The 56262-nt window shown below is 68.2% G+C and carries 48 protein-coding genes, 2 tRNA genes, 1 pseudogene and 1 riboswitch (2 of these 52 only partly in view); of the genes and pseudogenes, 25 read left to right on the forward strand and 26 right to left on the reverse strand.

Features of this window, described 5'->3' with window-relative positions; all coding sequences use genetic code 11:
* The 3 genes from ABAZ39_RS30305 to ABAZ39_RS33580 all read right to left on the reverse strand — a co-directional run.
* On the reverse strand, positions 1–1779 hold the 5' portion of the coding sequence (locus ABAZ39_RS30305; protein ID WP_040138018.1) for a TonB-dependent receptor. It extends 477 nt beyond the left edge of the window; 1779 of the gene's 2256 nt are visible here — the first part of the coding sequence; its start codon is at positions 1777–1779; its stop codon lies beyond the left edge, outside the window.
* A gap of 214 nt (positions 1780–1993) precedes the next feature.
* Entirely contained in the window at positions 1994–2374 is a 381-nt protein-coding gene (locus ABAZ39_RS30310) for a DUF2946 family protein (protein WP_051658753.1), read from the reverse strand.
* Positions 2375–2522: 148 nt separating this feature from the next.
* Positions 2523–4457: an ATP-binding response regulator gene (locus tag ABAZ39_RS33580; RefSeq protein ID WP_051658754.1), complete on the reverse strand. Its 1935-nt coding sequence runs from the start codon at positions 4455–4457 to the stop codon at positions 2523–2525.
* A 138-nt stretch (positions 4458–4595) separates the two neighbouring features.
* Here ABAZ39_RS33580 and ABAZ39_RS30320 point away from each other — a divergent pair, with 138 nt between their 5' ends.
* Together ABAZ39_RS30320 and ABAZ39_RS30325 are read left to right on the forward strand one after the other, a co-directional pair.
* Positions 4596–5615, forward strand: a complete 1020-nt coding sequence (locus ABAZ39_RS30320; RefSeq protein ID WP_040138020.1) for a chemotaxis protein CheB — start codon at positions 4596–4598, stop codon at positions 5613–5615.
* A 46-nt stretch (positions 5616–5661) separates the two neighbouring features.
* Positions 5662–6660 carry a chemotaxis protein CheB gene (locus tag ABAZ39_RS30325; protein WP_051658755.1) on the forward strand — a complete coding sequence of 333 codons (999 nt, stop codon included), beginning with the start codon at positions 5662–5664 and terminating at the stop codon, positions 6658–6660.
* A 34-nt stretch (positions 6661–6694) separates the two neighbouring features.
* On the opposite strand, the gene ABAZ39_RS30330 is transcribed toward ABAZ39_RS30325, so the two are convergent.
* From ABAZ39_RS30330 to ABAZ39_RS30345, 3 genes and pseudogenes are all read right to left on the reverse strand, one after another.
* A complete protein-coding gene (locus tag ABAZ39_RS30330; RefSeq protein WP_040138022.1) occupies positions 6695–8845 on the reverse strand; it encodes a CheR family methyltransferase in 2151 nt (716 codons plus the stop codon).
* 1 nt (position 8846) lies between these two features.
* A pseudogene (gene polA, locus ABAZ39_RS33585) lies at positions 8847–11752 on the reverse strand (DNA polymerase I).
* Between the two features lie 100 nt (positions 11753–11852).
* A complete protein-coding gene (locus ABAZ39_RS30345) occupies positions 11853–12515 on the reverse strand; it encodes a DUF6766 family protein (RefSeq protein ID WP_040138026.1) in 663 nt (220 codons plus the stop codon).
* Positions 12516–12684: 169 nt separating this feature from the next.
* Between ABAZ39_RS30345 and ABAZ39_RS30350 the strand changes: the two genes are divergently transcribed.
* From ABAZ39_RS30350 to ABAZ39_RS30365, 4 genes are all read left to right on the forward strand, one after another.
* The gene (locus tag ABAZ39_RS30350) at positions 12685–13218 is read left to right on the forward strand and encodes a hypothetical protein (protein WP_051658756.1); all 534 of its coding nucleotides are present in this window, start codon (positions 12685–12687) and stop codon (positions 13216–13218) included.
* A gap of 155 nt (positions 13219–13373) precedes the next feature.
* Positions 13374–14873: a sensor histidine kinase gene (locus tag ABAZ39_RS30355; protein ID WP_040138029.1), complete on the forward strand. Its 1500-nt coding sequence runs from the start codon at positions 13374–13376 to the stop codon at positions 14871–14873.
* Positions 14863–15312, forward strand: coding sequence for a response regulator (locus tag ABAZ39_RS30360; RefSeq protein ID WP_040138031.1), 450 nt, complete (start codon positions 14863–14865; stop codon positions 15310–15312). The genes ABAZ39_RS30355 and ABAZ39_RS30360 overlap by 11 nt, the downstream gene beginning before the upstream one ends.
* Positions 15309–16349, forward strand: a complete 1041-nt coding sequence (locus tag ABAZ39_RS30365; RefSeq protein WP_040138033.1) for a sensor histidine kinase — start codon at positions 15309–15311, stop codon at positions 16347–16349. The genes ABAZ39_RS30360 and ABAZ39_RS30365 overlap by 4 nt, the downstream gene beginning before the upstream one ends.
* Positions 16350–16441: 92 nt before the next feature.
* Here ABAZ39_RS30365 and ABAZ39_RS30370 read toward each other — a convergent pair.
* The 3 genes from ABAZ39_RS30370 to ABAZ39_RS30380 form a co-directional block, all read right to left on the reverse strand.
* A tRNA-Arg gene (locus tag ABAZ39_RS30370) sits at positions 16442–16518 on the reverse strand.
* A gap of 96 nt (positions 16519–16614) precedes the next feature.
* Positions 16615–17592 carry an alpha/beta hydrolase gene (locus ABAZ39_RS30375; RefSeq protein WP_081863447.1) on the reverse strand — a complete coding sequence of 326 codons (978 nt, stop codon included), beginning with the start codon at positions 17590–17592 and terminating at the stop codon, positions 16615–16617.
* Positions 17593–17605: 13 nt separating this feature from the next.
* Positions 17606–18619 carry an ABC transporter ATP-binding protein gene (locus ABAZ39_RS30380; RefSeq protein WP_040138035.1) on the reverse strand — a complete coding sequence of 338 codons (1014 nt, stop codon included), beginning with the start codon at positions 18617–18619 and terminating at the stop codon, positions 17606–17608.
* Between the two features lie 180 nt (positions 18620–18799).
* Between ABAZ39_RS30380 and ABAZ39_RS30385 the strand changes: the two genes are divergently transcribed.
* A complete protein-coding gene (locus tag ABAZ39_RS30385; protein ID WP_014199832.1) occupies positions 18800–18982 on the forward strand; it encodes a zinc-finger domain-containing protein in 183 nt (60 codons plus the stop codon).
* 351 nt (positions 18983–19333) lie between these two features.
* Complete coding sequence (locus tag ABAZ39_RS30390) at positions 19334–21397, forward strand: putative bifunctional diguanylate cyclase/phosphodiesterase (protein WP_040138037.1); 2064 nt, start codon at positions 19334–19336, stop codon at positions 21395–21397.
* Positions 21398–21456: 59 nt separating this feature from the next.
* Here ABAZ39_RS30390 and ABAZ39_RS30395 read toward each other — a convergent pair whose 3' ends face one another.
* From ABAZ39_RS30395 to ABAZ39_RS30430, 8 genes are all read right to left on the reverse strand, one after another.
* On the reverse strand, positions 21457–22053 hold the full coding sequence (locus ABAZ39_RS30395; RefSeq protein ID WP_040138038.1) for a PDC sensor domain-containing protein: 597 nt from the start codon (positions 22051–22053) through the stop codon (positions 21457–21459).
* Between the two features lie 262 nt (positions 22054–22315).
* The gene (locus tag ABAZ39_RS30400; RefSeq protein ID WP_051658757.1) at positions 22316–23116 is read right to left on the reverse strand and encodes a MetQ/NlpA family ABC transporter substrate-binding protein; all 801 of its coding nucleotides are present in this window, start codon (positions 23114–23116) and stop codon (positions 22316–22318) included.
* A 10-nt stretch (positions 23117–23126) separates the two neighbouring features.
* Positions 23127–23795 carry a methionine ABC transporter permease gene (locus ABAZ39_RS30405; RefSeq protein WP_103039689.1) on the reverse strand — a complete coding sequence of 223 codons (669 nt, stop codon included), beginning with the start codon at positions 23793–23795 and terminating at the stop codon, positions 23127–23129.
* Positions 23761–24825, reverse strand: a complete 1065-nt coding sequence (locus ABAZ39_RS30410) for a methionine ABC transporter ATP-binding protein (RefSeq protein ID WP_040138040.1) — start codon at positions 24823–24825, stop codon at positions 23761–23763. Before ABAZ39_RS30410 ends, ABAZ39_RS30405 begins: the two co-directional genes overlap by 35 nt.
* A complete protein-coding gene (locus ABAZ39_RS30415; RefSeq protein ID WP_040138042.1) occupies positions 24822–26492 on the reverse strand; it encodes an acyl-CoA synthetase in 1671 nt (556 codons plus the stop codon). Before ABAZ39_RS30415 ends, ABAZ39_RS30410 begins: the two co-directional genes overlap by 4 nt.
* Before the next feature lie 203 nt (positions 26493–26695).
* Positions 26696–27475, reverse strand: coding sequence for a MetQ/NlpA family ABC transporter substrate-binding protein (locus ABAZ39_RS30420; RefSeq protein ID WP_014198187.1), 780 nt, complete (start codon positions 27473–27475; stop codon positions 26696–26698).
* A gap of 73 nt (positions 27476–27548) precedes the next feature.
* The gene (locus ABAZ39_RS30425) at positions 27549–27749 is read right to left on the reverse strand and encodes a hypothetical protein (RefSeq protein ID WP_040138044.1); all 201 of its coding nucleotides are present in this window, start codon (positions 27747–27749) and stop codon (positions 27549–27551) included.
* 412 nt (positions 27750–28161) lie between these two features.
* Complete coding sequence (locus tag ABAZ39_RS30430; RefSeq protein ID WP_040138046.1) at positions 28162–29304, reverse strand: c-type cytochrome; 1143 nt, start codon at positions 29302–29304, stop codon at positions 28162–28164.
* Between the two features lie 219 nt (positions 29305–29523).
* Here ABAZ39_RS30430 and coxB point away from each other — a divergent pair, with 219 nt between their 5' ends.
* Genes coxB through ABAZ39_RS30445 form a run of 3 tightly spaced genes read left to right on the forward strand, consistent with a single transcriptional unit; the run spans position 29524 to position 33388 of the window.
* The gene (gene coxB / locus ABAZ39_RS30435; RefSeq protein WP_247874999.1) at positions 29524–30492 is read left to right on the forward strand and encodes a cytochrome c oxidase subunit II; all 969 of its coding nucleotides are present in this window, start codon (positions 29524–29526) and stop codon (positions 30490–30492) included.
* Positions 30489–33020, forward strand: coding sequence for a cytochrome c oxidase subunit I (gene ctaD / locus ABAZ39_RS30440; RefSeq protein WP_040138048.1), 2532 nt, complete (start codon positions 30489–30491; stop codon positions 33018–33020). Before coxB ends, ctaD begins: the two co-directional genes overlap by 4 nt.
* Positions 33021–33028: 8 nt before the next feature.
* Positions 33029–33388 (forward strand): hypothetical protein, encoded by a 360-nt coding sequence (locus tag ABAZ39_RS30445; RefSeq protein ID WP_081863449.1) that lies wholly within the window; start codon positions 33029–33031, stop codon positions 33386–33388.
* A gap of 10 nt (positions 33389–33398) precedes the next feature.
* On the opposite strand, the gene ABAZ39_RS30450 is transcribed toward ABAZ39_RS30445, so the two are convergent.
* Positions 33399–34262 carry a DUF2189 domain-containing protein gene (locus ABAZ39_RS30450; RefSeq protein WP_063922762.1) on the reverse strand — a complete coding sequence of 288 codons (864 nt, stop codon included), beginning with the start codon at positions 34260–34262 and terminating at the stop codon, positions 33399–33401.
* A gap of 245 nt (positions 34263–34507) precedes the next feature.
* Between ABAZ39_RS30450 and ABAZ39_RS30455 the strand changes: the two genes are divergently transcribed.
* The gene (locus ABAZ39_RS30455) at positions 34508–34801 is read left to right on the forward strand and encodes an acylphosphatase (protein WP_040138391.1); all 294 of its coding nucleotides are present in this window, start codon (positions 34508–34510) and stop codon (positions 34799–34801) included.
* A gap of 189 nt (positions 34802–34990) precedes the next feature.
* Complete coding sequence (locus ABAZ39_RS30460; RefSeq protein ID WP_051658758.1) at positions 34991–35506, forward strand: DUF8265 family protein; 516 nt, start codon at positions 34991–34993, stop codon at positions 35504–35506.
* Positions 35507–35509: 3 nt separating this feature from the next.
* On the opposite strand, the gene lipB is transcribed toward ABAZ39_RS30460, so the two are convergent.
* Positions 35510–36241, reverse strand: coding sequence for a lipoyl(octanoyl) transferase LipB (gene lipB, locus ABAZ39_RS30465; protein WP_040138051.1), 732 nt, complete (start codon positions 36239–36241; stop codon positions 35510–35512).
* A 125-nt stretch (positions 36242–36366) separates the two neighbouring features.
* Between lipB and ABAZ39_RS30470 the strand changes: the two genes are divergently transcribed.
* A tRNA-Leu gene (locus tag ABAZ39_RS30470) sits at positions 36367–36453 on the forward strand.
* Between the two features lie 123 nt (positions 36454–36576).
* Here the strand turns inward: ABAZ39_RS30470 and ABAZ39_RS30475 are convergent.
* Positions 36577–36879 (reverse strand): STAS domain-containing protein, encoded by a 303-nt coding sequence (locus ABAZ39_RS30475; protein WP_040138053.1) that lies wholly within the window; start codon positions 36877–36879, stop codon positions 36577–36579.
* A gap of 297 nt (positions 36880–37176) precedes the next feature.
* Between ABAZ39_RS30475 and mgtE the strand changes: the two genes are divergently transcribed.
* Positions 37177–38616: a magnesium transporter gene (gene mgtE / locus ABAZ39_RS30480; RefSeq protein ID WP_040138054.1), complete on the forward strand. Its 1440-nt coding sequence runs from the start codon at positions 37177–37179 to the stop codon at positions 38614–38616.
* A gap of 169 nt (positions 38617–38785) precedes the next feature.
* Here the strand turns inward: mgtE and ABAZ39_RS35235 are convergent, their stop codons facing one another.
* Positions 38786–40501, reverse strand: a complete 1716-nt coding sequence (locus ABAZ39_RS35235) for a DUF4407 domain-containing protein (RefSeq protein ID WP_081863452.1) — start codon at positions 40499–40501, stop codon at positions 38786–38788.
* Between the two features lie 490 nt (positions 40502–40991).
* Positions 40992–41095: riboswitch (TPP riboswitch) on the forward strand.
* Between ABAZ39_RS35235 and thiO the strand changes: the two genes are divergently transcribed.
* From thiO to ABAZ39_RS30515, 6 genes are all read left to right on the forward strand, one after another.
* Complete coding sequence (gene thiO / locus ABAZ39_RS30490; RefSeq protein WP_051658759.1) at positions 41087–42256, forward strand: glycine oxidase ThiO; 1170 nt, start codon at positions 41087–41089, stop codon at positions 42254–42256. It overlaps the preceding riboswitch by 9 nt.
* On the forward strand, positions 42253–42462 hold the full coding sequence (thiS, locus tag ABAZ39_RS30495; protein WP_014199889.1) for a sulfur carrier protein ThiS: 210 nt from the start codon (positions 42253–42255) through the stop codon (positions 42460–42462). Before thiO ends, thiS begins: the two co-directional genes overlap by 4 nt.
* A 46-nt stretch (positions 42463–42508) precedes the next feature.
* On the forward strand, positions 42509–43279 hold the full coding sequence (locus ABAZ39_RS30500) for a thiazole synthase (RefSeq protein WP_051658760.1): 771 nt from the start codon (positions 42509–42511) through the stop codon (positions 43277–43279).
* A 50-nt stretch (positions 43280–43329) separates the two neighbouring features.
* The gene (locus ABAZ39_RS30505) at positions 43330–43773 is read left to right on the forward strand and encodes a PaaI family thioesterase (protein WP_040138057.1); all 444 of its coding nucleotides are present in this window, start codon (positions 43330–43332) and stop codon (positions 43771–43773) included.
* A gap of 38 nt (positions 43774–43811) precedes the next feature.
* A complete protein-coding gene (locus ABAZ39_RS30510) occupies positions 43812–44285 on the forward strand; it encodes a hypothetical protein (RefSeq protein WP_040138058.1) in 474 nt (157 codons plus the stop codon).
* Between the two features lie 46 nt (positions 44286–44331).
* Positions 44332–45030 carry an NnrU family protein gene (locus tag ABAZ39_RS30515; RefSeq protein WP_040138060.1) on the forward strand — a complete coding sequence of 233 codons (699 nt, stop codon included), beginning with the start codon at positions 44332–44334 and terminating at the stop codon, positions 45028–45030.
* A 16-nt stretch (positions 45031–45046) separates the two neighbouring features.
* On the opposite strand, the gene ABAZ39_RS30520 is transcribed toward ABAZ39_RS30515, so the two are convergent.
* Positions 45047–47176 carry a hypothetical protein gene (locus ABAZ39_RS30520; RefSeq protein ID WP_040138061.1) on the reverse strand — a complete coding sequence of 710 codons (2130 nt, stop codon included), beginning with the start codon at positions 47174–47176 and terminating at the stop codon, positions 45047–45049.
* A 253-nt stretch (positions 47177–47429) separates the two neighbouring features.
* On the opposite strand from ABAZ39_RS30520, the gene ABAZ39_RS30525 reads away from it, so the two are divergent.
* Positions 47430–47831, forward strand: coding sequence for a Rid family hydrolase (locus ABAZ39_RS30525; RefSeq protein WP_051658761.1), 402 nt, complete (start codon positions 47430–47432; stop codon positions 47829–47831).
* An 18-nt stretch (positions 47832–47849) separates the two neighbouring features.
* On the opposite strand, the gene ABAZ39_RS30530 is transcribed toward ABAZ39_RS30525, so the two are convergent.
* Positions 47850–48035 (reverse strand): hypothetical protein, encoded by a 186-nt coding sequence (locus ABAZ39_RS30530; RefSeq protein ID WP_035682515.1) that lies wholly within the window; start codon positions 48033–48035, stop codon positions 47850–47852.
* Positions 48036–48265: 230 nt separating this feature from the next.
* Here ABAZ39_RS30530 and ABAZ39_RS30535 point away from each other — a divergent pair, with 230 nt between their 5' ends.
* From ABAZ39_RS30535 to ABAZ39_RS30545, 3 genes are all read left to right on the forward strand, one after another.
* Complete coding sequence (locus tag ABAZ39_RS30535) at positions 48266–48979, forward strand: response regulator (protein ID WP_040138062.1); 714 nt, start codon at positions 48266–48268, stop codon at positions 48977–48979.
* An 83-nt stretch (positions 48980–49062) separates the two neighbouring features.
* Positions 49063–49665, forward strand: coding sequence for a 2-hydroxychromene-2-carboxylate isomerase (locus ABAZ39_RS30540; RefSeq protein ID WP_040138063.1), 603 nt, complete (start codon positions 49063–49065; stop codon positions 49663–49665).
* A 105-nt stretch (positions 49666–49770) separates the two neighbouring features.
* Positions 49771–50757, forward strand: coding sequence for a potassium channel family protein (locus ABAZ39_RS30545; RefSeq protein ID WP_040138064.1), 987 nt, complete (start codon positions 49771–49773; stop codon positions 50755–50757).
* A gap of 6 nt (positions 50758–50763) precedes the next feature.
* Here the strand turns inward: ABAZ39_RS30545 and ccoG are convergent, their stop codons facing one another.
* From ccoG to ppc, 3 genes are all read right to left on the reverse strand, one after another.
* The gene (ccoG, locus tag ABAZ39_RS30550; RefSeq protein ID WP_040138065.1) at positions 50764–52260 is read right to left on the reverse strand and encodes a cytochrome c oxidase accessory protein CcoG; all 1497 of its coding nucleotides are present in this window, start codon (positions 52258–52260) and stop codon (positions 50764–50766) included.
* Positions 52261–52449: 189 nt separating this feature from the next.
* Positions 52450–53898 carry an aminotransferase-like domain-containing protein gene (locus ABAZ39_RS30555; protein WP_040138066.1) on the reverse strand — a complete coding sequence of 483 codons (1449 nt, stop codon included), beginning with the start codon at positions 53896–53898 and terminating at the stop codon, positions 52450–52452.
* A 462-nt stretch (positions 53899–54360) separates the two neighbouring features.
* Positions 54361–56262 carry the 3' portion of a phosphoenolpyruvate carboxylase gene (gene ppc / locus ABAZ39_RS30560; RefSeq protein WP_081863453.1) on the reverse strand. It continues 918 nt past the right edge of the window, so only the last 1902 of its 2820 coding nucleotides appear in the window; the start codon falls outside the window, past its right edge; it ends in the stop codon at positions 54361–54363.

Below are 56262 nucleotides of genomic sequence, written 5' to 3' on the forward strand. Positions count from 1 at the left end.
GTTGGCGAAGCGCAGCTGGACGAAGCCGTTCGACAGGGTGCCGATGCGGTCGGCGTCGATGAAATTCTCGACGTGCGAATAATAGGGCGTGACCTTGACCGACCAGCGCTTGGCCTCGGCGTCCTGCCAAGCGGCGGTGGCGCCGACCGTGTAGGCGGTCTCCGGCTTCAGGTCCGGGTTGCCGACATAGCCGTTGGCGTCGCCGTACCATCCGATCATCGTGGAGGACATGCCCCCGGTGCCCCAGGCGAACCGCTCGTACAGGTTGGGCGAGCGGGTCTTGCGGGCGAAGCCCAGCTCGTAGCGTTCCGACGCGGACGGCGCGAAGCGGAGCAGCGCCGTGGCGTCGACGTTCACGTCGGTCTTGGAGCGATCACCCCGGTTGAAGGCCGTGGCCGCCGCCGCGTCGGGATTCGCCATGCCCATACCCATGCCCATGCCGATCGGGTTGGCCCAGGAGTAGGGCTGGACCGGTCCGTTCTCCATCCACACCACGTCGTTGCGCACGCCGAGCAGCGAGGTCCAGGCCGGGGTCCAGCGCTTCTCCCATTCGGCGAAGGTGCCCAGCCGGTCGCGCCGCGCGTCGTTCAGGTTCACGAAGGTCAGCGGCGACATCATCGCCGCCCCGGCGACCGGCGGCCACCAGTCGTCGATGCGGTAGCGGACCAGCTCGTTGCCGACGCGCAGCGTGTCCTGCGCCGACAGCGGAACCTCCGCCGAGACGGCGTAGCCCATCTCGTGCGAGTCCGTGTTCATCGGCATGCCGCCGCGGTCGGCGCCGCCCTTGTCGTGCAGGAAGTTCATGGCGTGGACGGTGCGCTGCCAGAAGGCCCGGCCGTCCAGCGTGCCCCAGTCGAATTCGCCTTTGTAACGGCCGTTCAGGGTGGTGCCGCGGTTCAGCGTCATGTCCATGCGCTGGTTCGCGAAGCCGGAATAGGGCGAATACTGGTAGCCGCCGGACAGGGTGATCTCGTGCCCGTCCTTGCGCGCGCTGGCCGACAGCGCGTGGTTCTGCACGTTGTAGAGGGTGGAGCGGACCTTGTCCCCGTTGCCGTCCTCGTAGTCGTCCGCCCGGCTCCAGGCGCCGGTGTAGCGCAGGCTGAAACGCTCGGTCGCCGCGGTGGCGGTGCCGGACAGGGTGGTGCCGTTGCCGTTCGAGCGGTAGACGGTGGATAGGCTGCCCTCGCCGTGGATGGGCTCGCCGGGCTGGGCGTAGACGGGGGGCTTGCTGGTCACCGAGACGGTGCCGACGATGCTGTCGCCGCCCTTGCTGACCGGGGTGACGCCGGCGATGGCCTCGATGGCGCCGATGACGGCGGGGTCGGCGTAGGACAGCGGCGCGTTCATGTGGTTGGCGCAGGCGGCGGTCATCGGCATGCCGTCGACCTGGACGCGCACGCGGTCGTCGGCCAGACCGTTCAGCGCCGGCAGGCTGGAGAAGCCGCCCGCGCTGTAGAGCGATACGCCCGGCAGGCTGCGCAGAAGCGCCGCGGTGTCCGGGCTGGCGAGCTTGCGGCTGGCGATCTCGGCGGCGTCGAGCGTGCCGGCGCCGAGCGGCCGGGACAGGCCCTTCTCCGGTGCCGTGGCGGCGGGTGCCGTTTCCGTCTCGACCGGGACGGCGGGCAGGGCCTGTGGAATCTGTGCCTGCGGGGTTTGTGCCTGGGCCGGCAGCGCGCTCAGCGCGGCGAGGACCGCCGTCAGAAGGGCGGTGGAGGCGAGGAGGCGGTTGGACAAGCGGGGGGCGTTCGCCGCGGAGGCGGCGGTGGACAGGCGAATCATAAGGCGCTCGTTCTCGAATCGGACGAGGGAAGATCGACGCAGCCGTGCCGTTCCGCCCGGCCGTCGATCCGCGCGACAATCGGCGCAAGGGATCGGGACCGGCGGGTCGCGGTGCGAAGGCTGGCGTGAGGGATGGGGTGGGCACGGCCGGGAGGGCCGCGCCGCCGGGCTCAACAGCCGGGCGCGGCGATCACAGGGCGCGTGCCGAGGATGGTCAGACGAGAGCCGGAGGTGCTCGGGCTTTCAGCCGCGACAGGAACCAGCCGGCGGCGATGTGCTGGCCGGGCAGCCCGATGGAGCTGTGGGCGACGACGGAGACCGGCAGCACCACCGTCAGAAGCGGCGGCGGCGCGGTGAGGCCGGCGACCAGCCCGCAGACCGGGCAGTCCTCGCCCATGGACAGAGTGGGCTTGCCGTCCGGAAGCAGGGATTCAGGAGGAGGGCCGTCGGGGAGGGCGATAGAGGCCATGCCCTGCGGCGTGCAGATCATGACCGTTTCGCCGGTCGCGGCGTTGGCCACCGGAATCAGGAAGGCCCAGCCGAGAAGCTGCAGAAGCAAAGCGACCCCGCCCGCCATCACGGCGGCGCGGCCCAACCTGCGTCCGATGCTTCCAAACAAAGCCGGCATGTTCCGGGCGAACCCCTTTATCCGAGCAAGGGGTTAGGCTAATCGGACTAAGCCGAAGGAACAAGGGACCATTGGTCGCACCCCCGCACCGGCGCGCAACCCCAGGAGGGCAAAATCAGGAGGGCAAAACCTCGCCCAGCGCCCCGGCCAGATCGGCGGGCAGCACCGGCTTGTGCAGCAGGCGGCAGCCGAGCGACATCGCCTCGCGCAACCGCTCCGGGGCGGTGTCGCCGGTGATGATGATGCCCGGCACCGGCCAACGCTGGCGCACCAGCTCGACCACCGAGCGTCCGGAATCGCCGCCCGGCAGGCGGTAGTCGGTCAGCACCACATGGGGGCGCCGCAGGCCGGGCAGCGCCGCGGCCAGTTCCCCCGCCGAGGACACGGCGACCACCCGCAGCCCCCAGCGTTTCAGCATCATGGTCATGCTGCGGCGAACCTGCTCGTCGTCCTCCACCAGCAGCACCGTGCGCCCTTTCAGCCGCGGCTCCCGGTTGGCGACCGGGACCACCACGGCGCCGGCCTCCGGCTTGCGGGCGTAGGGCACCGTCACTGAGAAGACCGAGCCCACCCCGACCCAGGAGCGCAGCGTCACCTCCGTCCCCAGCAGGCGGGCGATGCGCGACACGATGGACAGTCCCAGCCCGAAGCCCTGGGTGGCGTTGCGCTCCGGGTTGTTGAGCTGGCGGAACTCCTCGAAGATGGCCTCGCGGGCGTCCTCGGGGATGCCCGGCCCGTTGTCCCACACCTGGAACTCCACCCCGTCCGCCCGGCGGCGGCAGCCCACCAGCACCCGCCCCTTGGCGTCCGTTTCCTTGGAGTGGCCGTGCGCGATGGCGTTGGACAGCAGGTTGCGCAGCAGCCGTTCCAGCAGATGCGGGTCGGTGCACACCGCAAGGCGGCTGGGCCGGCAGCGCAGGTCGATGGACGAGGCCTCGGCCACGCCGCGGAACTCCTCGGCCAGACGGGTCATCAGCGCCGTGGGGGAGAAGTCGCTGACCGACACCTCGATGACGCCGGCCTCCAGCCGGGACAGGTCGAGCAGGCCGCTCAGCATGCCGTTCAGGCTGTCGATGGACGCCTTCAGCCGGTTGAGCGATTCCTGGGCGATCGGGTCAGAGCCGACCGACCCGAGCAGGACATGGGCGTAGAGGGCCGCCGCCTGGATCGGCTGGCGCAGGTCGTGGCTGGCCGCGGCGAGGAACTTGGTCTTGGCCCGGTTCGCCGCCTCCGCCGTCTCCTTGGCTTGCTTGAGCTGCTCCTGCGTCCGCTTGCGCTCGGTCACGTCGCGGAAGATCACGGCGATCCGGCGCTGCTCGGGGGCGCCGACCTTGAAGACGTAGAAGTTGATCCATTTTTCCAGCGGCCCGGCATACAGCTCCGTCCGCGTCGATTCACCGTCGCGCGCCGCGCGGCCGAACACCTCGTACCAGTGGTCCTCGAAGGCCGGGCTGATCTCGCGCAGCCGCCGCCCGACGAAATCCTCCCCGGCCATGCGCCGCGCCGCGGGATTCATCTCCAGATACAGCACGTCCACCGGCCGGTCGCCGTCGAACAGGACGTCGGCGAGGAGGAACCCCTCGTCCATCGCCTCGAACAGGGTGCGGAACCGCCGCTCGCTCTCGGTGAGCTGGGCCGTGCGCTCCTCGACCCGCTGTTCCAGAGCGGCGTTGGCCTCCTCCAACTCCTCGGTGAGAACCTGAAGCTCCTCGTAGGAGGTCTGGAGTTCTTCCGACAGATGGTTTTCGTCCCGACGGAGCGTGTTCAAGCGCTGGTCGGAATCGGCCAGGGCGTCGAGCAGCTCCGCCCGGCGGGTTTCCGACGCGATGAGGCGTTCGCGCAACGCGGCGATCTCATGCCGCTGCGCGGTCATCTCCTCTTCGATCTGAATCCGGTCGGCCGCGAGAAGGCGGGCTTCCTCCTGCGCGTCCTCCGCGGTCACCAGGGCCTGTTCCAGGCTCCGGTCCAGCTCTGCGATGCGCTGGAGCAACACGTCGCGCTCGGACTCGCGCGTCTCGTCCCCCGCGCGGATGGATGCTGATCTGTCCAAGCTTCCCCCTCGCTGGGAACGAATGATTGCACAGACCGCACAACACGGCGCGCATGAAAAAGTTATAGGACCAAAGCCGGAATTTCTCGGTCAACACGCTGTTGTCACAGCGCATACACAAACTGTTGTTTCCGACCCATGGATAAGAGGGACATCCTGGCCATCGGGGCCTCTGCCGGCGGTATCACCGCCTTGCGGAGGCTGTTCGCGGGGATGCCGCGCGACGTGACGGCCACGGTCTTCGTCGTTCAGCACATCGGCGCGACGCACAGCGTGCTGCCGGTTCTGCTGTCGCGCGCTGGCTGGCTTCCCGCCTTCCATCCCGAGGATGGGGAGCCGGTGCGGGAGGGCTGGATCCACGTCGCCCCGCCCGATCACCATCTGCTCGTCAGGAACGGCTGCGCGCTGGTGCGCCGCGGCGCGCGGGAGAACCGCTGCCGGCCGTCCATCGATCCGCTGTTCCGGTCGGTGGCGGTCGCCTACGGCGTGCGGGCGGTGGGGCTGATCCTGACCGGCACTCTGGACGACGGGACCGCCGGGCTGCGCGCCGTGAAGCGTTGCGGCGGTCTGGCGATGGTGCAGGATCCGGACGACGCCGAATGGCCGGACATGCCGCGCAACGCCATGCGGAACGTCTCCGTGGACGCCTGCGCCCCGCTGTCCGACCTGCCGGCGCTGCTGGCCCGCCGGCTGGCCGAACCTTGCGGCCCCCCGGTGCCGGTTCCCGACGACATCGCGATGGAGGCGCGCGTCCCGGAGAACGAGTTCGACGCGGTGCCGGAACTCACCGCCTCCGTCGGCAAGCCGAGCACGCTGAGCTGCCCCGATTGCGGCGGCAATCTGGTGGAGATCGAGGACGGGCCGTTGCTGCGCTTCCGCTGCAAGGTCGGCCACGCCTACGGCCCCGCGGCGCTGGCCGAGTCCCATCGGGAGTCGATCGAGCAGGCCATCTGGGTCGCCCTGCGCACCCATCAGGACCGCGCCATCATGTTCCGGCGCCTGGCCGGGCGGGCCCGCGAACATGGACATCCCACCGTCGAGGCCAACTGGACCCGGTCGGCGCAGGAGGCCGAGCGGACCGTGGCGATGCTGAAGGAGGTGTTGTCGAGACAGGGGCAGGAATTGGCGGGCAGCCTGGCCGAGGAAGGAGAGGATTGATGGGACGAACTCCAGCCGATGCGGAACGGGCAAAGGCTGGGGTCCCATGACGGATGGCCCCCTGATCGTGATCGGTGCGTCGGCGGGCGGGCTGGAGGCGCTGGAAGCCCTGGTCCGGGACCTGCCGCCCGATCTGCCGGCGGCGGTGTGCATCGTCCTGCACATCGGCGACCGGCCCAGCGCGGCGCCATTGATCCTCGACCGGGCCGGACCACTTCCGGCCAGCCACGCCATCGACCGGGAGCCGCTCCGCGCCGGCCGCATCCATGTGGCGCCGCCGGATTGCCATCTGGTGGTGGAAGCGCCCCGGTGCCTGCGCCTGTTGCGCGGACCGCGCGAGAATGGCACCCGGCCCGCCGTCGATCCGCTGTTCCGGTCCGCCGCGCGGGCCTGCGGGCCGGCGGTCATCGGCGTGGTGCTGTCGGGGGCGTTGAACGACGGCACGGCGGGCCTTGCCGAAATCAAGCGGCGGGGCGGCGTCGCCATGGTGCAGGACCCCACGGACGCGCGGTATCCCGGCATGCCGCGCAGCGCGCTCGACCACGTCGCGGTCGATCACTGCGTGCCGGCGGCGGCCATGGGTGCGCTGCTCGGCCGGCTGGCCGCGGAACGCGATGCGGACGCCGCACCGCCCGCGGCATCCAAGGAGGCGCCTATGGAAGGCATATACGATTTGAACAGGCCGGCTGCCTTGACCTGCCCGGATTGCGGAGGGGCGCTCCGGGAGACCAAGGTGGACACGCTGCCCTACTTCACCTGCCACATCGGCCACCGCTACGGCGCCGACAGCATGGAGGAGGCGCAGCTCCACATGGTTGAGCAGGCGTTCGAGGTGGCGTTGCGGGCCTTGAACGAACGTGCCGCCCTGTGCCTGCGCCTTGCCGAGACGGCGCAGGGCATGGGGCAGGGGCTGTCCGCCAAGCGGTGGGACGAGGCCGGGCGCGAGGCGCGCGAGCGCGCGGAGTTGTTGATCCGCTTCCTGGGCGAGGAGTGGATTCGCCCACCTTTCCACCCCGGAAGCGGCGGCGCGCCCGACCGGTTCTGACCCGCCCTTTATACTCGGCCCCTTTCCCGGCTCCTTACTCCACCTCCGCCTTTTCGCCGCCCTCGGCGCCGAGATGCTGGCGCTCGGTGGTGTCATGCACGATGGCGACGAGGATCGGCGGCTGTTCCCCGCCGAAATGCTGAAGGCAGACCTCGACCGGATGGGGGCCGCGCTGGCTGCCCTGCATCACCGTCTCGAAGACCACCTCCTCCTTGTCGCCCGAGAGAAGAGGCGCCACGAGCGCCCGGAACCGCTCCGCCGGCACCTCGGGCATCAGGTCGTGCACGGCCAGCTGCTTCAGATGCTCCAGCTTGTAGCCCAGCTTGGTCTCGGCGCCGCGGTTCACCAGCAGGAAATGGAAGCTGGACGGGTCCAGGAAATAGACCTCGTTCAGGGATTCGCCGATGATCCGCCCGAGATAGCCGGCGAAGGCCTCGGTCCGGGTCTGTTCGGTCACGTCCTCGATGATCAGGACGACGCCGCGGGCCTCCCGCGCCTCGTACAGTAGCGGGGAGAGCCGGACCCGGCAGGTCACCGCGCGGCCGCGCCGGTCCACGGCGTTGAGCATGACGGGCGTCTGCGGCGCCTCGCTGTGCAGGACCCTCTCCAGATCGAGGCGGAGCCGGTGCACCGGCAGGCCGATGTCGAGGTCGAGGAACTCCTCGTCCTGCACCTCCTCGGCGCGCAGGCCCCACATGTTCTCGCCCCAGCGGTTCCAGGAGCGCACGCGCAAATTCTGGTCCAGAACGATGATGCCCACGTCCATGCTGCGCAGGATCGATTCCGAGTAGCGGCGGAACTCCCCGGACTCCTCGCCCTGGCGGCGCAGCTCCTCGTTGGCGACCTCCAACTCCTCGTTGGAGCTTTGCAGCTCCTCGATCGTCGTCTCCAGGCTCTCCTGGGCGGCTTCCAGCTCCTGCTGCACCTGGAAATGCCGGCTGGTGTCGGTGAAGCCCAGCAGCGTGGCGAAAGGCTTGCCGTCGCGCCCGTAGAGCAGGGAAATCTCGATGCTCAGGCGCATCGGCTCGCCCGGCGGGCGGGCGAATTCCTGATGCTCGATGCGCACCACGCGCCCGGTCTTCTGCACCTCCTCGATGCGCGAGCGCAGCTCCGCCGGGCGGTAGGAGATCGACAGGTCCTGGAACGGGCGGCCGATGTCGATTTCGCCCACGTCGAGAAGGCGCCGGGCCATGGCGTTGGCGAAGACGAGGATGCCGTCGCCGTTGACCGACAGATAGGCGGTGGCGCTGCTGTCCACGATGCCTTCCATCAGCCGGCTCTGGAAGCTCTGCCGGTGGTTGTTGTGCTCCGGCGCGATGGTCAGGCTGCCGCCCAGGCTGCGCCGCCATTCCTGCGGCACCTTGCGGAAGATGCGGCTCTTCAGGTTCACCGGCTCGAACATCTTGGAGCGGGCGAGCTGGGTCTCCGCCTTGCCGAGGAACAGGACGCCATCGCTGGTCAGCGCGTAGTGGAGGCGCGGCAGCACGATGTTCTGGGTGTCGCTTTCCAGATAAATCAACAGGTTGCGGCAGACCAGCAGGTCGATGCGCGAGATCGGGGCGTCGGTCACCAGATTGTGCCGCCCGAAGATCACGCATTTGCGCAGCTCGCGCTGGAAGACGTAGTGGTTGTTGGTGCGCTCGAAATACCGCTCCAGCAACGGGGGCGGCACGCTTTCCACGTCACGCGGCGAGTAGATGGCGTGGCGGGCGGTGTTCAGCGCCGCGTCGTCCAGATCGGTGGCGTAGATCTTCACCCGGTTGATGAAGGCGTCCTTGCCCAGCGCCTCGGCGAGCAGCATGGCGAGGGAATAGGGCTCCTCCCCTGAGGCGCAGCCGGCGCTCCAGATGCGGATGGGATCGCGGTCGGAACGCTGCGCCAGGATCTGCGGGACGACGTCCTTCCGTAGCACGTCCCAGGAATCGGTGTCGCGGAAGAAGGAGGTCACGTTGATCAGCACAGTGTTCAAAAGATGGATGAATTCCTGCGGGTCGGCTTCCAGCAGGCCGTGATAGGCGGCGAAATCCTCGCAGCCGGCCTCCTCCATCCGGCGGCGGATGCGCCGCTGCAGGCTGGTGCGCTTGTAGCCGCGGAAATCGAGGCCGCGGCTTTCCTGGATGTAGCGGATCAGCGCCTCGAATTCGGGGTCGGCGGGGTCCTTGGCGCTGGTTTCCTTGCTGGACATCTCAGTGTGCCTCGTCCCAGTTGCCGCCGATGCCGGCCTCCGCCACCAGCGGCACGCCAAGCGTCGCGGCCCCCTCCATGACCTGCCGCACCAGGGCGGCGGCACGTTCGGCCTGATCCTCCGGCGCCTCGAACAGCAGTTCGTCGTGCACCTGGAGCAGCATGCGCACGTCGTCGAAGCCGGCCTCCTTCAGGGCGCCGGGCACGCGGGCCATGGCGCGCTTCATGATGTCGGCGGCGGTGCCCTGGATCGGCGCGTTGATCGCCTGCCGTTCCGCGAAGGCGCGGCGGGCGGCGTTCTTGTCGTGGATGCCGGGGATGTAACAGCGCCGCCCGAACAGAGTCACCACATGGCCGTTCTGGCGGGCGAAGGCCTTGGTTGCCTCCATCCACACCTTCAGCTCGTGGAAGCGCTCGAAATAGGCCTTGATGAAGGCGTTGGCCTCGCCCGGCGCGATGCCGAGCTGGCGGCCCAGCCCGAAGCCGGAAATGCCGTAGATGATGCCGAAGTTGATCGCCTTGGCCTTGCGCCGGATCTCCGAGGTCATCTGGTCCAGCGGCACGCCGAAGACCTGGCTGGCGGTCGCCGCGTGAATGTCGATGCCGTCCTGGAAAGCCTGTTTCAGAGCGGCGATGTCGGCCATCTCCGCCACCAGCCGCAGCTCGATCTGCGAATAGTCGATGGAGATCAGCTTGTGGCCGGGAGCGGCGACGAAGGCGCGGCGGATCTTGCGGCCCTCCTCGGTGCGGACCGGGATGTTCTGCAGGTTCGGGTCGGTCGAGGACAGGCGGCCGGTGTTGGTCGCCGCCATGGCGAAGGCGGTGTGCACCCGCTCCGATCCCTCGACGATCTGGGCCTGGAGCGCGTCGGTGTAGGTGTTCTTCAGCTTGGCGAGCTGCCGCCAGTCGAGCACGCGCTGGGCGATGACGTGGCCCTGCTCCGCCAGTTCCTCCAGCACGCTGGAATCGGTGGAATAGGCGCCGGTCTTGCCCTTTTTGCCGGTGCCGAGCTTCATCTCGTCGAACAGGATCTCGCCGAGCTGCTTGGGCGAGCCGATGTTGAAGCTGCGCCCGGCGTGCTGGTGGACCTCCTTCTCGATCTCCGCCATGCGGACGGCGAGGTCCTGGGACAGGCGGGCCAGCGCCGCCCGGTCCACGCGGATGCCGCAGGATTCCATGTCGGCGATCACCGGGACCAGCGGGCGTTCCAGCGTCTCGTAGACGGTGACCATCCGCTCGTCGACCAGCCGCGGCTTCAGCGCCCGCCACAGGCGCAGCGTGATGTCGGCGTCCTCCGCGGCGTAGGCCAGCGCCTTGTCCAGCGGCACGCGGTCGAAGGTGATCTGGTTCTTCCCGGTGCCGCAGACCTCCTTGTAGGGGATGGTCGTGTGGGCGAGGTGCAGCTCCGCCAGCTCGTCCATGCCGTGGCCGTGGGCGCCGCCCTCCAGCACGTAGGAGATCAGCATGCTGTCATCGACCGGCGACACGCGCACGCCGTGGCGGGCGAAGAGCTGGTGGTCGAACTTGAAATTGTGCCCGATCTTCAGGATCGCCGGGTCCTCCAGCACGTCCTTCAGGGCCTTCAGCGCGTCCTCCGCCGGGATCTGCTTCGGCGCTTCCGGCGTCTCGAAGGACAGCTCCCCGCTGGCCGCGGCGTTGGGGGCCTGATGCGCCAGGGGGATGTAGCAGGCCAGCCCCGGCTCGGTCGCCAGCGAGATGCCGACCAGCGTCGCCGTGGCGGGGGTCAGCGAGTTGGTCTCGGTGTCCACGGCCAGGACGCCGGTGGTGCGGGCGCGCTCCAGCCAGACGGCCAGGGCGTCGAGGTCCTGCACCAGCTCGTAGCGCTGCTCCACGTCGGTGGGCGGGGCGGGGCGGCTGCGCGGGGCGGCGGTCTCCGCCGCCGGGGCGGGGAGGGGGTGGCCGTCCTGGCCGGGCCGGCGGATGGCGTGGCGGAGGGGACCGCGCCGTCGGCGATGGTGCCGTCCTTGCGCATCTCCGCCTCGACGCGGCTGACGATGGTGCGGAAGCCCTGGGCGCGCAGGAAGTCGATCAGCTTCTGGTGGTCGGGCTCGCGGACGCGCAGCTCCTCCAGCGGCTTCGGCGGCGGGGCGTGGTCGTCCAGCAGGACGAGGCGGCGGGAGATCCGCGCCTGCTCCGCGAAGTCGATCAGCTTCTGGCGGCGGGCCGGCTGCTTGATCTCGCCGGCGCGGGCCAGCAACGATTCCAGATCGCCGTATTCGGTGATGAGCTGGGCGGCGGTCTTCACGCCGATGCCCGGCACGCCCGGCACGTTGTCCACGCTGTCTCCGGCCAGCGCCTGGACATCCACGACCCGGTCGGGGGCGACGCCGAACTTCTCGAACACCTCGTCGGGGCCGATGGGCTTGTTCTTCAGCGGGTCGAGCATGCGCACGCCGGGGCGGACGAGCTGCATCATGTCCTTGTCGGACGACACGATGGTGACCTCGCGCCCGGCCTCGTTGGCCAGCCGCGCGTAGGTGGCGATCAGGTCGTCGGCCTCGTAGCCCTCCAGCTCCAGGCAGGGCAGGCAGAAGGCTTCCGTCGCCTCGCGGATCAGGGCGAACTGGGGCTTCAGCTCCTCCGGCGGCTCGGGGCGGTGGGCCTTGTATTCGGGATAGAACTCGTTGCGGAAGTTCAGCCGCTTCGAATCGAAGACCACCGCCACGGCGGACGCCTTCAGGTCGGCCAGCAGCTTCAGCAGCATGTTGGAGAAGCCCAGCACCGCGTTCACCGGCGTGCCGTCCGGGCGGTTCAGCATCGGCAGGGCGTGGAAGGCCCGGAAGATGAAGCCCGACCCGTCCACCAGATACAGGCCGCTGCCGTCCCCAACGGGCGCGGGGGCTTCGGTGGCGGTCTGGAGCGTGTCGGTGGTCTTTTCGTCGGACATGATGCGGCCTCTTCCCTTTGGGGCGTTACCATGGCCGAAGGCGGCCCGAGAGTCGAGCGCGCCCGACGCCGCCGAAGGGCGGTCGTGGAGGGCCGGACTCTCAGTCGCCGGTTTCGCTGTTTGGTGCGGCGACCGGCTTGGATTCGGGGGAGCCGCGCTCGCGCAGGTAGATGCCAAGCACGACCAGAACCCCCATGGACAGGAACTCGCTCTGCCAGTTCTGGAAGCTCTCGTACCAGAATTCCGGATCGGCGAGGGTTTCCCCCATGGTTTTGGTGGGCTGGTGATGCCACGCCGCCTCTTCGTTCGAGCGCCGCGTGCTGCCCGCCAGATGCAGGACGAAGGACATCACGAACAGCGTCACCAGCGCGATGCTGAGCGAGTGGGAGTAGAGCCGCAGCAGCAGGCCGCCCCGGTGCACCGGCCACGGCGCGTCGGGATCGCCGCGCCGCCGCTCGGGCGCCTCGTCCTCCGGGTTGGCCTCTCCCGGCTTCTTGGATTCCGAGGAGCCCTTCTGGACCAGGATGGCGGTCAGCAGCACATAGACCGACATCTGGAGAAACTCGCTCTCCCAGTTCTCGAAGGTCGCCGACAGGAAATGGCCGGTGGTCAGATAGTCGAGGAAGCCGATGGGCGGCTGGGCGTGGAGGCGAAGCTCCTCCGCCAGGGCGCGCCACCCGGCCAGCACCTGTCCGACGATCGAGACGAGGAACAGCCCGAACAAGGCGACCGACAACCCGTTGTCCCGCAGGAAGCGACGCATATGCTGCACCTTGATTCTGACGCCACGGATTCCGATGCCACGCCCTGGCCCGTTCAACGCTTGGCCGGGCAAGAGGTTTCCCCGCCGCCCCCGAAGCCTCGCCAGGAACCTTGAAAGGCGGGGTCCTGTTGATTGCAGGCTCCACACAACAACCTCTGGTCCATTTCCCATGAACCACTCTGTCGCCGGAGCCATCGCCGGGCTGGCCGGCACCGTCGCCATGACGGCGGCCATGCGCGCAATGTTCCGCGCCCTGCCGGAGAAGGACCGTTACCCCTTGCCGCCGCGCCTGATCACGGACCGCGTCGTCGGCCCGACCGGCGTGATGGACGCGATGGACGAACCGGAGCGCCGCGACCTGACGCTTGCCCTGCATTACGGCTACGGCGCCGCCGCCGGGGCGCTGTATCCGGCGGTCGCGCGTCGGATCGGCGGGCCGGCGGCGTTGACGGGGGTCGGCTACGGCCTTGCGGTCTGGGGCGCCAGCTATCTGGGATGGATTCCGGCGATGCGCATCCTGACCCCCGCGACCCGTCATCCGCCCGCCCGCAACAGCCTGATGCTGGCCGCCCATGTGGTGTGGGGAGGGGTGACGGGGGTCACGGCCGCGTATCTGATGGGAGCAGGGGAGGAGCGCCGATCCGCTGCGGAGCCGATGGAGGGCGCTCGCGACCATGCCCCCGCCGTCCGGGAGCCGGCTTGAGACCTGTCGCCAAAGGACGCTGGTTTTGCGGGTCTTGTAACAGCCGATCGACAACCTGGCCGATCGACAACCTGATGGTGCGGCTCAAATTGCCAAGCATGCGTTGACTTGCTATAGGGGCCTTACCTCATCCCCGCAGGGGCCGGTCGTCCGCGATGCACACCTTCAGCACCACCGTCACCCGGCGCGCCCTTCTGATGCTGATTGCCGCCGCGTTGGCGCTGCTGGGGATCGTCGCGACGTCGGGATGGCTGGCGGACAGCACGCGGCAGTTTTCGGGGTCCGTCAGCCGGATGACCTCGCTACGGGTCGCCGCCGGGACGCTCCTCAGCCAGTTGCAGGACGCCGAGATCGGCCAGCGGGGCTATCTTCTCACCGAAGACCGTCAGTATCTCAAGCCCTACGAGACCGCCACCACCGCGGTCGACACCACGATTGCCCGGCTGCATGACCTTGCCGGCGGAAACACCGACGCATTGCGCATCGTGGACCGCCTCGCCGTCCTTGCCGCCGACAAACGGGAGGAGTTGGCGCAGACCATCGCGCTGATGGAAGCCGGCCGCCGGGACGAGGCTCTGGCCGTCGTGCGCACCGGTCGCGGCATGATGCTGATGGACGATGCCCGGCGCTCCCTCGCCGATCTCATCACCCCCGCCGACGCCCAACTCGACACCCAGCTGTCCACCCTGATCGGGCAGGCCAGAGCGTCGGGTTGGGTGGCCAACCTGGGGGGCCTGTTCATCGTGCTGGTTGTCGGCGGCGCCGTTTGGATCGCGTTCCGCTACGCGCAGGACCTCATGCGGGCGCAGAGCGCGATCCAGGCGCTCAACGACACCCTGGAGCAGCGCGTGTCGGAGCGGACGAAGGAACTGCAACGGGCCAACGACGAAATCCAGCGCTTCGCCTACATCGTCAGCCACGACCTGCGTGCCCCGCTGGTGAACGTGATGGGCTTCACCGGCGAATTCGAGGCGGGCCTGGCAAGCGTGCGTGCCCATCTCGACCGCCAGCCGGCGGACGGCGATGACGCCGTGGCGTCAGAGGCGCGACGGGCGGTGGCCGAGGACATGCCCGAGGCCATCGGCTTCATCCGCGCATCGACGTCGAAGATGGACCGGCTGATCAACGCCATCCTCGCCCTGTCGCGCCAAGGTGGCCGGACGCTGAACCCGGAACCCGTCGCCATGCGGGCTCTGCTGGAAAGCGTGGTCGCCAGCTTCCGCCACCAAGCCGGCGAACAGCACTGCACCATCGACATCGAGGGGCATCTGCCGGTCCTGGTGTCGGACCGGCTCGCGCTGGAGCAGGTGTTCGGAAACCTGCTCGACAACGCGATCAAGTATCTCGATCCGGCGAGGACGGGACGGATCGCCATCCGTGGGCGGGTCGAGGACGGTCGTCTGGTCTTCGACGTCGTGGACAATGGGCGCGGAATCCCGCCTCAGGACCACGAACGGATCTTCGAGCTGTTCCGCCGCTCCGGCGTGCAGGATCGCCCCGGAGAGGGGATCGGGCTGGCCTATGTCCGGACGCTCATCCGGCGCTTGCAAGGCGAGGTTGCCGTCGAATCGGTGCCTGGACAGGGCAGCGTCTTTCGCATAAGCCTTCCCAGAAGCCTGACCCAGCTTTCGGAGAAGCACGTCCATGACGCATGACACTCAGTCGGCGTGCATCGTCCTGATCGAGGACGACGAGGGACATGCCCGGCTGATCGAGAAGAACATCCGTCGCTCCGGCGCGACCAACGACATCGTCTCCTTTACCGACGGCACCAGCGCGCTCGCCTATCTGTTCGGTCCGGACGGAACCGGGCAGGCAAGCATGGGGCGGGCGCTTCTCATCCTCCTGGATTTGAACCTTCCGGACATGACGGGCATCGATATCCTGGCGAGACTCAAGGCCAACCCCTGCACGAAGCGCTTCCCCGTCGTGGTGTTGACCACGACCGACGACCGGCAGGAAATCCAGCGCTGCTACGATCTCGGGGCCAACGTCTACATCACCAAGCCGGTGAATTACGAAAGCTTCGCCGCCGCGATCCGGAAACTGGAACTGCTTTTTTCGGTCATGCAAATTCCCGAGGCGGTGGCATGACCGACCCGGCCGTCCGCCTCCTCTACATCGACGATGACGTCGCCATGGCGCGGCTGGTGCAACGGAAGCTCGAGCGGCGCGGTTACATCGTGGAGTGCGCAAAGGACGGCCAGGAGGGGTTGAGCCGGCTGGAGTTGGGCGGCATCGCGGTGGTTGGGCTGGATCACGAGATGCCCGGGGTGACCGGGCTGGACATCCTGCCCATCCTGCTGTCGCGCGACGATGCGCCGCCGGTCGTCTACGTCACGGGTGCGGGGGACACGCGGGTGGCCGTCGCGGCGCTGAAGGCCGGCGCGGACGATTACGTCCCCAAGGAAGCCGGGGAAGAATTCTTCGATCTGCTGGCGGCGGCCATCGAGCAGTCCCTGGAAAAGGCGCATCTGCGCCGGGAAAGGGAGCTTGCGGAGCGGGAGGTGCGTGCCGCGCGGGACCGCGCGGAGTTGCTCCTGCGAGAGGTCAACCACCGCGTCGCCAACAGCCTGGCTCTGGTTGGAGCCTTCATACAGATGCAGAAATCCGGCCTGTCCGACCCCGAGGCCCGCGCCGCGCTGGGCGAGACGCAGGCGCGCATCATCGCGATCGCCGGTATACATCGAAGCCTCTACACCTCCGACGACGTGCGCTCGGTCCGGATCGACCTGTATCTGGAAACGCTGCTCGCCGGAATGCACAGCGCGATGGCGACCCGACACCCGGACCGCTTCAGCGTCGTTGCCGATGCGGTGTCGGTGCCGACCGACAAGGCCGTGTCCCTGGCGGTGATCGTGACCGAGTTGGTCACGAACGCCTGCAAATACGCTTACCCGGACGGCCGGATCGGCAGCATCCGTGTCCGGGCGACCGCCGCCGACGGGCATCTGTCGGTGAGCGTGGAGGATGACGGTGTCGGCTTCTCCCGTGACGACGCTCCGCAGGGAACCGGCCTGGGCACGCGGATTGTCCAGGCGATGGCGACCAGCCTGGGAGCGCAGCTGAATTACGACAGGCGGCATGCTGGCACCTGGGTGACGCTGACGATGCCATTTCAGCCGATGTGAGGATTCCTGCCGAGGCTTCTTCCGCGCCTGACACGCTGCTGACACAACGAAAAAAGGCCTAGCGCGCATTGCGGCTAAGCCTTTGAAATCGCTGGCGGACCCGAATGGATTCGAACCATCGGCCTCTGCCTTCGGAGGGCAGCGCTCTATCCAGCTGAGCTACGGGTCCATCATCAGCGGAGGCGCACCATAGCGAAAAGCCTGACCGAGTGCAAACACTCCTTTCGACATTTTTTCACACCCCGCCGGGGCCACCCATCCGTGCTTACTTCGCGGCCAGGAGGCTGCGGTTGCGGTCGGCGCCGCTCGCCAGGGGCTGCTTGGGGTTCTCGATCCAGGCGGCGATGTCGTTGACCACCACCTGACCCTTCAGGTCGCGCAGCAGCATGTGCCAGCCGTCGGGATACACCGCCACCACATGCCGCCCACCGGATTCGAACTCCTCGACCGCGCGGTTGACCGGGGTCTTCGGCAGCACCTCCTCGTGGGCGCCGTAGAGCACCAGGGACGGCACCGACAGATGGCCGCAGGCGGCCAGGGCCGTGCCCATCAGGTCGGTCAGCCCGTCCAGCGCATCGACGCGGGAGCCCTTGATGACCAGAGGGTCGCGGCCCAGCGCGCGCAGCATCTCGATGTTGTCCGACGCCTGGATCTTCAGATCCTTCGGCGGGTGCACCACCATCCCCGGGACCGTGTTGTAGCTGAGCCAGAGCAGCGCCCTTGGGAAGAAGCCCATCGCGTCGCGGCCCCAGACGGCGGGGGCGACCAGGATGGTGCCGTTCACCGTGGGCGGATTCGGGCCGGTCATCGCCGTCAGCACCACCGCGCCGCCCATGCTCTCGCCCATCAGATAAACCGGCAGGCCGGGATGGCGGGCGTGGATTTGCGAGACGGCCGCCTTCAGATCGGCAACCAGCGTGTCGGTCCCCGGCCAGATGCCGGTGTTCCGCGTGGCGCCGAACCCGCGCTGGTCGTAGGCGTAGACGGCGATCCCCCGCGCGGCGAGGCTGCGACCGGCCCCGTCGAAGGCGTTGGAGTAGTCGTTGTAGCCGTGCAGGGCCAGGACCGCCGCCCGCGGCGCCCCGCCCTCGGGCAGCCAGCGCCGCAGCGGCAGTTCGAAGCCATCGGCGGCGATCAGGGCGCTGTCGGTCAGGGCCGGCTGGGTCACGGGCAAACCCATCGGCTGATAGGCCGCGGTGCAGCCGGACAGCAGAAGGCCGATCCCGACGATCAGTTTCGCCATCCGGCCGGCCGCCCTACGCCGCATCGTGCGCGATCTCCTTCCGGGCGTGCGCGCCGCCGGTCAATTGCAGGAAGATGTCCTCCAGGTCCGATTCCTCGGTGCTGAGATCGACGACCCCCAGCCCCGCCCCGGCCAGGGCGGCGAGGATGCCGTCCACCCTCTGGCGGCTCGGCTGGTAGCGGACGATCAGGCGCCGCGGCTCGGCCAGTTCGGCAGTGAAGGCGGACAGTTCCGCCGGCACGGCGTCCAGGTCGCGGTCGACCAGAACGGTCAGCGCCTTGGCGTCCACTCGGCGGAGCAGCGTCGCGGTCGGCTCGCAGGCCACCACCGTGCCATGGTTGATGATGGCGATGGAGTCGCACAGCTCCTGCGCCTCCTCCAGATAGTGGGTGGTCAGCAGCACCGTCGAGCCCTCGCGGTTCAGCTTGCGGACATGCTCCCACAGTTGGATGCGCAGTTCCACGTCCACGCCGGCGGTCGGCTCGTCCAGCACCAGGACGGGCGGGGTGTGGACCATCGCCTTCGCCACCATCAGCCGCCGCTTCATGCCGCCCGACAGCGACCGGGCGTAGGCGTCGGCCTTGTCGCGCAGCCCCACGGCTTCCAGCAGTTCCTCGGTCCGGCGCTCGGCCTTGGGCACGCCGTAGAGGCCGGCCTGAAGCTCCAGCATTTCCCGCGGGGTGAAAAAAGGGTCCATGTTCAGTTCCTGGGGGACCACGCCGATCGACGCCCGCGCCTGGCGCGGATGGGCGTCGATGTCGGTTCCCCAGATCGACACCGTGCCGCCGGTCTTGTTGACCAGCCCGGCCATGATGTTGATGAGCGTCGACTTGCCCGCCCCGTTCGGCCCCAGCAGCCCGAACACCGCCCCGCGCGGAATCGCCAGGTCGATGCCCTTAAGAGCTTGTTTCGGGCCGGCCTTGCCGGCCGCCTGATAGGTCTTGGTGAGGCCGCGCACCTCCACGGCGTAGGCGGGGACGGCGTGGGTGGGCAAGGTGGCGGCGTTCAGCGGGGCGTGCGCAACCATGGAATCGAAAGGGCCTTTCCGGTCGTGCCCCGAGTCCGAACCCCCGGGGGCGATCACTGTCCAATCACTTGATCCGTCCGGCGCGTTGGGTATGATCCGACCCCGCGCGCGTGCCTCATTCGGTGGGCATCTTAACGATGGCGTTAACGCGCGCGTGTGTCAAAGTGGAGGATGTCTGCCATGCAGCCAGTTGAAACGATCGAAGTCGAGACCCTGACCGTCGGGTGCGACGGTGGCGGCGGCGCGCTCGGCCACCCGCTGGTCTATCTGACGCTGAGCGCCGAGGGGAAGGTCGAATGCCCCTACTGCTCGCGTCACTTCGTCCTGAAGGAAGGCGCCAAGACGGGCACGCACGGGCACTGAGCCCGGCGGCGCCTCTTACAGGGCGGAAATCCCGCGCACAGCAAGGGCCGGAGCGATCCGGCCCTTTTTGTTTGCCGGCGGTTCGAACCGGTGGTTCAGCCCAATTTTGTGGCCTTTTCTGTGGCCTTTCCGCCACCCGACGCTGTGGCGATGCAACGTCCGGGCGGGATGGGTCATATGCCTCTTTTATTGCAATTGTGAAAAATATAAAACGAACCGCCTTGACGCGCGTCGCGATCCGCCTTCTACTTTTTTGCGGCGCAAAAGAGGCGTCCATCGCAATTGCCCGCTCAGGTCCTTCGCATGCTTTTTCCTGAGGCCAACGCTCTCGCGCCAGATGAGGCCCGGTCCATGAGCCAAGAGACGGAAGAGCAATACAGAAGTATTTTCGAGAACGCGGTCGAAGGTATTTACCAGACCACGGTGGACGGGCGTTATCTGCGGGTCAATCCGGCGCTGGCGCGGATCTACGGCTACCGGTCGCCGGCCGACCTGATCGACAACCTGACGGACATCGCCGGCCAGCTCTACGTCGACCCCGGCAAGCGTGAGGCCTTCGCCCGCCTGATGGCCGAGCGCGACGTGGTGCAGAGCTTCGAGGCGCGGGTCTTCCGTAACGACGGCTCGATCATCTGGATCTCGGAGAACGCGCGCTGCGTGCGCGATCCGCAGGGCCGCATCCGCTACTACGAAGGCACCGTCCAGGACATCACCGAGCGCAAGCAGCATGAGGAGAAGATCCGCCTGCTCGCCACCGTCTTCGACAGCGTGGCCGACGGCATCCTTATCGTGGACCCCGACCTGTCGGTACAGGCGGTCAACCCGGCCTACGAGGTGATGACCGACTTCCAGCGGGAGGCGCTTCTCCACCGCCCGCTGGTGATCTTCGCTCCCGGCTCGCACGAGCGCGCCTTCATCGACGACATCTGGCGCACCGCCCGCACGGAAGGGCGCTGGCAGGGCGAGGTGACCAGCTTCCGCCATTCCGGCGACGCCTTCGCGGCCTCGTTGTCGGTCACGGCGGTGCGCGCGCCGGGCGGTGCGCTGGAGCATTACGTGCTGACGCTCGCCGACATCAGCCAGCGCAAGTATCAGGAACACCAGATCCGCTACCAGGCCAGCTTCGACCGGCTGACCGACCTGCCCAACCGCTGGCTGGTCTGCGAGCGGCTGGAGGAGGCCATCGCGCGCGCCCAGCGCATGCGCACCAAGGTCGCCGTGGCCTTCCTCGACCTCAACCGCTTCAAGCAGGTGAACGACACGCTGGGCCACCACGCCGGCGACGACCTGCTGAAGCTGGTGGCGAAGCGCCTGCGCAACTGCACCCGCGTGTCCGACACGGTGGGCCGGCTGGGCGGCGACGAGTTCCTGATCGTGGCGCCCGACGCGATGGACCGCGCCTCCGGCGCCCGGCTGGTCGAGAAGGTGCTCTATTCGATGGGCGAGCCCTTCGCCGTCCACAACCAGGAACTGTTCTGCGGCGCCTCGATCGGTGTCGCCTTCTTCCCCGATGACGGCGAGACGGCGGACCAGCTCCTGCGCAACGCCGACCTCGCCATGTACCACGCCAAGCGCAACCCGGAATGCAAGTTCGTCTTCTACGAGGCGGGCATGCGGGAGCGCACCGGCTTCACGTTGGGGCTGGAAAGCGACCTGCGCCGCGCCGCCGCGACCGGCGAGGAGTTCGCGCTGCATTTCCAGCCCAAGGTCGACATGCCGCAGCGCGGCTTCCACCGGGTGATCGGGGCGGAGGCGCTGATCCGCTGGCACCATCCGGTGCGCGGCCTCGTCAGCCCGGCGGAGTTCATCCCGCTGGCCGAGGAGACCGGCCTGATCTGGGAAATCGGCGCCTGGACCCTGAGGGAGGCCTGCGGCCGGCTGGCCGGCTGGCTGGCCGCCGGGCTGGACATCGCCTCGGTGTCGGTCAACCTGTCGCCGCGCCAGTTCCAGGACGCGCGTCTGGTGAACTTCGTCCGCGACGTGGTGGAGCGCAGCGGCGTGCCGCCGGAGCGGCTGGAGTTGGAGCTGACCGAGGGCGCCATGATCGGCGACATCGAGAAGGCGGTGACCATCCTGCACGGGCTGAAGGGGATCGGCATCCGCCTGTCCATCGACGATTTCGGGACCGGCTACTCCTCGCTGGCCTATCTGAAGCGCTTCCCCATCAACACGCTGAAGATCGACCGCAGCTTCGTCCGCGACATCGTGCAGTCGGCCACCGACCCGGCCATCGTCAACACCATCGTGAATCTGGCCGACAGCCTGGGCTTCGACACCATCGCCGAGGGGGTGGAGACGGAGGAGCAGGCGGACATGCTGCGCCGCCAGCGCTGCACGCGCATCCAGGGCTTCCTGATCAGCCGCCCGCTGGATGTGGACGCCTTCCAGCGCTTCCTGGTTGAGAACGCCCGGTAGAGTGGCTCCCCGGCCGGCCGCTGTCCGATTGGAGCGGGCCGGCGGGAAGCCGCGCCCCGTCAGTTGCCGAGCTTGTTGGTGTCGAGCACGATCATCGCCACGCCGATCTTCTCCTTGCTGGCCGGGTCGAGCACGGGAACGCTGACCTCGGTCAGCATGGCGTTCGTCTCGGCGTCCTTCTCCGGGTCGGTCATGTAGAGGTCGGAGCCGCCGCTGTAGACCTTCTGCCACTTCGGCTCGTCGCCCTGCCAATAGTCGGAGGTGCCGCCGGTCTGGGCCACGTTCAGGCCGCGGTTGTCCATCAGCAGGATTTCCACGATCCGGCCGTTGCTCTTGTCCGTCACCTCCTTCAGGCGCTTGGTCACGGCGTTGGCGGCGATCTTGTCATAGGTCGGGTTGGCGGACTTGGCCTTGGCCGCCGCCTTCCAGTCGTTGTCCATGGCGTCGATCTTGGCCTGGTCGAGGCCCTTGTTCTGCGCGTTCTGGGCCTTGACGGCGTCGACCACCGCCGGATCGGCAAGCCAGGTCTGGGTCTGCGGGCTCACCGTCTTGCGGACGTTGGCTTCCAGGGCGGGGTCGGCGGCGTAGGCCGGCAGGGTGCCGAGCATGGTCAGGACCGCCGCGGTGGAGAGCAGCAGGGAAAAGCGTTTGGACATCGATTCCTCCCAAGGTTGATCCGCCCGCGGGCCGTCTTTGCGGCCTGTGCTCCGTGGGCGCAGAACCATAGGTCCCGCTTCATCCCGACCGTCAGAGGAATGCGCGATTTATTCCGTTTAGCGGAAAATCAGTGAGACTAACCATTGTTGTCCTTGAAGCGCCCTGCGGGGATTTCCTTGGGTCGGGCCATCGTGGCGTCACGGCCAAAGAAAAAGGCCCTTCCCCCGGCTGGAGGAAGGGCCTTTCCGGTCCGGCGGCGGGTTACCAGGCCGGGACCACGGCACCCTTGAAGCGGTCGAGGATGAACTGCTTCACCTCGTCGCTCTGGTACACCTTCACCAGCGTGGCGACCCACGGCTTGTCCTGGTCGGCCTTGCGGACGGCGATGACGTTGGCGTAGGGGCTCTCGCTGGCCTCGCGGGCGATGGCGTCCTTGTTCGGGTCCAGGCCGGATTCCATGGCGAAGTTGGTGTTGATGACCGCCACGGTCACGTCGTCCAGCGAGCGCGGGAGCTGCGCGGCGTCGAGTTCCAGGATCTGGAGCTTCTTCGGGTTCTCGGCGATGTCGAGCGGCGAGGCCTTCAGGCCGGCGCTCTCCTTCACCTTCAGCAGGCCCTTGGCCTGGAGCAGCAGCAGGGCGCGGCCGCCGTTGGTCGGGTCGTTGGGGATGGAGACCTTGGCGCCGTCGGGCAGCTCGTCCAGGCTCTTCACCTTCTTCGAATAGACGCCCATCGGGAAGATCACCGTCTTGGCGACGCTGACCAGCTCGTAGCCGCGGTCCTTCACCTGATTGTCCAGGTAGGGCTGGTGCTGGAAGGAGTTGGCGTTCAGGTCGCCCTGGGCCAGCGCCTGGTTCGGGATGACGTAGTCGGAGAACTCCAGAACCGTCAGGTCGAGGCCCTCCTTGGCGGCCAGCGGCTTCACCTTTTCCAGGATCTGGCCGTGCGGGCCGGGGGTGACGCCGATCTTCAGGGCTTCGGCCGACGCGCTAACGGCGGTCGCCAGGGTCGCGATGCCGGCCACCAGACCAAAGGCCGCGCCGAGCACACGGGTACGGAACATCTCCAACTCCTCAGGACTTCAGGTTGCGTTTGTTGACGCGGCGGGCGATCCAGTCGCCCGTCGATTGAACGATCTGCACCAGCACGATCAGCACGATGACCACGGCCAGCATCACCTCCGGCAGGAAGCGCTGGTAGCCGTAGCGGATGCCGAGGTCGCCCAGGCCGCCGCCGCCGACGGCACCCACCATGGCCGAATAGCCGATCAGGCTGACCACCGACAGGGTCAGGCCCAGCGCAATGGCGGGCATCGCCTCCGGCAGCAGGACCTTGCGGATGATCTGGAAGGGCGTGGCGCCCATGGACTGCGCCGCCTCGATCAGGCCGCGGTCGACCTCGCGCACGGCGCCCTCGACGATGCGGGCGATGAAGGGCACGGCGGCGACCGTCAGCGGCACGATGGCCGCGGCGGTGCCGATGGAGGTGCCGGCGATCAGGCGGGTGAAGGGGATGATCGCCACCACCAGGATGATGAAGGGGGTGGAGCGCGTCATGTTCACCAGCACGCCGGCGACCCGGTTGAAGGTGAGATTCTGCAACAGCTCCCCCCGGCCGGTGACGGCCAGGAGCACGCCCAGCGGAAGGCCCAGCGCCGTGCCCAGAAGGCCCGACACCGCCACCATGTAGAGCGTGTCGAGAAGCGCCTTAAACAGCAGCGCGTAGATTTCCGGGGACAGCATGACCGAGCACCTCGACACCGAGCTTGTTGACGTTGAGGAGGCTGATGGCCGCCTCGATGGACTGCGGGTTGCCGATGGCCTCCACCACCAGCGTTCCGAAGGGCGCGCCCTGGATCTCGTCGATCTGGCCGTGCCAGATGTTCAGGTCCAGGTTCATCTTGCGGCTGATCGCGCTGATCACCGGGGAGGTCGCGCGCTCGCCCGTGAAGGTGATGCGCAGCACCATGTTCGACCCCGGCACCGGCGTCGCCGACAGGCGGGCGCGTAGACTGTCCGGGATGCCGCGGTTGATGACCGGATCGACGAAGGTTTTCGTCGTCTCGTGCTTGGGGTGCGCGAAGATGTCGAAGACCGGCCCCTGCTCGATGATCCGCCCGTTCTCCATCACCGCCACCTTGTGGCAGATCTCCTTGATGACGGCGATCTCGTGGGTGATCAGGACGATGGTCAGGCCCAGCCGCTTGTTGATGTCGGCCAGCAAGTGGAGGATCTGGGTCGTCGTCTCCGGGTCCAGCGCGGAGGTCGCCTCGTCCGACAGCAGCACCTTGGGCTTGCTGGCCAGCGCGCGGGCGATGCCGACGCGCTGCTTCTGCCCGCCCGACAGCTCCGCCGGGTAGCGGTCGCGCTTGTCGGTGAGGCCGACGAGGTCGAGCAGCGGCTCCACCGTCGCGCGGATCTGCGCCTTCGCCACCCCGGCCAGCTCCAGCGGCAGGGCGACGTTGTCGAACACCGTGCGCGAGGACAGCAGGTTGAAGTGCTGGAAGATCATGCCGATGCTGTGCCGCGCTTCGCGCAGATCGCGCGGCGACAGGGCGGTGACGTCCACCCCGTCGACCAGCACGCGGCCCGATGTCGGCTTCTCCAGCAGGTTCACGGTGCGCAGCAGCGTGGATTTGCCGGCGCCCGAACGCCCGATGATTCCGTAGATCTCGCCGCGCCCGATGGTCAGGTTGATGTCGGCGAGCGCCTGGACCGGCTGGCCGGTGCCGCGGGACGGGTAGGTTTTCTGAAGCTGTTCGAAGGTTATCATACGCTCTTGGCCTCCCGACGCGCGCCCAGATCGCGGGCCGCGTCGCGCAGGACGGTCTTCTGGATTTTACCGGTCGATGTCTTCGGCAGATCGCTGAACACAACGGTGCGCGGCACCTTGTAGTGCGCAATGCGGTCCCGGCACCATTGAATTATCTCGGACTCAGAGGGGCGTTCGCTGCCGGGCTTCACCGTCACGAAGGCGCAGGGGCTCTCGCCCCAACGATCGTCGGGGCGGGCGACCACGGCGGCCTCCAGAACGGCGGGGTGCCGATACAACGCTTCCTCCACCTCCAGGGACGAGATGTTCTCGCCGCCCGATATGATGATGTCCTTGCTGCGGTCCTTCACCTCGATATAGCCGTCGGGATGCAGCACGCCCAGGTCCCCGGTGCGGAACCAGCCGTCCTTCAGCGCCTCCTTGGTCGCCGCGGGGTTCTTCAGATAGCCCTTCATCACCGTGTTGCCGCGCAGCGCGATCTCGCCGATGGTCTGCGCGTCGGCGGGCACCGGCCGGCCGGTCTCGCGGTCGAGCACGGTGGCGTCCTCCACCGCGACGTGGTTCACCCCCTGCCGCGCGAACTGCAGGGCCAGCCCGTCGGCGTCGAGATCCTCCCAGCCCTCCTGCGGGGCGCAGACGGTGGCCGGGCCGTAGCATTCGGTCAGCCCGTACATATGCACCACCTCGAAACCCAGCGCCGTCATGCCGGCGAGGACCGCGGAGGGCGGGGCGGCGCCGCCGGTGCCCACGATGACGCGGCGGGGGGCGTGCCCCCGCACCGCCGCAGGGGCGTGGATCAGCATGTTCAGCACGATCGGCGCGCCGCACAGATGGGTGACGCCCAACTCCGCGATGGCGTCGAAAATTGCCGCCGGCTCCACCCGGCGCAGGCAGACATGGGTGCCGCCCGCGGCGGTGACCGCCCAGCTGTAGGTCCAGCCGTTGCAGTGGAACATCGGCAGCGTCCACAGGAAGACGCTCTCGGGCCGGACGTTCAGGGTGAAGGCGTTGCCCAGCGCGTTCAGATAGGCGCCGCGGTGGTGGTAGACGACGCCCTTGGGGTTGCCGGTGGTGCCGCTGGTGTAGTTCAGCGCGATGGCCTGCCACTCGTCGTCCGGCCCGCGCCAGGGGGCGGGGTCGGCAGCGGCGAGGAAGTCCTCATACTCCACGGCACCCAGCGACGGCGCGTCGGGCGCCTGCTCGTCGGCGATCTCCACCAGCGTGACGGGGCGCTCCGTCCGGGCGAGCGCCGCCTTGGCGACCGGCGACAGCTCGCGGTCGACGATCAGCAACACCGTTTCACTGTGGTCCAGGATGAAGGCGATGGCCGCGGCATCCAGCCGGGTGTTCAGCGCGTTCAGGACTGCGCCGGCCAGCGGCACCGCGTAGTGCGCCTCCAGCAGCGCCGGGACGTTGGGCGCCAGCACCGACACCGTGTCGCCCCGACCCACCCCGGCCCGCAGCAGCGCCCCGGCGAAGCGCCGTACCCGGTCGTGGAACTGCGCGTAGGTGATGGTGCGGCGGCCGTGGCGGATGGCCGGCTTGTCCGGATAGACCTTCGCCGCGCGTTTCAGGAAGCTGAGCGGGCTGAGCGGGACGTGGTTCGCGGGGTCGGGGGCGAGACCGCGGTCGAAGATCGAGGCGGTGCGGCTGAACGGGCCGGTCATGACGGAGCTTCCTGGAAAGAATCGCTTTCGACTTCCCCTCTCCCCTCAGGGGAGAGGGTTAGGGTGAGGGGGTTGCGCGTGGCGCCACGTCCGGCAAAAGCACAACGCGCGTGGCGCCACGTCCGGCAAAAGCACAACCCCCTCACCGGCCCTCCGGGCCACCCTCTCCCCGGAGGGGAGAGGGCTATGACAACCGGCGACGCTCACCAGGTCGGGATGATGGTGCCGTTGAAGCGCGTGTTGATGAAGTCCCGCACCTCGGCGGAGCGATACAGTTCGATGAAGCGCTTGATCGCCGGGTCCTCGGCGCGATCCTTGCGGACGGCCCAGACGAGGTGCCATTTCGACTGGTCGTCCTCCAGAACCAGGGCGGTCTTCGGGGTCAGCCCGGCCAGGACCGCGTAGTTCAGCGTGATGACCGAGGCGTCCACGTCGTCGAGCGAGCGCGGAAGCTGGGCCGCGTCCAACTCCACCAGCTTGATCTTCTTCGGGTTGGACGCGATGTCGGCGATGGAGGTGTTCAGGCCCGCCCCGTCCTTCAGCCCGATCACCCCGGCCTTGGCCAGCAGGAACAGCGCGCGGGCGCCGTTGGTCGGGTCGTTGGGGATGGAGACGCTGGCCCCCTCCTTCAGGTCGGCCAGCGATTGCACCTTCTTCGCGTAGATGCCCATGGGCACGACGATGCTCTTGGCGACCGGCACGATGTCGTAGCCGCGCTGCTTGATCTGGTTGTCCAGGAAGGGCTGGTGCTGGAAGTTGTTGGCGTCGATGTCGCCGGACTGCAGCGCCGCGTTGGGCATGTTCCAGTCGGTGAACTCGATCACCTCCGCCTTCAGGCCTTCCTTGGCGGCGATCTTTGCCGTGTATTCCAGGATCTCGCCATAGGGACCGGCGGACACGCCGAGCTTGAGGGCCGCGGCGCCGGCGCCGGTGGAAACGGTGAGAAGGGCGGCGGTGACAATGGACGTCAGAAAGGCTTTCACGGAACGGGTCCTTTATCGGCGGTGTGGAATATTGGGATCGGGCGCGGGGTCGGTGTGAAATGTGGGCGCGCGATCAGCGCCGCCGCACTCCGGAGCGCCGGGCCGCCAACTGTTTGGCGGCGCGCTCGGCCTGTCCGACGTTGCGGAAGGTCTGGCGGTCGAGGTCCTTGAAGGACCAGTCGGACACGAAGAAGGTGAAGCCGCCCTGGCCGGCGACGACAATGCCGGCGGACCGGCCCTGGACCTCGATGGCGTAGGCGTTGGACGTGCTCATGACGGTGTTCTCCCTCGGCCCGCGGCGCTGTGGCGCGCGGGTTTCATACGGATCGGATGCTGGACGGGACGGCTTGGCGCGCTGAGGTCAGCGGCGACACGAGGCGTTGCGCATTCGGCAACACAGACCCGTCACGGTGCCGGTCCGATCGGCTGGGGAGGGGTTGGTCATCATGGTCATTCCGGTCACTCCTTTCAGAGTTCCACGACCGGTATCGTGGCGCTTTAGCGTTTGGTGACGCGGCGCAAGCTGGCGATCAAATTGCCGCGGGGCGCCCCCCTTGGGCGTCCGGCTTTTTATCTACAATGTAAGTGGGCATTCGGTCAAGGCGGAAAGTGAATTGATTTTGTGAAAATGAGCATACAGCCATCAATTTTTGTTAATTAGTCGCTGCTGCCATGATGGTCGGCACTCAGCGCCGGCCGCTCTCGCTCGCTGTCTCCCGCGGTCGGCTCTGCGCGTAATGCAGCGACAGGGCGCGGATCTGCTCCTCCGTCAGGTTGCGCACCGCGGCGCCCATGATCCTGGAGAGCGGCGTGTCGCCGTGGGCGTCCCTCTGCCAGAGGCGGAGCTGGTCGGCGATGTAGCTCGCGTGCTGCCCGTCGAGGCGGGGGTAGCGCGGGTCGCGGTCCTCGCCGTGGCAGCCGGAGCAGGCCGGCACGCCGGTGTCGCGGTCGCCGGACTCGGCCAGCCGGGCGCCCAGTTCCAGCAGGGCCGGATCGGCATCGGCGGGCGGGGGCGGGTAGGGCGCCGCCGTCTGCCCCGCATAGTGGTCGGCGAGGCTGCGCAGGATCGAATCGTCCAGCCCGGCGGCCACCGGCTGCATGATGCCGCTGTGCCGCCCGCCCTCGGCGTAGGCCTTCAGCGCGTGGAAGAGATAGTCGGCGTTCTGGCCGGACAGGCGGGGGAAGGCGGCGGCGCTGTCCCCGGCGCCGCCCCCGGCGCCGTCATAGCCGTGACAGCGCGCGCAATTGTCCAGAACCTCACGGGCAGAGCCGTCCAGCATCGCCAGATCGCTCAGCGCCGAGCGGTCGCCGTCCGGCGGCGTCTCCCCGAAGGCCAGACGGCGGTACTCCTCGGCGCTCATGCTGTCGAGCCGGCGCAGGAAGGCGGCCACCGCCCACGGCTCGTCGTCGCGCGCCTGCGCCGGCCAGGCGGGCATGCCGGCGTATTTGATGCCGTTGTAGGTGATCCAATAGAGCTGCTTGTCCGTCCAGTCCCCGGCATGGCCCGGCAGGAAGGGCGGGGTGGGCAGCATGTGGCGCGAAATCGGGTTGCGTCCGACGTCGGGCGCGCCGTGGCAAGGGGCGCAGCCGTCCTCGTAATGGCCGGCGCCACGCCGGATCAGCGCTGGGTCGTCGAGGTCGGGCGGATCGCCGACGAAAGCGGCGTGCGTCTCGATGGAGCTGCGCATCGCCATGCTGAAGAACCAGTGGACCGGCGGCCAGTGCTCCTTGCTGGCGGCGATGCTGTAGAGCCCCGACCAGGCGAACAGGAAGCCCCCCACCGCTTGGGCGCCCAGAACCAGCCCGATGATCGTCAGAACTCTGCGCATGGATGGGACGCTCCGCCGGTTGTGAGTGTTCGTCCCCGAATGAATGCTCCCTCGCTGACCGAAGTTCCGGCGGAACCTGCGGCCTTGCCGTGAGTTTAGCCGTGCAACGACGCCGCCCGCCGCCGCGGGCCAACGCCGCGAGGGGGGTGCATGGACCGCAGGTCTGGCCGCAGCGAGGGACACAGACGGAAGTGGCAGGGGGCGGCCCTGGCTGGCGGAATGGGGCTCCTGGCGGCTTGCGAGCGGGGTCCGCAATCCGCGCTCCACCCCGCCGGGCGCAACGCCGAGGCGATCCTCGACCTGACGCTGATTCTGGTCGCCGGGGGCGGGGTCATCTTCCTTTTCGTCATGGCGCTGGCGGGGTACGCCGTCATCGCCCGGCCGGAGCGCTTTCCCGGAAGCCGCGCCTGGATCATCGGCGGCGGCCTCGTCTTTCCCATCGTCACGCTGACCGCGCTTCAGGTCTACGAGTTCGCCGTGGCCCGGCAACTGTCGGACACCGGTGGGGTGGAGCCGCTGCGCGTCGAGGTCACCGGCTACATGTGGTGGTGGGAGGTCCGCTACCCCGACGTGAGTTTAGAAGGGGCCGGGGAGGGCGGTGAGGTCCTGCGCAGCGCCAACCGCCTCGTCATCCCGGCCGGGCGCCCGGTGGAGGTGGTGGTGACCGCGGCGGACGTCATCCACAGCTTCTGGGTGCCCAGCCTGGGCGGCAAGATGGACATGATCCCCGGCCACGAGAACCGGCTGATCCTGGTCGGGGAGCGGCCCGGCACCTACCGCGGCCAGTGCGCCGAGTACTGCGGCGCCCAGCACGCGCTGATGGCCTTCGACGTGGTGGTGGAGCCGCCCGAGCGCTTCGAGGAATGGCTGGCCGCCGAGCGCCGCCCCGCCGCCGAACCCGACGGGCCGCAGCAGGCCGCCGGACGCGACGCCTTCCTGCGCGCCGGCTGCGGGTCCTGCCACACGGTGCGCGGCACGCCGGCCAACGGGGCGGCCGGGCCGGACCTGACCCATGTCGGCGGGCGCGGCGCGCTGGCCGCCGGGACGCTGCCCAACACGCCGGAGGCGCTGGCCGGCTGGATCGCCGGGGCGCAGCACATCAAGCCGGAAAACCGCATGCCGTCCTTCCCGATCCTGGGCGGCGACGATCTGCACGCCATCGCCGTCTGGCTGGAGAGCCTGAAATGACCCCGCCGCTCGACGATGCCGCCCTGCCCAACCGCCTGCCGCGCCCGAAGGAGGAGCTGGAGGCGCTGAAGCGCGCCTGGAAGCCGACCTCCGGCCTCGGCCTGCTGAAGGAGGTGAACAACAACATCATCGGGGTGATGTACATCGCCACGGCGCTGCTGTTCTTCGTCATCTCGGGCACGCTGGCGCTGGTCATGCGGACACAGCTCGCCGTGCCGGAGAACGACGTGCTGGGGCACAGCCTCTACAACCAGTTCTTCACCGTGCACGGCACGGGCATGATGTTCCTGTTCGCCGTGCCCATCGTCGAGGCCATCGGCGTCTTCCTGCTGCCCTCCATGCTGGCGGCGCGCGACCTGCCCTTTCCGCGGCTGTCGGCCTTCGCCTTCTGGGCCTATCTGTTCGGCGGGCTGGCCTTCTTCTGCTCGCTGATCTTCGAGGTGGCGCCGGACGGCGGCTGGTTCATGTACCCGCCGCTGACCAGCATGAAGTTCTCGCCGGGCATCAACGCCGACTTCTGGCTGCTCGGGATCGGCTTCATCGAGATTTCGGCCATCGCCGGGGCCATCGAGATCATCGTCGGCATCCTGCGCACCCGTCCGCCCGGCATGACGCTGGACAAGATCCCGGTCTATTGCTGGTCGATGCTGGTCATGGCCGGGATGATCGTCTTCGCCTTCCCGGCGGTGATCATCGCGACCGCGCTTCTGGAGATCGAGCGCGCCTTCGACTGGCCCTTCTTCATCGCGGAGCGGGGGGGCGACCCGCTGCTCTGGCAGCACCTGTTCTGGTTCTTCGGCCATCCGGAGGTCTACATCATCTTCCTGCCGGCGGCGGGGCTGGTGTCGATGATGGTGCCGGCGCTGGCGCAGCGGCCGCTGGTCGGCCATGACTGGGTGGTGGTGGCGCTGGTCGGCACGGGCTTCTTCAGCTTCGGCCTGTGGGTGCATCACATGTTCGCCACCGGCATCCCGCCGCTGAGCCTCAGCTTCTTCTCCGCCGCCAGCATGGCCGTGTCGGTGCCCGCCGGCATCCAGGTCTTCGCCTGGATCGCCACGCTGGGCAAGGGGCGGCTGCAATGGACGGTGGCGACGTGGTTCCTGCTGGGCTTCCTGTTCATCTTCGTGGCCGGCGGCCTGACCGGCGTGATGGTGGCGGTCATCCCCTTCGACTGGCAGGCCCATGACAGCTACTTCGTGGTGGCCCACCTGCATTACGTGCTGATCGGCGGCATGGTCTTCCCGGTCTTCGCCGGGCTGTATCACTGGTGGCCGACGATGAAGGGCACCATGCTGTCGGAGCGGCTGGGGCGCTGGGCCTTCTGGATGATGTTCATCGGCTTCAACGTCGCCTTCTTCCCCATGCATATCAGCGGCCTGATGGGCATGCCGCGCCGCGTCTACACCTACCCGGGGGATCTGGGCTGGAACGTCCTGAACATGATCTCCACCGTCGGGGCCTTCGTGATGGCCTTCGGCGTCCTGCTGGTGCTGATCGACATGGCGCGCGACGCCTTCGGCCGGGGCCGCCCGGCGCCGGAGAATCCGTGGAAGGCAGGGACGCTGGAGTGGATTCCGAACGACGACTACGCGACGCGCAGCATCCCGCACGTCCGCTCGCTCTACCCGCTGTGGGACAACCCGAACCTGTCGCGCGAGGTGCAGGAGGGCGCCCACTACCTGCCCGGCGCGCCGACCCGCCGGCGCGAGACCATCGTGACCAGCCCGATCGAGGCCCGGCCCCAATATCTCATGCCGATGCCCGGCCCGCACTGGAGCCACTTCCTGGCCGGGCTGTTCACCGCCGCCCATTTCATCTGTCTGGCGGTGCAACTCTACTGGGTGTCGCTGGTGCCGGGGGTGCTGGCCATCGCCTCGGTCTTCTGGTGGGTGTGGGGCCTGGACAAGGGGGCCGACCATCCGCCGCAGGACGTTGGCGGCGGCTGGCGCGTGCCGGTCTATCTTCAGGGATCGGAGAACCATTCCTGGTGGGGGACGGCGGTCCTGCTGCTGGTCGACGGGACGGCCTTCGCCTGCCTGTGCTTCACCTACGTCTTCCTGTGGACGGTCAGCCCCGACGTCTGGCCGGTGGGCACCGACGCCCTGCCGGGGCTGGGGTGGCTGTTTGGCGAGGCGGCGCTCTGGATCGTGGCGGCGGGCGCGATGCTGCTGGCGAGCCGCGCCGTGGCCCATAACCGCTCCTGGACGATGCGGGGCGCCCTGCTTGTTGGTCTCCTGCTGATGCTGGCCGCCGGGGTGGCCGAGCCCTACAACCGCATCGGCAGCGGGCTCGTGGCGTCGGAGAGCGCCTATGGCGCCATCGTCTACATGCTGGCCTCCTGGCAGGTCTTCCACGTCGTGATCCTGGTTCTGATGACCGGCTTCACGCTGGCGCGCTCCTTCGCCGGGCGGCTGCACGCGCGGCGCCGGGTCACCTTCGACAATGTGATGCTGGTGTGGCTCTACACCTGCGGGCAGGGGATCGTGTCCCTCCTGCTGGTGCATCTGTTTCCGCGTCTGGCCGTGTGAGGTGGACCATGGAAAGGACGGCGTTCACCGCGACCTTCACCGGGATGATGTCGGCCTTCCTGATCTGGGCGGCCCATTTCGCGGCGGTCTACGGCATCAACGGGCTGATCTGCGCGCGCGAGTGGGACGGGGTGGAGTGGTACGGCCACCCCGTCGCGGTGGTGCTGATCCTCGGCGCCACGGTGGTCGCGCTGCTGCTGGCCGCGGGCGTGCTGGCGGCGGCGCTGTGGGGCGCCGCGCCGGGCCGGCGGGCCAGCGAGGACCCGCGCCGCTTCATCCGCCTGTTCACCGGGCTCGCCGCCGCGGGCTCGCTGGTCGCCATCCTGTGGAACGGGCTTCCTGCCCTGCAGGTGCCGGCCTGCGGTTAGCCCGACCGCTTCATTCCGGAATCAGGCGCCGGTAGAGGTGCCAAGTGGCGTGGCCGAGCACCGGCATGACGATCACCAGCCCGACGAAGGCGGGCAGCGAGCCGAGAAGCAGGCCACCGGCCACGATCAAACCCCAGAGCGCCATGGGCTCGGGATTCCTCAGCGTGGCACGGACGGAGGTGCGGATGGCCGTCGCCACGCCGACCCGGCGGTCCATGAGGAGCGGGAAGCTGACCACGCTGATCGCCAGCGCCAGAACGGCGAACAGGAAGCCGACACCCATCCCCAGCACAATCATCGCCCAGCCAGCGCGGGTGGTGAACAGCGCCTGGACGAAGGCGCTCCAGCCCTCCGGCGCCAGCGGGGCAAGGGTCGCCATGTAGATGAGCTGCGCCGCCACGAGCCACAGCAGGAACACCGCCGTCAGGATCGCCCCCATCGCCAGGATCGCCCCGAAGGCCGGGGAGCGTGCCACGCCGAAGGCGTCCGCCCAGGACACGGGGTCGCCCCGCTCGCGCCGGCGGCTCATCTCGTAGAGGCCGACCGCGGCGAAGGGGCCGATCAGCACGAAGCCGGAGGCCAGCGGGAACAGCAGGTGCAGCGCGTTTCCGTGGAGCAGAAGTTCGGCCAGCAGCAGCCCGACCAGCGGGTAGATCAGGGCGATGAAGAGGACGTCGGTCCGGCAGGCCATGAAATCATGGAGCCCCTTCCGCAGGGCGTCGCGCAGGTCGTCGCCGCGGATGCGCCGCACCGTGGGCTCCAGCGCCGCCCGTTCCCGCGCTGGCGGGGCGATGGCGTGGCCCGCTTCGGCCAAGCCGTGGGACCAGGACTTGAAATGGGCCGCTCCCCATTCCGCAGGGTTTCGGATGGTCATGTCCGTTCCTCCCGAACCGTTCGTTCAGGGGGTGCGAGCCCGCCCGTGCCCGGTCGCGGCCTTCGCTGTCGCGGCCCGGCGGTCACAGGAGATCCCGCGCCCCGCCATGCACGGATGATACGCCGACGAATGGTTGGCGGCATTGTTCATTGGAGGAGGGGAGGGCGCTGGGGCACCGCCGGGTTTTCCGGAACCGGCTCCTGTCCTATTGTCCCGACCGTAGGGAAACGACACCGGGGATGGGGATGGCGGACGAGGAAACCCGCAAGGCCGTGCTGGCCCGCGTTCATGGCAAGGTGCAGGGTGTGTGGTACCGCGGCTGGACCGTGGACACGGCCAATCGGCTGGGGTTGGCCGGCTGGGTGCGCAACCGCGGCGACGGCACGGTGGAGGCGCTGTTCGCCGGCCCGGCGGGCGCCGTCGACCGGATGCTGGAGGCTTGCCGCCGCGGCCCCTCCGCCGCCATCGTCAGTGACATCGCCGTCGAGCCGGCCCGCGATCCCGGTCCGGGCGTGTTCGAGCAACGTCCGACGCAGTGACGGCTGGGGATGGTTAGCGTTCTGTTAGCCATGCGGGGCTAGGCTGTCGGGTGTGGATGGGGGAGCGGATCGCCTTGCCCCCACCCCGGCCCTCCCCCGCTTCGCAGGGGAGGGAGATATTCGCGGAGCGGCGGCAGTCCCCTCCCCTGCGAAGCGGGGGAGGGTTAGGGAGGGGGCAATCGGATCGGCATGAGCGGCAAAAGGCCAAAATCTGCGCTTCTGCACCGCGCCACTCTGAGCCTCCTGCTCCTCAGCGTGCTGGCAACCGGAGCCGCCTGGGCCAAGGGGCCGCTCGACCGGACGGAGCCGGGGCACATGCCGCCGGTGCCGCCCGGCGGCTATAACCTGCCGCTGTCGCCGCCGGTGGTCCAGTTCCCGTTGCCGCCGCAATGGGTCACGATCCGCTCCACCCAGGACTGGCGGCACGCCGGGACCTTCGAGAAGGAACTGAGCAAGTCCTGCGCCTCCCGTCAGTTCCGGGAGCAAATGCCCATGCGCTACCGCGCCATTTTCAAAGGCGAGGTCCTGGGCGTCGCCTTCGGCCACGGCCTGAACCTGCACGACCCGAAGAAGCAGGCAAACCGCAAGCTGATCTATCTGTTCCGCAACGGCGACAGCACCGGCTGCACCATCGTGTCGATCACCAACGAGGATCTGCGCGTCCTCAACGACGCGCAGGCCGGCGGGGTGCCGCCGAAGCGGTAGAGGTCACTCCTCTGCGGCCGCGCCGCCGAAGACCTCCGCGAAGCTGGCGATCAGGGCGGCGTCCACATCCTCCATGGCGACGAGATGGCCGAGCGCCACGATGGAGGTCACGCCATGCTCGCTGATGCCGCAGGGGACGATGCCGGCGAAGTGGGACAAGTCCGGCTCGACGTTCAGGGCGACGCCGTGGAAGCTGACCCAGCGGCGCACCCGCACGCCGATGGCGGCGATCTTGTCCTCCTGGCCGGGGGCTCCGCCGTAAGGTCCCTTGTCCACCCAGATGCCGACGCGGCCCTCCCGCCGTTCGCCGCGGATGTTGAAGGCGGCCAGCGTGCGGATCAGCCACTCCTCCAGATCCTGGACGAAGGCGCGGATGTCGGCGCCGCGCGTCTTCAGGTCGAGCATCACATAGGCCACGCGCTGCCCCGGCCCGTGGTAGGTGAACTGCCCGCCGCGCCCGGCCTGATAGACGGGAAAGCGGCCCGGCTCCAGCAGGTCCTCCTCCCGCGCGCTGGTTCCGGCGGTGTAGAGGGGCGGGTGCTCCAGCAGCCAGACCAGCTCCGGCGCGGTGCCGGCGCGGATGGCTTCGACGCGCGCCTCCATCTCGGCCAGCGCGTCGGGGTAGGGGACGGGCGTGTCGCTGATGCGCCACTCCACCGCCCGCGCCGGGGCGGCGGGAACGGCATCGTCACGGGCATCGGCGAACGGCGGAACGGGGGCGGTGAGGTCGGTCATGCCGACGTTATGAACTTTCTTTGGCAAAAACGCGAGACGCCGCTTGATCGGTCATCGGGGATCTGCTATTCCCCCGCTCCACCCGATGACGGGAGTGATCCCGACGTCGGTTCTACCAGCCTTGTGCGGTCGTGGCGGAATTGGTAGACGCGCAGCGTTGAGGTCGCTGTGGCAGAGATGCCGTGGAAGTTCGAGTCTTCTCGACCGCACCATCCCCCCGAAACGGGGGATTTGGCAAACAAACGAAAAGCCCGCCGGTCCATCGGACCACAGCGGGCTTTTTCGTTTTTGGGCCGTCTTTCGTTGTCAGGCTGCCTTTTCCAGGCAATTCCCCCTCAGCGGAACTCCACATACTGGTCGAGCGCGACGCGGCGCATGGTCTGCACGATGTAGGGCTGCGCGTTGTGCACCGTCACCAGCCCCTTGGCGTCGCGGCAGCGGTTGGCGAGGACGAACAGCATGCCGATCGCCGCGGAGTCGAGGAAGGTCAGATAGCGCAGGTCCAGCCGCACGTCGGGCCGCGCGCCGATGTCCCAGTCCGCCAGCAGGTCGTGGAACTTGCGGCTGTCGTCGTAGGTGAAACGCCCCGACAGCATGATCCCCTCCTGACCGTCGATGTCGGTGTAGGCGTACTCCATCGTCACATCCGCTGGCCGGTGGTGTCGGTTCTTCTCGGGCTGCGCGAGGTGAAAAGCCCCGCGCGCATTATGGGTGCACGAATTGTGAAGCCCACGCAAGCAATTGCGCGCAGGGCTGGAGGTCCCGAGCCGGCCCGCCGGGCTGGACAAAAGGGCGGCACACCTATATTCGGTGGGCGCCCCGGCGGGAACCCGCAAGGGCTCCCCACCAACCCGCAAACGCCGGTGCGCCATGGTCGGCCGATCGCAGGACCATGCCGTCACGCCGCATTGCCATCGTGAAGGGAGGGTGCCGCCATGCACACCGACCGCCAGGAACCGGATCGTATCCAGGACGATGTGCCGCACCCGGCCCAACGCCCCGACCCGCCCCGCGAGGACGGCGAGGAGGAGCGCGCCTATGGTGTGGAGCCCGAGTTCGTCGAGGAGGTCGTCGAACGGCTGCACGCCGGACGGCGCGACGAGCTGCGGGCCGAGCTGGACACGCTTCATCCCGCCGACATCGCCGACCTGATCGAGCAGCTGGGCCACGATGACCGGGAGTCGCTGATCGGCGTCCTGCGCCCCGACTTCGACGGCGAGGTGCTGAGCTACCTCAACCCCGATCTCCGCGAGGAGATCGTCGAGCTGTTCGAGCCGAAGGAACTGGCCGCCGCCGTCGCGGAGCTGGACACCGACGACGCCGTCGACGTCATCGAGGATCTGGACGAGGACACCCGGCGCGAGGTTTTGGAGAATCTGCCGGCCGCCGACCGCGCGCTGGTCCAGGAGAACCTGACCTACGACGAGTACACCGCCGGCCGCCTGATGCAGCGCGATCTGGTGGCGGTGCCGCAGTTCTGGACGGTGGGCAAGACCATTGACTATGTCCGCGCCGCCACCGACGAGCTGCCGGAGGATTTCTACGACATCTTCGTCGTCGATCCGATGCACCGGGTGGTCGGGGCGGTGCCGCTGTCGCGCCTGCTGCGCCAGAAGCGGTCGGTCCGCATCGCCGATCTGGTGACGGGGGAGGTGGACACCATCCCCGCCACCATGGACCAGGAGGAGGTGGCGAACCTGTTCCGCCAATACGCCCTGGTCTCCGCCCCCGTGGTGGACGCTGGCGGGCGGCTGATCGGCGTCATCACCGTCGACGACGTGGTCCACATCATCGACGAGGAGGCCGAGGACGACATCGGCAAGCTGGGCGGCGTCGGCGACACCTCCATCTACCGCTCGGTTCTGGAAACCTCGCGCTCGCGCATTTCCTGGCTGGGGCTGAACCTGTTCACCGCCTTCGCGGCGGCGGGCGTCATCTCGCTGTTCGAGGCGACCATCGAGCAGATCGTGGCGCTGGCGGTGCTGATGCCGATCACCGCCTCGATGGGCGGCAACGCCGGGACCCAGACCCTGACCGTGGCGGTGCGCGCCCTGGCGACGCGCGAGTTGTCGTCCTCCAACGCGCCCCGCGTGGTGGGCAAGGAGGTTCTGGTCGGGCTGCTCAACGGCGCCGTCTTCGCCACGCTGGTGGGGGCCATCGCCGCGACGTGGTTCGAGCCGATGATCGGCCTCGTGATCGGCTGCGCCATGGTCATCAACCTGTTCGTCGCCGGGCTGTGCGGGGTGCTGATTCCCATCGGGCTGGACCGGCTGGGCGTCGATCCGGCGGTGGCGAGTTCGGTCTTCCTGACCACCATGACCGACGTCATCGGGTTTCTGTCCTTCCTGGGGCTGGCGTCGCTTTTGTTGCTGTAGGGATGTGCCGTGGAGGAATCGTCAATGAGCGCCCATCCCAACACAGCGGCTCCCCGACACAAGGGGCGCCATCGCTCGGGCGGCACGCATCGGTCGTGATCCGGAGGTTGAGGCGGCGTGCTGGTCATCAAGCAGCCCTTTCGGCGCATCGGCGAGATACGACTGTGCTCTACGACGCCGTTGTCCCCGATGGCTGATGCTTGACTCGAAAGCGCTTTTCCAGCTCGTCGATCAGCCTTCGCACCCATGATGTTACGGCGGAATGCGGACGATCGCTTTCGCTCTCGTCGGTCCGGCCGGACGGCCATGCCTTGAAAATGTCGATGACTTCGCGTTCCCTTGATATGATTTTGGTGCTGAACATCTCGCCTATCGTTTCGGCTTTCGCGATCTCGGCCGCCTCGAAACCACGGAGTCGTGCTTCATAGAGGGTGGAATTGGTGATGAACTTTGCGATCACCGCAAAAAGATCGATGATCACGATAGTGGCAAACATTGCCAGCATCCAATAGCTGGAGCCATCACCCTCTCCGCGGAAATCGGCCCTTATGGTATCGATCATCTCGCGCAGCAGGTCGGTTTTTGATCCTTCCAAACGTTTCTTCGCGTTGGCGATTCTCGTCTGTTGTTCGTCGATGCTATATTTCAGGTTATTCAAAGATCCATTGCTGATTCTATTTTTTTCTTCATATTCTTTGATCTCTTCGTTGATCTTTGTGATGGATTCTTCTTGGAATTTGGCGTCTGTAGCCTGAAAAATAGAGAGGTTAATCCGCTCTACATCCTGTCTCAATTGATCTATTTTTATGTATATTTTGCAGGCATTCGTATTTTTGTGCTTCGCTGCGCAGTCTAGTTCTCCTCTCGGTCCGGCCTCGCGAGGGGCTTTGTTGAGGGATAACCCAAAGTCGGACTGCGGGTCGCATGAGGAGAAATTTCCATATTCTCGTTCATTTTTCAGCATGCACTCAAGTTTGGCTTTGTCGTTTAGCAAGAAGTCGCGCTGTGTTGAAAACTCCTTCAGGCCCGTGGTGTTTGGCGACGATAGGGATTTCTCGCGTTCGCGGAGAGCTGCAAGCGATTTGTCCGATTCTGTTTTTGTTGCTTCTGCTTCTCCAAGATTTGTCCTCAGGATGCCTATTTGCTCTTCCATGTTGCGAAGATCAATTGTTTTCTCCAGTCTTGCTTTGAGAAATTCCTTGTGGAAGTCAATGTTCAGTTGGGCGCCGATCACGCAAGACATGAACAGGGCAAAGGCAAATCGCCAGGAGATACGCGCAAGCGACATCTTTTCAGCAGTGACAATGGACAGGTCGAAAGCATAAATAATGGATGTATACAACAGAGTGCCGAAACTCACCGCCAATAGGGTTGTGAGTGCGCTTGCTCCCGACGATGCGCAAAGCTCCCGGACGAACGACGCCGAACCAAAGGCCGCCATGGCTGTCGTGGTGGCGATAGCAATGGCCAGGGCTACGCGCGCAGCCCAGTGCTTCAGTCTTAGTCCCTGCATCAACTCCCGATCGGTACCGAAGAAGCTCCATAGTTTCGTGGCGGGGCTGCTGGAAATGCGTGCACGTGATAACCCCATATTGTCAAAAGGATCGAAAATCTTGTTGGGAAATATTTCTTTTGAGCGCTTCCACATCTTTTTGATTTGGAGCGTGTCATGGGCAATTCCCACGGACTCCTTTAGAAAAAAACGAAATATTCTGCGAAACAACCAAAGAAAAGATAGACTAATAAAAATCCACGCGAATACAAAAATTACTCCGCTGAAGGCGCTGTCCGATATCGAGGCTGTCTGAATAATTTCTGAAATTGCTTTATTGATGGCGGTCACTATATTGGATGTTGTATCTTTTAATATTTCCTGTACTGACATAATTTCCTCTTTTCTATTCGTTTAGTAGTAGGTAAGATTCAAATCTCGGTTGATTAATGATCAGGTCCGAGAAAATCCTCGGAAGGAATCGGGTCTTGTTTCTCAAGAAGCATGGCTGATGTAGCTTCTCCATCCGGCGGGTATATTGTATATGCCAGAAGGTAAATTGGAAAGCTCTCTAATTGGCTTTGCAGAAAAGCATATCATTGTATGCTTTGGTGCGCGAATGTTCATGTGATTGCATGGGCAGTGTTTTGTACAGAAAATGATAATCCCGCCAAGAATCAATTGAACAAGAAAAATAAGTTTTTCTCGTATTGTACTTCATAAAAGCTGGACTGTGAGGTTGCTGTGAAAAGATTTATTTCTATCATATAGGATGGAAGCCGCCGACGCGGCGGCTTTGTCCCGGCCATCTATGAGAAGGAAAATCTGCGGGTTGAGCCAACGAAAAGGGGCTTGCCAAAGGCGGTTCTCTTCCGGATGATCCGCGCATTGGCTGGGGTGCCGTGCGGGATGCGCTCGCGCGGCTGAGATCACACCCATCGAACCTGTCTGGATAATGCCAGCGAAGGGAGCCGCCGCATGGTATCCGCGCCTTCATTTCATTCCGATTCCGCAAAGCCCACCGTCGCCGTGGTCGGCGCCGGTGTGATCGGCCTGTCCATCGCCTGGAGACTGGCCGCCGCCGGCTGCCGGGTGGAGGTCTTCGACCGTGGCGCCGCCGGCCGGGGCGCCAGCCACGCCGCGGGCGGCATGCTCGCCGCCTGCGTGGAGACCGAACCCGGCGAAGAGAGCCTTCTGCCGCTGACCCGCGCCTCGCAGAACCTGTGGCCCGCCTTCGCGGCGGAGCTGGAGGCCGCCTCCGGCATGGCGGTGGACCTGCGCGACGAAGGCACCATGGTCATCGCGCTGAACGCCGACGACGCCGCCAAGGTGCGCTTCCTGCACGATTTCCAGACCAAGCTCGGCCTGCCGGTCGAGTGGTTGAGCGGGGCGGAGGTGCGGCGGCGCGAGCCCTACCTCCAGCCGGGCGTGGCCGGCGCGCTCTTCTGCGCCGGCGACCATCAGGTGGACAACCGCAAGGTCGCCGCCGCCCTGCACGCCGCTGCTTTGCGGGCTGGTGCCGTGGTGCACGAGTATGCAGAGATCGGCCGCATCGAGGTCCGTGGTGGTCGCGCCGTTGGCGTCCAGGTTGGTGACCGGCTGGTCGAGGCCGACCATGTGGTCCTGGCCGCCGGGGCGTGGTCGGGCTGGATAGACGGGCTGTCCCCGGCGGTGCGTCCGCCCGTGCGTCCGGTGAAGGGGCAGATGCTCTGCCTGCGCATGGACGCCCGCCTGCCGCTGCTGCGCCATGTGGTGTGGACCCCCGGCACCTACCTGATCCCGCGGCTGGACGGGCGGCTGTTGGTCGGCGCCACGACGGAGGAGCGCGGATTCGACGACCGGCTGACCGCGGGGGGCCAGTTCGCCCTGCTGGAAGGGGCGTGGCGTGCCCTACCGGGTATCGCCGAACTGCCCATCGAAGAGGCGTGGGCCGGTTTCCGCCCCGGCACCCGCGACGACGCCCCGATCCTCGGCCTCTCGGAGGTGGAGGGGCTGGTCTACGCCACCGGGCACCACCGCAACGGCATCCTGCTGACCCCGGTCACCGCGGATTCGATCGCGCGGCTGATCCTGACCGGGGAGGCCGATCCGGTGATCCGCCCCTTCGCGCTCGACCGCTTCGCCCAGCCCAGAGGAGCCGCGGCATGAGCGCGCGCATCCGCGTCAACGGGCGGGAGGAGGATCTCGCCGCCCCCACCGTCGCCGCCCTGCTGGCCGGGCGGGGAATCGCCGCGGGCACCCGCGGGGTCGCGGTCGCCCTCAACGGCGCCGTCCTGCCGTCCCGCCGCTGGGACGAGACGCCGCTGTCCGCGGGCGACGCCCTGGAGATCATCCGCCCCGTGCAGGGCGGCTGAAATTCTCACCCGCCGGAGCGCGGGTCCGACATTCAAGGAAACACCCATGAACGACACGCTCACCATAGCGGGCCGTGAGTTCCGCTCGCGCCTGTTTCTCGGCACCGCCGGCTATCCGAACCAGCAGGTCATGCTTGACGCGCTGGCGGCCAGCGGCAGCGAACTGGTCACTCTGGCCATCCGCCGCATCAGCCTGGACGGCTATTCGGAAAGCCTCGTCGACGTCATCGGGGACCGCGCCGGACTGCTGCCCAACACCGCCGGCTGCCTGACCGCCAAGGAGGCGGTGCTGACTGCGCAGCTCGCCCGCGAGGCGCTGGATGTGGACTGGATCAAGCTGGAGGTCATCGGCGACCGCGAGCTGCTCTACCCCGACGTCGAGGAGCTGCTGCGCGCGACGGAGGAGCTGGTGGCCGATGGCTTCACCGTTCTGCCCTACTGCAACGACGATCCGGTGACCTGCCGCAAGCTCGCCGATCTGGGTGCGGCGGCGGTGATGCCGCTGGGCGCCTTCATCGGCTCGGGGTTGGGCATCCGCAACCCGCACGCCATCGAGACGATCTGCGCGCGCAGCCCGGTGCCGGTGGTCCTGGACGCCGGAATCGGCACGGCGTCGGACGCCGCCCTGGCGATGGAGCTGGGCTGCGCCGCCGTCCTGCTGAACACCGCCGTGTCGAAGGCACGCGATCCGGTGCGCATGGCGGCGGCGATGCGCGACGCGGTGGCGGCGGGGCGGGCGGCCCGTCTGGCCGGGCGCATGCCGAAACGGGCCTTCGCGGAGGCGTCGAGCCCGCAGCTCGGCTTGATCGGAACGTAAGGCTGGCGCAGGGTAAGGGCCGCCCGAACACAATCAGAGAGACCCGAGACGTGCCCAAGACCTTCGAACCGCGCGATCCGGACTGGGAGGCGCGCTGCCGCGCCGGCTTCGAACGCCAGCCGATCTGCAAGACGCTGGGGATCGAGCTGACGCGGCTGGAGCCCGGCTTCTGCGAAATGCGCCTGCCGTTCCGCGCCGACCTGACGCAGCAGCACGGCTTCTTCCACGCGGGCATGGTCAGCACGCTGGCCGACAACGCCGGGGGCTACGCCGGCTACACGCTGATGCCGACGGGCAGCGAGGTCCTGGCGGTGGAGTTCAAGGTCAATCTGATGTCGCCGGCCAAGGGCGAGGTGATGATCGCCCGGGCCCGCGTGTTGAAGCCGGGCCGCACCCTGACCGTCACCAGCGTCGAGATCTCGATGCTCGACGGCGGGGTGGAGAAGGACTGCGCCATCATGCAGCAGACCTTGTTCTGCCAGGCCCCCGCCTGACCCGCCCCAACCCCTTCCATCCGATCCAGGAGGTTCGCATGCCGCTGTCGCGTCTTTTCGGTGCCGCGCTGATCGTCGGGGCCGCCACCGTCGCCCTGGCCCAGCCGGCCTTCGCCCAGAAGAAGGAGCCGCCGGCCTGCGGCGCCGTGTCCTTCCGCGCCATCGCCCCCGGCGCGCCGGACGGGGAAACCGACGCCGGCCTCTACAAGTCCCGATTCGGCAAGATCGAGGTGAAGGCCGAGGTCAAGGGCGGGCAGGCCACCAACTACTACATGGTGCTGAACGGCAAGCGCATCGACGCGTCGGCCAACCCGCCCAAGGCCGCCGATTCCTGCCTGAAATCCAAGAGCGTCAAGCTGCCCTACCAGAAGCAGGCGGCGGGCGCCTGCACCGGCAACCGCTTCCGCGTGGTCATCGACCGCTCCGGCAAGCAGCCGGTGGCCCTGTTCTTCGGCCTGCACGGCGACGATTGGGCCTATTGCAGCGGCACGACGCTGGAAAAGGGCGCCTGACGAGGGCGCCTGACGAGGGTTGTAGGACGCGACCGGGAGACCGCTCATGACCGGGACCATTGCCCATCTGTCCGCCGCGGGGCTGTTCCTGCTGCTGACGCATTTCGGCATTTCCAGCACGCCGCTGCGCGCGGCCCTGGTCGGACGGCTGGGCGAGAAGCCCTATCTCGGCCTCTATTCGCTGGTCTCGGCGCTGGCCTTCTGGTGGCTGGTGGCGGCCTACAACGCGGCGCCCCATGTGCCGGTGTGGCCGCCCGTCGGCGGGCTGGCCTGGGTGCCGGTCCTGCTGGTGCCGGTGGCGCTGTTCCTGCTCGTCGCCGGCCTCTCCACCCCGAACCCGACCTCGGTCGGGCAGGAGAGGCTGCTGGCCGGCGACCGGGAGCCGGTCCGCGGCATCCTGCGGGTGACGCGCAACCCGTTCCTGTGGGGCGTCGGGCTGTGGGCGGTCGCCCATATGGTGCCGAACGGGGATCTCGCCTCGTTGATCCTGTTCGGCACGCTCGCCCTGCTGGCGCTGGGCGGCAGCGTCCTGATCGACGCGAAGCTGGCGCGGCGGTTGGGGGCCGATTGGGACCGCTACGCCGCGCGGACGTCCAACCTGCCCTTCGCGGCGATCCTGGCCGGGCGCCAAAGCCTCGTCTGGCGAGAGATCGGCTGGTGGCGCCCGGCGGTGGCTCTTCTGGTCTATGGCGGACTGCTGCACCTGCACCGGATGCTGTTCGGCGTGTCGCCGCTGCCCTGGTGACGCTCCGCCTTTACGCTCAGAACGTCATGCCGCGCACCTGATCGCGCAGCGTGTTGCGGGCGGTGTCGGCCTCCTTGCGGGCGGTGGCCAGCTCGCGGGACAGGCCGTCCAGGCGGGTTTCCTGCTCGCCCATCTTGGCGATGGTCCGCTTGAACAGGTCGCTGTCGCGCGGCAGCGTGGCGAGGTTCTGGCGCAGCCGCTCCTGCTCCTTGCCGATTTCCGCCTGTTCACGCTCCAACTCGCCGACGCGGCGCTCCTTGTCGGCGACGGCGCCGCGCAGGGTCGCGACCTTCGCCAGGGCCTCGCGCGCCGCGGGCGGCAGCTCCGTGGAGGAGGCGTAGGCCCTCACCTGCTCCGGCGACATCTCCGAGATGCCGAAGCGTTCGATCCGCGGGCGCTCCAGCGCGACCGCCAGGGTCACCGTCTGGCCGGCGGGCACCGCCACCGGCAGACGGTAGGCGTCGGCCGTCAGGTCGGGAGCGGCCCCGCCGGTGGCCCCACCCGAAGGCGGCACCAACTCCCAGCCGGAACGCCGCGGGTGCTCGACGATGACGGTGCGGTCCTCGCCCGCCGCGCCGGCGATCCGATAGGTGGTGGTCTGGCGGTCGGTCACGGTCAGCTGCAGCACCCCATCGGCCAGGGTGGCGCGGGACAGGGTGCGGCTCGGCTGCTCGGAGCGGTCCACCGTCACCGCCTGATCCACCGCGAAGCTGAGGATTCGGCTCTCGCCGGCCGGAAGGGTGGCCAGCCGCGCGTCGCCCACATAGGCGGCGGCCCCGCCCAGCCGCTCATAGAGCGTCAGCACGCCCGGCGGCAGGCTGGTCTCGCCCGAGTCGCCGTTGCTGAGGCGCAGCGCGGCCAGCGGGTGGCGCGGCTGGGTGTTGGGCTGGTAGAGCGACAGCCGCTCCGCCGGGATGGCGCGGGCGGTGATCGGCATCATCATTGTGCCGCCGTTCGCCAGGGTCACCGGCTGCGGGTAGCGGAACAGCACCTGCGCCGTCGCCTCCGTGCTCTCGGCGGGGGTGGTCTCCGCCGCGCGCTGGGGCATCGCCCCGGCGAAGGGCGCGCTCATGGCTGGCGCGGGGGCCGGCGAGGGCGGGGCGGCCATGGCGGTGGGGGCGCCGGACTCGGCGGCGGCGCGCGAGCGGACGGCCGAATCCTGCGCCTTCGCCATCACGTCGGCGACCACGGAGCCCTCGTCGGGGGGCGGCAGGACGCGGCCCAGAACCTCCACCGGCACCTCCGGGCGGTTCACGAAATAGGCGGAGTAGAGCGCCTGCCGGAAGGTGACCGGGTTGCCCGACGCCACCGACAGCTCCACCCCCTTCCAATCGTCGCCGCTGAGATTCTCCAGCACGGCCCAGCCCTGCAGGTCGCCGGTGCCGCCCTCGGCCCCCTTCGCCGATCCGGGCGCCGATTCGGGCAGGGTCAGGCGGTAGGTCGCCTTCCACAGCGGGGCGGCGACCACGTAGGCGACGCGCACGGTGCGCTCGGCGCCGGCGTCCGCCTGCGGGGCGGTGGTGCGGATGGTCAGGCGCCGCCGCTCCTTGCCCGCCGCACCGGCGACGGCGGCCAGCGCGGAATCGAGCTGCGCCTGCACTCGCGGGTCGGCGAAGCGCAGGGAATCGGTTTCCTCCAGGACGAGCTGGCGCAGCCCTTCCGCGGTCATCAGGCTGACGCGGTTGCGGGTGACGGTGCCGCCGCCGTTGGGAAGCTGGGTGTATTCCTCCGTCACCGAGAGCAGCCGGCCCGACACCGCGCGGGAGCCGCTGGTCTGCACCTCCGCCCCCTTCATGGCGTTCAGCAGGGCGGTGGGGGAGGCGAGATCCTGCGGTGTGAAGGGCAGCTCGCGGAAGGCGGTCTCCAGCGGCTCCTGGCCCGGCAGGTCCACCGTGCCGATGCCGCCCCGGTCGTCGTAGACCACGATGCTCTTCAGCACGTCGTCCACCTGGTCGCGGCGCACCTCCAGGGTCAGCGCCGCGTCGCCGGACACGCGCGCCTCATGCTCGAAATAGCCGACGCCGCCGGTGGACAGCAGCACCCGCTTCAGCGCCAGCGCTCCCGGCGGCTGGTCCGCCGCCAGGGCGGGCGCGGCCAGCAGCGGCACGGCGAGGGTGAAGAGGGCGGCTTTCGTGATCCCGGACATGCGGGTTTCTCCCGTTATGGACGATTGGGCGTTCTTGGCCTGACTGGACCCGATTGACCGGACCCGGCTTCCTGGCCCGGCTTACGCTTGGATTTGGGAAAGATTTGGGCGGGCGAAAAGACGCAAACCGCGCCGACATGCCGCGGAACCGCCGCCGGTCAGGCTTTGTGCGGGTTCGGCGCTCTGTGACATAAAGGCGTCAAGGCGGTTTTGCTGACTGTAAAGAACGCCAACAATAAGGGATGGAAGCGCCATGGATCGTGACGGGAGCAACGGCGAAGGGGACCCCGGCGGCTGGTGGGGCAACGGTGCGCGGACCCTTTTGGCCGGGAGTGCGGGCGCCCCGGACCGGCGCTGGGTGTTCGTGTCCGGCACCTCCGGCTTCGACGCGGAGCGCCGGATGATGGCCGGCGATGTGGAGGAGCAGGCGCGCCAGACCCTGCGCAACATCCGCAGGACCCTGCGGCGGTCGGAGGCGGATTTGTCGGACGTGGTGCGGATGCGGGTCTATCTGGCCGACGCCGCCGACTTTCCTCGGGTACAGCCGATCCTGGCGGAGGAATTCCGCGATCGCCCACCCGTCGGCACGACCATGGTCTGCCCGTTGGCCGACCCGGGCGTGAGGATCGAGATCGAGGTCACCGCCCGCTGCTGAGCGTTTCGTGCTGCAGGCTCATGCCTCGCCGATCAGCGTGCGCGCCGATTCGATGTGGCGGCGGGCCTCGCTCAACAGCGCGCGGTGCTGGGCCAGCGCTTCGCGGATCGGCAGGCGGCTGTTGTAGACGCGCACCTCGTTCAGCAGGCGGTCGGCGCGGTCGAGATGGGCCATCCGTTCCAGGCAGTGGTCGAGCACGAGCATCGTTGTTCCCCTTCGGTGCGGGCTTTTGCCTTTCGCCTCGCGGCTGAGAGGAATAAACCAACCTGTGATGACCGCGTGATTTCAGGAAACCGGCTTTTTCGTTTCGATCGCACGGCAGGATGTTTCAGCCGATTCACCCATCGGTCGTGCAACGAGTGCCTGTTACGGGGTTGTAACCGATTGCGTGCACCCATGGCGGTGAGCTATGAAGAGGACGGGAGGTAACGGCCATGCACATTCTCGCGGTCGATGATGACGAGCCGGTGCGCGAACTTCTGGAGTCCTATCTGGCTTCGGAAGGCTACCGTGTGACCACCGCACCGGACACGGCCGCGGCGAAGAAGGCGTTGGAGAGCGAACCCGTCGATCTGGTGGTCTGCGACCTGCGGCTTCCCGACGGCGACGGGCTGGGGCTGGTCCGCCAGATCCGCACCGAATCGCACATTCCCGTCATCATCCTGTCGTCGAAGGACCAGGATGTGGACCGCATCGTCGGGCTGGAACTGGGCGCCGACGATTATCTGACCAAGCCGTTCAACCCGCGCGAATTATTGGCCCGCATCAAGGCCGTGCTGCGCCGTGTCTCCGGCGAGGGGCGCCCGCCGCGCAGCCCCGACGACCTGCGCGCCGTGGTGCAGTTCGCCAATTGGGAACTGGACCTGACCGCCCAGCGCCTGCGCAGCCAGGACGGGCGCGAGGTCGAGCTGACCAAGGCCGAGTTCGGCCTGCTCGCGGCCTTCGTGAAGCGCCCGCAGCGCGTGCTGACCCGCGACCAGCTTCTGGACCTGACCCGCGCCGACGGGGCGGAGGTGTTCGACCGCTCCATCGACGTGCTGATCCTGCGGCTGCGCCGCAAGATCGAGTCGAATCCGAAGGAGCCGCGGATCATCAAGACCGAGCGCGGCGCCGGCTACGTCTTCGACGCCAAGGTGAAGACGGTCTGAAGCCCGTCCGGCCGTCGGCGGCTGGACGGAACCTTCGGCGCGCGCTAGCCTTTCCGGAAAAGCAGAACCGGGAGGAACCGCGGATGGCCGACCCCATCGATTTCTACTTCGACTTCGCCTCGCCCTACGGCTATTTCGCCAGCCGCCGCATCGAGGAGCTGGCTGCGGCGCATGGCCGCACCGTCTCGTGGCGCCCGATTCTGCTCGGCGCCATCTTCAAGGTGACTGGGATGAAGCCGAACCTTCAGCAGCCGTTGCGCGGCGAGTATCTGGTCCATGACGTGGGCCGGATCGCCCGGCTGACCAACGCGCCCTTCACCTACCCCGATTCGGCCCCCGCCAACAGCGTCGCGGCGTCGCGCGCCTTCTACTGGCTGACCGACGAGCATCCCGAGCAGGCGAAGCTGCTGGCCCGCACCCTCTACCACGCCCATTGGGGGGAGGGGCGCGACATCGGCCCCGCCGAGACGGTGGTGGAGATCGCCGGCACGCTCGGCCACGACCGGGCGGCGGTGGCCGCGGCCCTGCAGGACCAGACCGTCAAGGACCGCCTGCGCGCCGAGAACGACGCGGCGGTGGACCGCGGCGTCTTCGGGTCCCCCTTCGTCATCGTCGATGACGAGCCCTTCTGGGGCTGGGACCGTCTGGACATGGTGGAGCGCTGGCTGTCCACCGGCGGCTGGTAAGGCCCGCCGCACAGCAAGGCCCGTTGGGGGAGGGTGGTTGAAAGTCCTGCCATCGGGACCGGCCATGGCGCTATAAGGTGGGCATCACCGACAACCGGTTCGCGCATGGACCAGATCCTCCCCGACCGCCGCTCCAGCAAGGCCGCCGGCTCCGCCCATACGTCCCGGCCGCGCGCCCGCCGGTCCTGGCTGACCGGCGCGGTGCTGACCGCGCTGATGCAGGGGATGATCGCCCTGTCCATCCGCTCGGTGTCGGGCGATCTGGCCTTCGCCCTGCTGGGGTCGGTCGGCCTCGTCGTCGGGGCCTTCCACTATCTGTTTCCGGGCAGCCAGTTCTTCAGCCTGGCCCTGGCGAACTTCATCGGCGTCTACGCCTGCGTCTTCGTCTTCTTCCTGGAAAGCAACTTCCACAGCATCCCGTCGCACATCCAGGCCGCCGCCTTCGCGATCCCGCTGATCGCCTTCCTGGGGGGCGCCTGGTGGCGGGCCGACACGATCCGCAGCATCGTGATGTCGCGGCGGCTGCGCGACGGCGGGCATTTCGACCGCATCTTCCTGTGGATGGCCCCGGTCTGGGGAATCGGCGCGTTGACCTTCCTGCTGCCGGGGCGGGAGGTGTCGCCGGAGATGCTGACGGCGATCTTCCTGCTGTCGATGTCGGCCATCGGAATCGTCGTCGCGCTCGTCGCCCGCGACATCGCCGTCTTCCTGCTCGACGCCGGGCTGCTGTTCGAGGGCTTCTTCCAGCAGGCCTCCCGGCTGGTGCTGCCGGCCTTCGCCTTCCTGACCTTCTATTCCCTGTGCATCATCATGTTCGGCGCCTTCTACACCATCCTCGACCGCTTCATGGTGGAGCCGAACTTCATCATCGACGGCGTGCGCCGCGACCTGACCTTTCCGGAGGGGCTGTACTTCTCGCTGGTCACCTTCGCCACGGTCGGCTACGGCGACATCCACCCGGTGACGGGGGCGGTGCGGCTGGTCTGCGGGATCGAGATCGTGATGGGCGTCCTGCTTCTGCTGTTCGGCTTCAGCGCCATCATCGGCCACGCCGCCCCGCGGGACCGCCGCGACCGCGACGGTCCCCTGTGAACCGCGTCAGGGCGCGAGGAACACCGTTTCGGCCTGATGAACCACCCCGTCCGACAGGCGGGTCAGGGTGAGGGTCAGCGGCATGGAGCCGGCCACCGCGGCGCCAGCGGGGGCGCGGACATGGACGCGGTGGGTCTGCACCGTGTCGGGCTCGGCGCCCAGCACCGGCGCCGCCCCGTCGGCATTCCCGCCGGCCGCCGTCACCGTGGCGCCGCGGGGGCCGGAAACCGTCAGGCGGTAGCCCTGCGGGGCGCGGGTCATGTTGGAGATCTTGACCGTGTAGCTGTTCTGGATCGCGCCGTCGGACAGGGTGACGTAGAGCGGCGCCCGGTCGCGCAGGACGGAGACGTCCACCGTCGGCTCCAGCAGCACGCCCAGCGTCATCATCCCGCCGACCACCAGCATCACCAGCGAGTAGATGATGGTGCGCGGGCGGACCAGCCGGTAGGGCTCCGGCTTGCGGGCCACGGCCTTGGCCTCCTGGGCGGACTGGGTGTCGTAGCGGATCAGCCCGCCCGGGCGCCCGATGCGGCCCATCACGTCGTCGCAGGCGTCGATGCACAGGCCGCAGCTGATGCAGTCCATCTGCAGGCCGTCGCGGATGTCGATACCGGTCGGGCAGACCTGGACACAGGCCTTGCAGTCAATGCAGTCGCCCAGCCCCTCGGCGGAGCGCCCCGCCCAGCTCTGCTCCTTGCGCAGCGGCGCCCGGCCGTCGCCGCGCCAGTCCTGATAGGTGACGGTGAGGCTCTCGTCGTCCAGCAGCGCGGCCTGGATGCGCGGCCAGGGGCAGACATAGACGCACATCTGCTCCCGCATGAAACCGGCCATGGCGTAGGTGCAGGCGGTCATGAACAGGATCCAGCCGGTCGCCACCGGCCCGGGCTGGAAGCGCAGCAGGTCCGCGACGTAGCCCGGCGCGTCCACGAAGTAGAAGAGGGCCGAGGCCCCGGTCACCAGTGCGATCAGCAGCCAGACTGCGTGCTTGGCGGTCTTCTTGGCCAGCCAGCCGGCGTTGCGCGGGCCGTTGTCCAGCCGGATGCGGGCGCCGCGGTCGCCCTCGATCCACTCCTCCACCTTCACATAAAGGTCGGTCCACACCGTCTGCGGGCAGGTGTAGCCGCACCAGACGCGGCCGGCGAGCGCCGTCGCCAGGAACAGGCCGACCGCCGCCAGGATCATCGCGCCCGTCAGGTAGTAGATGTGCTGCGGCCAGAGTTCGAGGGCGAACAGGTAGAAGCGCTGGCTGTCCAGATCGAACAGGATCGCCTGGTTGGGCAGGCCAGTCCCGCGGTCCCAGCGCAGCCAGGGCAGCAGCATGAACAGCGCCAGCAGGCCCACCATCAGCGCCGACTTGATGCGGCGGAACCGGCCGCGCGCCGCCTTCGGGTAGATCTTCTGATGCGAAGCGTAGAACGGAGCCGGGGTCGAGGAAGCCGGGCTGGACGGGGCCGGAGCGGAGGGCGGCGGGGGAAGGCTGGACGAGCGGGCGAGATTCTGCATGGCGTGCCTCTGCGCAAACATCCGCACCACCCGAGCGGTGGCCTGCGGCATGGCGCCGACTGTATGCCTTCAATCGCCGACTCCGCAAGCGCGATTGAATGCATTCAATAGAGGCTGTGTATGGAAAATCCTGATTCTTCAGGGGTCGATCCCAGCAATGCGACACTCTGAAGCAGGCTTTGATGGGCCTCAGATGATGACGCCCGCGGTGGCGGGGGGCAGGACCAGGGCGTCGGCCAGGATCTCCAGCGCGCGGCGGGTCTCGTCGCGGTCCAGCGGGGCGCCCAGGCAGAAGCGCAGGGCCGCGGGCACGTCCGGGGTGGTGGCGAAGGCCTCCGCGGCCACCGCCGAGATGCCCCGGCTGCGCAGGTGGGCGGTGAACTCCCCGCCGGTCCAGCCGTCCGGCAGGGTGAGCCAGAGATGGAAGGCCTCCCGCTTGGTGACGATCCGCTCCGCCGGCAGCAGCGATTCGGCGAGCGCCCGGCGGGCCATGGCCTCCGCCCGGATGGCGTCGCGCACGGCCTCCGCGGTGCCGTCGGCGATCCACAGCCGGGCGATGGTGGCGGACAGCGGGGCGGCGATCAGCGTGGTCGCCCGCTGCGCCACCGCCACCCGGCGGGCCTGCCGGGCGTCGGGCGCTGCCACATAGGCGATGCGCAGCGCCGGGGACACGCATTTGGCAAGCCCGGCGACGTGGTAGGTCAGCTCCGGCGCGAAGGCAGCCAGCGGCGGCGGCGCCGTTTCCGGCAGCGGGCCGTAGATGTCGTCCTCGATGATCGGCACGCCGTGGTCGCGCATCGCCGCGGCGACCGCCCGCCGCCGCTCCTCCGGCATGGTCGCGGTGGTCGGGTTGTGGAAGGTCGGGATGCAGTAGAGCGCCTTGGGCCGGTGCTCGGCGAGCGTGGCGCGCAGCGCGTCGGGGTCGATGCCGTCCGCGTCCATCGGAACGCCGACCACCCGCAGCCCGAGTTGGGCCGCGGCGGCGCGGAAGCCGGGATAGGTCAGCGCCTCCGCGCAGACCGTGTCGCCGGGGCGGGCCAGGGCGGACAGCAGGGCGAGCAGGGCGGCCTGCGTGCCGGGCGCCACCAGCACCCGCTCCGCCGTCAGGCCGGGCAGGCGATGGCGCAGCCAATGGACCGCCGCCTCGCGGTCGTCCGGGCTGTCGGCCCCGTCCGGGTAGCGCAGCAGGTCCGGCAGTCCCAGAGCCGCGGTGGCCGCGGCGATTCCGCGGTTCATGCGGGCGGTCAGGGCCGTGGAATTCTCCGGCTGCGGCGGCTGGTTCATCGCCATGCTGACGGCCAGCGGCACCGTCGCAACGGTGGTGTGCGGCTCCGCGGCGAAGGGCGGGAGGACATGGCCCGACTTGCGCACGAAGGTTCCCTGCCCGACCCGCGCGTCGACCAGCCCGCGGTGGCGCGCCTCCCCATAGGCGCGGCTGACGGTGGTGAAGTCGATGCCCAGCCGGTCGGCCAGGATCCGCTGCGGCGGCAGCCGGTCGCCGGGCCTCAGCCGCCCCGACCCGATGTCCGCCGCGATGGCGTCCGCGATGGCGATGTAGACGGGCCGGCTGCGGTCCTCCAGCGAGGGTGCCCAGTCGATGGGTTGGGAAGCTGTTTGGGGGGCGGGAAGCGGCGGCATGGCGATCCTTGTAGGGAGGCGGGGCGCTCCCTTCCAGACATAAGACCCGTGATTGTATGGATTGTCAATGTGCGCGTCGGGGAAGCGCGACCGGCCGGGTCCGGCGCCGCATCGACAGCAGAGCGGACGGGCTGTCTGGGCTGTTGTCGCGCGGGATCGGATGCATGGGAACCTCCTTTCCTCCCACCGGGGACAACAGGCTCCACAGCCGAAGCGTGCGCAGAAAAAAGGCCACCGGGGTGGACCCCGATGGCCTTCGAGTCTAGGGAGGAAACGTCCAGGACGTCGCACCGGCCGCCGCAACGGCGGCCCACAACGCTTGAACACAAGAAGAAGCATACTAATATATTAATATGAAAGCAAGCGGGAAATCGGGGGTGGCAACCCATTTTCGATGCTGTTCCACGGTTTTGCCGCTTCCGTCCCGCCGGAGCGACGGGACGGAAGCGGCAATCGTAGAGGTCAGCCGCTGTTGCGCAGGCCGGCGGCGACGCCGTTGATCGACATCAGGATGCCGCGCCGCACCCGCTCGTCGCTGCTGCCGGCGCGGTGGCGCCGCAGAAGCTCGACCTGGACATGGTTCAGCGGGTCCATGTAGGGGAAGCGGTTGCGGATCGACCGCGCCAGCAGCGGGTTCTCGCCCAGCAGCTCGTCATGGCCGGCGATGGCCAGCAGATGGCGGCGGGTGCGCTGCCACTCCTCGCGGATGCGGCCGAAGATGCGCTCGCGCAGCTCGACGTCCTCCACCAGCTCCGCGTAGCGCGAGGCGATGGCGAGATCGCTCTTGGCCAGCACCATGTCCATGTTGGACAGCAGCGACTTGAAGAAGGGCCAGGCGCGGTTCATGCGCTGGAGCAGGGCGAGCCCGTCCGGTTCCTCCTTCAGCCAAGCCTCCACGGCGCTGCCGAAGCCGTACCAGCCCGGCAGCATCAGGCGGCACTGCGCCCAGGAGAAGACCCAGGGAATGGCGCGCAGGTCCTCGATGCGGTCCGACTTGGTGCGCGAGGCTGGGCGGCTGCCGATGTTCAGCGTGGCGATTTCCGAGATCGGCGTGGCCGTGCGGAAATACTGGGTGAAGCCCGGCGTCTCATAGACCAGCCCGCGATAGGCGCCGAAGGCCAGCTCCGACAGCCGCTCCATCGCCGCGTAGAAGGCTTCCGCCGGCTCGACGCGGTTCTCCAGGTCGAGCAGGGTGGCCTCCAGCGTCGCCGCGGTCAGGACCTCCAGGTTGCGCTGCCCGACCTCGGGGCGCCCGTACTTCGACGCGATGACCTCGCCCTGCTCGGTGATGCGGATCTGGCCGGACACCGCGCCGGTCGGCTGGGCCAGGATCGCCTGATAGCTGGGGCCGCCGCCGCGGCCGACCGAGCCGCCGCGGCCGTGGAACAGCCGCATGCGCACGCCGTGGCGGTCGAACAGCTTCGCCAGCTCGATCTCCGCCTTGTACAGCTCCCAGCCGGAGGTCAGGAAACCGCCGTCCTTGTTGCTGTCCGAATAGCCGAGCATCACCTCCTGCTCGTCCCCACGCGAGGTGACCAGGGCGCGGTAGGCGGGCAGGGTGAACAGCCGCTCCATGGTCGCCGGGGCCTGCCGGAGATCCTCGATGGTCTCGAACAGCGGGACGATGTTGAGGCCGAGCGCCGGCTCGCCGCCCGCACCGGGACGCAGCAGGCCGGATTCCTTGAGCAGCAGCGCCACCTCCAGCAGGTCGGACGCGCCGTCCGTCTTGGAGATGATGCTGTTCGGCAGGGCGGCGGGTCCGTAGGTCTCGCGGAGCTGGCGGGCGGCGAAGAAGATCGCCAGCTCGCCCGCCGTCTCCTCCGAATAGGCGTGGTAGGGCGAATGGAGCGGGCGCGGGCTCTGGATTTCCTCGGCCAGCAGGGCGATGCGCTCGTCCTCCGACAGGGCGGCGTAGTCGGCGCAGCGCCCGGCCACGGCCAGCAGCTCCGCCACCGTGCGCTGGTGCACGTCGGAGTTCTGGCGCAGGTCGATGGGCGCCAGATGGAAGCCGAAGGTCTTCACCGCGATGATCAGGCGGCGCAGCCGCCCGGCGGCCAGACGCCCCGCCCCGTGGGCCTTCAGCGAGGCGGCCAGCACCTCCAGGTCGGCCAGCAGTTCGGCGCTGGTCGGGTAGGGATCGCCTTTGCCGACCGCGTTGCGCAGCGCCTCATGCTGGTCGAGCGTGCGCGAGGTCGCCGCCAGACGGGCGTAGATGCCGGTCAGGGCGCGGCGGAACGGCTCGTCGGCGCGGTGCGGCGAATGGTCGGGCGAGCGCTTGGCCAGCTCCTCCAGTTCCGGCGAGGTGCCGAGCAGCAGCTCGGACAGCGGCAGCTCGCCGCCCAACTCGTGGATTTCGGTCAGATA

Source organism: Azospirillum argentinense (genome assembly GCF_000632475.1).
Taxonomy (GTDB): domain Bacteria; phylum Pseudomonadota; class Alphaproteobacteria; order Azospirillales; family Azospirillaceae; genus Azospirillum; species Azospirillum baldaniorum.

Coding starts and splice junctions, on each gene's coding strand:
- ABAZ39_RS30455 (WP_040138391.1), top strand. CDS start 34,508: ATGGCGGACGAGGAAACCCGCAAGGCCGTGCTGGCCCGCGTTCATGGC.
- thiO (WP_051658759.1), top strand. CDS start 41,087: ATGGTATCCGCGCCTTCATTTCATTCCGATTCCGCAAAGCCCACCGTC.
- ABAZ39_RS30415 (WP_040138042.1), bottom strand. CDS start 26,492: ATGACCGGCCCGTTCAGCCGCACCGCCTCGATCTTCGACCGCGGTCTC.
- ABAZ39_RS30380 (WP_040138035.1), bottom strand. CDS start 18,619: ATGGTTGCGCACGCCCCGCTGAACGCCGCCACCTTGCCCACCCACGCC.
- lipB (WP_040138051.1), bottom strand. CDS start 36,241: ATGACCGACCTCACCGCCCCCGTTCCGCCGTTCGCCGATGCCCGTGAC.
- ABAZ39_RS30425 (WP_040138044.1), bottom strand. CDS start 27,749: ATGAGCACGTCCAACGCCTACGCCATCGAGGTCCAGGGCCGGTCCGCC.
- ABAZ39_RS30510 (WP_040138058.1), top strand. CDS start 43,812: ATGCCGCTGTCGCGTCTTTTCGGTGCCGCGCTGATCGTCGGGGCCGCC.
- ABAZ39_RS30450 (WP_063922762.1), bottom strand. CDS start 34,262: ATGACCATCCGAAACCCTGCGGAATGGGGAGCGGCCCATTTCAAGTCC.
- ABAZ39_RS30515 (WP_040138060.1), top strand. CDS start 44,332: ATGACCGGGACCATTGCCCATCTGTCCGCCGCGGGGCTGTTCCTGCTG.
- ABAZ39_RS30545 (WP_040138064.1), top strand. CDS start 49,771: ATGGACCAGATCCTCCCCGACCGCCGCTCCAGCAAGGCCGCCGGCTCC.
- ABAZ39_RS30355 (WP_040138029.1), top strand. CDS start 13,374: ATGCACACCTTCAGCACCACCGTCACCCGGCGCGCCCTTCTGATGCTG.
- ABAZ39_RS30475 (WP_040138053.1), bottom strand. CDS start 36,879: ATGGAGTACGCCTACACCGACATCGACGGTCAGGAGGGGATCATGCTG.
- ABAZ39_RS30445 (WP_081863449.1), top strand. CDS start 33,029: ATGGAAAGGACGGCGTTCACCGCGACCTTCACCGGGATGATGTCGGCC.
- ABAZ39_RS30365 (WP_040138033.1), top strand. CDS start 15,309: ATGACCGACCCGGCCGTCCGCCTCCTCTACATCGACGATGACGTCGCC.
- ABAZ39_RS30320 (WP_040138020.1), top strand. CDS start 4,596: ATGGATAAGAGGGACATCCTGGCCATCGGGGCCTCTGCCGGCGGTATC.
- coxB (WP_247874999.1), top strand. CDS start 29,524: ATGGGGCTCCTGGCGGCTTGCGAGCGGGGTCCGCAATCCGCGCTCCAC.
- ABAZ39_RS35235 (WP_081863452.1), bottom strand. CDS start 40,501: ATGTCAGTACAGGAAATATTAAAAGATACAACATCCAATATAGTGACC.
- ABAZ39_RS30430 (WP_040138046.1), bottom strand. CDS start 29,304: ATGCGCAGAGTTCTGACGATCATCGGGCTGGTTCTGGGCGCCCAAGCG.
- ABAZ39_RS30555 (WP_040138066.1), bottom strand. CDS start 53,898: ATGCCGCCGCTTCCCGCCCCCCAAACAGCTTCCCAACCCATCGACTGG.
- ABAZ39_RS30350 (WP_051658756.1), top strand. CDS start 12,685: ATGAACCACTCTGTCGCCGGAGCCATCGCCGGGCTGGCCGGCACCGTC.
- ABAZ39_RS30525 (WP_051658761.1), top strand. CDS start 47,430: ATGGATCGTGACGGGAGCAACGGCGAAGGGGACCCCGGCGGCTGGTGG.
- ccoG (WP_040138065.1), bottom strand. CDS start 52,260: ATGCAGAATCTCGCCCGCTCGTCCAGCCTTCCCCCGCCGCCCTCCGCT.
- ABAZ39_RS30360 (WP_040138031.1), top strand. CDS start 14,863: ATGACGCATGACACTCAGTCGGCGTGCATCGTCCTGATCGAGGACGAC.
- ABAZ39_RS30330 (WP_040138022.1), bottom strand. CDS start 8,845: ATGTCCAGCAAGGAAACCAGCGCCAAGGACCCCGCCGACCCCGAATTC.
- ABAZ39_RS30325 (WP_051658755.1), top strand. CDS start 5,662: ATGACGGATGGCCCCCTGATCGTGATCGGTGCGTCGGCGGGCGGGCTG.
- ABAZ39_RS30530 (WP_035682515.1), bottom strand. CDS start 48,035: ATGCTCGTGCTCGACCACTGCCTGGAACGGATGGCCCATCTCGACCGC.
- ABAZ39_RS30460 (WP_051658758.1), top strand. CDS start 34,991: ATGAGCGGCAAAAGGCCAAAATCTGCGCTTCTGCACCGCGCCACTCTG.
- ABAZ39_RS30520 (WP_040138061.1), bottom strand. CDS start 47,176: ATGTCCGGGATCACGAAAGCCGCCCTCTTCACCCTCGCCGTGCCGCTG.
- ctaD (WP_040138048.1), top strand. CDS start 30,489: ATGACCCCGCCGCTCGACGATGCCGCCCTGCCCAACCGCCTGCCGCGC.
- ABAZ39_RS30375 (WP_081863447.1), bottom strand. CDS start 17,592: ATGGCGAAACTGATCGTCGGGATCGGCCTTCTGCTGTCCGGCTGCACC.
- ABAZ39_RS30405 (WP_103039689.1), bottom strand. CDS start 23,795: ATGCTGTCCCCGGAAATCTACGCGCTGCTGTTTAAGGCGCTTCTCGAC.
- ABAZ39_RS30385 (WP_014199832.1), top strand. CDS start 18,800: ATGCAGCCAGTTGAAACGATCGAAGTCGAGACCCTGACCGTCGGGTGC.
- ABAZ39_RS30540 (WP_040138063.1), top strand. CDS start 49,063: ATGGCCGACCCCATCGATTTCTACTTCGACTTCGCCTCGCCCTACGGC.
- ABAZ39_RS30400 (WP_051658757.1), bottom strand. CDS start 23,116: ATGTTCCGTACCCGTGTGCTCGGCGCGGCCTTTGGTCTGGTGGCCGGC.
- ABAZ39_RS30535 (WP_040138062.1), top strand. CDS start 48,266: ATGCACATTCTCGCGGTCGATGATGACGAGCCGGTGCGCGAACTTCTG.
- ABAZ39_RS30395 (WP_040138038.1), bottom strand. CDS start 22,053: ATGTCCAAACGCTTTTCCCTGCTGCTCTCCACCGCGGCGGTCCTGACC.
- ABAZ39_RS30500 (WP_051658760.1), top strand. CDS start 42,509: ATGAACGACACGCTCACCATAGCGGGCCGTGAGTTCCGCTCGCGCCTG.
- ABAZ39_RS30390 (WP_040138037.1), top strand. CDS start 19,334: ATGAGCCAAGAGACGGAAGAGCAATACAGAAGTATTTTCGAGAACGCG.
- mgtE (WP_040138054.1), top strand. CDS start 37,177: ATGCACACCGACCGCCAGGAACCGGATCGTATCCAGGACGATGTGCCG.
- thiS (WP_014199889.1), top strand. CDS start 42,253: ATGAGCGCGCGCATCCGCGTCAACGGGCGGGAGGAGGATCTCGCCGCC.
- ABAZ39_RS30410 (WP_040138040.1), bottom strand. CDS start 24,825: ATGATAACCTTCGAACAGCTTCAGAAAACCTACCCGTCCCGCGGCACC.
- ABAZ39_RS30345 (WP_040138026.1), bottom strand. CDS start 12,515: ATGCGTCGCTTCCTGCGGGACAACGGGTTGTCGGTCGCCTTGTTCGGG.